At 64.4% G+C, this 57,671-nt stretch carries 49 protein-coding genes and 1 tRNA gene (2 of these 50 cut by a window edge); 31 read left to right on the forward strand and 19 right to left on the reverse strand.

Features of this window, described 5'->3' with window-relative positions; genetic code table 11:
- The 4 genes from OSH05_RS14375 to OSH05_RS14390 all read left to right on the forward strand — a co-directional run.
- Positions 1-372 carry the 3' portion of a type II toxin-antitoxin system RatA family toxin gene (locus OSH05_RS14375; protein ID WP_104219877.1) on the forward strand. Its footprint begins 99 nt before the window's first position, so the window shows 372 of its 471 coding nt (coding positions 100-471); its start codon lies off the left edge, out of view; its stop codon occupies positions 370-372.
- Between the two features lie 130 nt (positions 373-502).
- Positions 503-1,282: a FadR/GntR family transcriptional regulator gene (locus OSH05_RS14380; RefSeq protein WP_104219876.1), complete on the forward strand. Its 780-nt coding sequence runs from the start codon at positions 503-505 to the stop codon at positions 1,280-1,282.
- Between the two features lie 109 nt (positions 1,283-1,391).
- Positions 1,392-2,381 (forward strand): AraD1 family protein, encoded by a 990-nt coding sequence (gene araD1 / locus OSH05_RS14385; RefSeq protein WP_104219875.1) that lies wholly within the window; start codon positions 1,392-1,394, stop codon positions 2,379-2,381.
- Positions 2,382-2,540: 159 nt separating this feature from the next.
- Positions 2,541-3,977: an aldehyde dehydrogenase family protein gene (locus OSH05_RS14390; protein ID WP_104219874.1), complete on the forward strand. Its 1,437-nt coding sequence runs from the start codon at positions 2,541-2,543 to the stop codon at positions 3,975-3,977.
- Between the two features lie 36 nt (positions 3,978-4,013).
- Here the strand turns inward: OSH05_RS14390 and OSH05_RS14395 are convergent, their stop codons facing one another.
- A complete protein-coding gene (locus OSH05_RS14395) occupies positions 4,014-4,892 on the reverse strand; it encodes a LysR family transcriptional regulator (protein ID WP_104219873.1) in 879 nt (292 codons plus the stop codon).
- Positions 4,893-5,060: 168 nt separating this feature from the next.
- Here OSH05_RS14395 and OSH05_RS14400 point away from each other — a divergent pair, with 168 nt between their 5' ends.
- Entirely contained in the window at positions 5,061-6,050 is a 990-nt protein-coding gene (locus OSH05_RS14400; protein WP_104220012.1) for an aldo/keto reductase, read from the forward strand.
- A 10-nt stretch (positions 6,051-6,060) separates the two neighbouring features.
- Here the strand turns inward: OSH05_RS14400 and OSH05_RS14405 are convergent, their stop codons facing one another.
- The 4 genes from OSH05_RS14405 to OSH05_RS14420 form a co-directional block, all read right to left on the reverse strand.
- The gene (locus OSH05_RS14405; RefSeq protein ID WP_104219872.1) at positions 6,061-7,125 is read right to left on the reverse strand and encodes an ABC transporter ATP-binding protein; all 1,065 of its coding nucleotides are present in this window, start codon (positions 7,123-7,125) and stop codon (positions 6,061-6,063) included.
- A 27-nt stretch (positions 7,126-7,152) separates the two neighbouring features.
- Positions 7,153-7,935: an ABC transporter permease gene (locus tag OSH05_RS14410; protein WP_104219871.1), complete on the reverse strand. Its 783-nt coding sequence runs from the start codon at positions 7,933-7,935 to the stop codon at positions 7,153-7,155.
- Positions 7,932-8,816, reverse strand: coding sequence for an ABC transporter permease (locus OSH05_RS14415; RefSeq protein WP_104219870.1), 885 nt, complete (start codon positions 8,814-8,816; stop codon positions 7,932-7,934). Before OSH05_RS14415 ends, OSH05_RS14410 begins: the two co-directional genes overlap by 4 nt.
- Positions 8,817-8,914: 98 nt before the next feature.
- Positions 8,915-10,018 carry an ABC transporter substrate-binding protein gene (locus OSH05_RS14420; RefSeq protein ID WP_104219869.1) on the reverse strand — a complete coding sequence of 368 codons (1,104 nt, stop codon included), beginning with the start codon at positions 10,016-10,018 and terminating at the stop codon, positions 8,915-8,917.
- Positions 10,019-10,282: 264 nt separating this feature from the next.
- Between OSH05_RS14420 and OSH05_RS14425 the strand changes: the two genes are divergently transcribed.
- Positions 10,283-10,356, forward strand: a tRNA-Gln gene (locus OSH05_RS14425).
- A gap of 176 nt (positions 10,357-10,532) precedes the next feature.
- Here OSH05_RS14425 and OSH05_RS14430 read toward each other — a convergent pair.
- Positions 10,533-11,408, reverse strand: coding sequence for a hypothetical protein (locus OSH05_RS14430; RefSeq protein WP_133163124.1), 876 nt, complete (start codon positions 11,406-11,408; stop codon positions 10,533-10,535).
- A gap of 189 nt (positions 11,409-11,597) precedes the next feature.
- Between OSH05_RS14430 and OSH05_RS14435 the strand changes: the two genes are divergently transcribed.
- Entirely contained in the window at positions 11,598-12,131 is a 534-nt protein-coding gene (locus tag OSH05_RS14435; RefSeq protein ID WP_104219867.1) for a hypothetical protein, read from the forward strand.
- A 46-nt stretch (positions 12,132-12,177) separates the two neighbouring features.
- Here the strand turns inward: OSH05_RS14435 and OSH05_RS14440 are convergent, their stop codons facing one another.
- On the reverse strand, positions 12,178-12,516 hold the full coding sequence (locus tag OSH05_RS14440; RefSeq protein ID WP_104219866.1) for a hypothetical protein: 339 nt from the start codon (positions 12,514-12,516) through the stop codon (positions 12,178-12,180).
- Positions 12,517-13,088: 572 nt separating this feature from the next.
- Here OSH05_RS14440 and OSH05_RS14445 point away from each other — a divergent pair.
- The 9 genes from OSH05_RS14445 to OSH05_RS14485 all read left to right on the forward strand — a co-directional run bounded on the left by OSH05_RS14445 (position 13,089) and on the right by OSH05_RS14485 (position 27,548).
- Positions 13,089-16,730 (forward strand): DUF3320 domain-containing protein, encoded by a 3,642-nt coding sequence (locus tag OSH05_RS14445; RefSeq protein WP_104219865.1) that lies wholly within the window; start codon positions 13,089-13,091, stop codon positions 16,728-16,730.
- Between the two features lie 498 nt (positions 16,731-17,228).
- Complete coding sequence (gene dhaL / locus OSH05_RS14450; RefSeq protein WP_104220011.1) at positions 17,229-18,968, forward strand: dihydroxyacetone kinase subunit DhaL; 1,740 nt, start codon at positions 17,229-17,231, stop codon at positions 18,966-18,968.
- A 14-nt stretch (positions 18,969-18,982) separates the two neighbouring features.
- Positions 18,983-19,642 carry a dihydroxyacetone kinase subunit DhaL gene (gene dhaL, locus OSH05_RS14455; RefSeq protein WP_104219864.1) on the forward strand — a complete coding sequence of 220 codons (660 nt, stop codon included), beginning with the start codon at positions 18,983-18,985 and terminating at the stop codon, positions 19,640-19,642.
- On the forward strand, positions 19,639-21,696 hold the full coding sequence (locus OSH05_RS14460; RefSeq protein WP_104219863.1) for a bifunctional sugar-binding transcriptional regulator/dihydroxyacetone kinase subunit DhaK: 2,058 nt from the start codon (positions 19,639-19,641) through the stop codon (positions 21,694-21,696). The genes dhaL (OSH05_RS14455) and OSH05_RS14460 overlap by 4 nt, the downstream gene beginning before the upstream one ends.
- Positions 21,697-21,849: 153 nt before the next feature.
- Entirely contained in the window at positions 21,850-22,806 is a 957-nt protein-coding gene (locus OSH05_RS14465; RefSeq protein WP_104219862.1) for an ABC transporter permease, read from the forward strand.
- Between the two features lie 73 nt (positions 22,807-22,879).
- The gene (locus tag OSH05_RS14470; protein ID WP_104219861.1) at positions 22,880-23,878 is read left to right on the forward strand and encodes an autoinducer 2 ABC transporter substrate-binding protein; all 999 of its coding nucleotides are present in this window, start codon (positions 22,880-22,882) and stop codon (positions 23,876-23,878) included.
- A gap of 79 nt (positions 23,879-23,957) precedes the next feature.
- The gene (locus OSH05_RS14475) at positions 23,958-25,544 is read left to right on the forward strand and encodes a sugar ABC transporter ATP-binding protein (RefSeq protein WP_104219860.1); all 1,587 of its coding nucleotides are present in this window, start codon (positions 23,958-23,960) and stop codon (positions 25,542-25,544) included.
- Positions 25,545-25,606: 62 nt separating this feature from the next.
- Positions 25,607-26,566 carry an ABC transporter permease gene (locus OSH05_RS14480; protein WP_407660408.1) on the forward strand — a complete coding sequence of 320 codons (960 nt, stop codon included), beginning with the start codon at positions 25,607-25,609 and terminating at the stop codon, positions 26,564-26,566.
- 37 nt (positions 26,567-26,603) lie between these two features.
- Positions 26,604-27,548 carry a carbohydrate kinase family protein gene (locus OSH05_RS14485; protein ID WP_104219858.1) on the forward strand — a complete coding sequence of 315 codons (945 nt, stop codon included), beginning with the start codon at positions 26,604-26,606 and terminating at the stop codon, positions 27,546-27,548.
- Here OSH05_RS14485 and OSH05_RS14490 read toward each other — a convergent pair.
- Entirely contained in the window at positions 27,545-28,513 is a 969-nt protein-coding gene (locus OSH05_RS14490; RefSeq protein WP_104219857.1) for a sugar-binding transcriptional regulator, read from the reverse strand. The genes OSH05_RS14485 and OSH05_RS14490 overlap by 4 nt on opposite strands.
- A gap of 153 nt (positions 28,514-28,666) precedes the next feature.
- Between OSH05_RS14490 and OSH05_RS14495 the strand changes: the two genes are divergently transcribed.
- Positions 28,667-30,718, forward strand: a complete 2,052-nt coding sequence (locus tag OSH05_RS14495; protein WP_104219856.1) for a bifunctional aldolase/short-chain dehydrogenase — start codon at positions 28,667-28,669, stop codon at positions 30,716-30,718.
- A gap of 60 nt (positions 30,719-30,778) precedes the next feature.
- On the opposite strand, the gene OSH05_RS14500 is transcribed toward OSH05_RS14495, so the two are convergent.
- The 9 genes from OSH05_RS14500 to OSH05_RS14540 form a co-directional block, all read right to left on the reverse strand.
- Positions 30,779-31,828 (reverse strand): glycerol-3-phosphate dehydrogenase, encoded by a 1,050-nt coding sequence (locus OSH05_RS14500; protein WP_104219855.1) that lies wholly within the window; start codon positions 31,826-31,828, stop codon positions 30,779-30,781.
- A complete protein-coding gene (locus OSH05_RS14505; protein ID WP_104219854.1) occupies positions 31,821-32,906 on the reverse strand; it encodes an ABC transporter ATP-binding protein in 1,086 nt (361 codons plus the stop codon). Before OSH05_RS14505 ends, OSH05_RS14500 begins: the two co-directional genes overlap by 8 nt.
- A 1-nt stretch (position 32,907) precedes the next feature.
- Positions 32,908-33,744 (reverse strand): HAD-IIB family hydrolase, encoded by an 837-nt coding sequence (locus OSH05_RS14510; RefSeq protein WP_104219853.1) that lies wholly within the window; start codon positions 33,742-33,744, stop codon positions 32,908-32,910.
- A gap of 23 nt (positions 33,745-33,767) precedes the next feature.
- Positions 33,768-35,321, reverse strand: a complete 1,554-nt coding sequence (locus tag OSH05_RS14515) for a xylulokinase (protein WP_104219852.1) — start codon at positions 35,319-35,321, stop codon at positions 33,768-33,770.
- On the reverse strand, positions 35,321-36,190 hold the full coding sequence (locus tag OSH05_RS14520) for a carbohydrate ABC transporter permease (RefSeq protein ID WP_104219851.1): 870 nt from the start codon (positions 36,188-36,190) through the stop codon (positions 35,321-35,323). The genes OSH05_RS14515 and OSH05_RS14520 overlap by 1 nt, the downstream gene beginning before the upstream one ends.
- Positions 36,190-37,122, reverse strand: coding sequence for a carbohydrate ABC transporter permease (locus tag OSH05_RS14525; RefSeq protein ID WP_165801623.1), 933 nt, complete (start codon positions 37,120-37,122; stop codon positions 36,190-36,192). The genes OSH05_RS14520 and OSH05_RS14525 overlap by 1 nt, the downstream gene beginning before the upstream one ends.
- A 194-nt stretch (positions 37,123-37,316) precedes the next feature.
- Positions 37,317-38,687: an ABC transporter substrate-binding protein gene (locus OSH05_RS14530; RefSeq protein ID WP_104219849.1), complete on the reverse strand. Its 1,371-nt coding sequence runs from the start codon at positions 38,685-38,687 to the stop codon at positions 37,317-37,319.
- A 365-nt stretch (positions 38,688-39,052) separates the two neighbouring features.
- Entirely contained in the window at positions 39,053-41,101 is a 2,049-nt protein-coding gene (locus tag OSH05_RS14535; protein ID WP_104219848.1) for a bifunctional aldolase/short-chain dehydrogenase, read from the reverse strand.
- A 217-nt stretch (positions 41,102-41,318) separates the two neighbouring features.
- Positions 41,319-42,665, reverse strand: a complete 1,347-nt coding sequence (locus OSH05_RS14540; protein ID WP_104219847.1) for a sn-glycerol-1-phosphate dehydrogenase — start codon at positions 42,663-42,665, stop codon at positions 41,319-41,321.
- Positions 42,666-42,776: 111 nt separating this feature from the next.
- On the opposite strand from OSH05_RS14540, the gene OSH05_RS14545 reads away from it, so the two are divergent.
- Complete coding sequence (locus OSH05_RS14545; RefSeq protein WP_104221854.1) at positions 42,777-43,766, forward strand: sugar-binding transcriptional regulator; 990 nt, start codon at positions 42,777-42,779, stop codon at positions 43,764-43,766.
- Positions 43,767-43,858: 92 nt separating this feature from the next.
- Here OSH05_RS14545 and derI read toward each other — a convergent pair whose 3' ends face one another.
- Positions 43,859-44,314 carry a D-erythrulose-4-phosphate isomerase gene (derI, locus tag OSH05_RS14550; protein WP_104221852.1) on the reverse strand — a complete coding sequence of 152 codons (456 nt, stop codon included), beginning with the start codon at positions 44,312-44,314 and terminating at the stop codon, positions 43,859-43,861.
- A 395-nt stretch (positions 44,315-44,709) separates the two neighbouring features.
- A complete protein-coding gene (locus OSH05_RS14555) occupies positions 44,710-45,660 on the reverse strand; it encodes a LysR family transcriptional regulator (RefSeq protein ID WP_266352506.1) in 951 nt (316 codons plus the stop codon).
- A 93-nt stretch (positions 45,661-45,753) separates the two neighbouring features.
- On the opposite strand from OSH05_RS14555, the gene OSH05_RS14560 reads away from it, so the two are divergent.
- The 13 genes from OSH05_RS14560 to OSH05_RS14620 form a co-directional block, all read left to right on the forward strand.
- Positions 45,754-46,662, forward strand: a complete 909-nt coding sequence (locus tag OSH05_RS14560; RefSeq protein ID WP_104221457.1) for a dioxygenase family protein — start codon at positions 45,754-45,756, stop codon at positions 46,660-46,662.
- Between the two features lie 3 nt (positions 46,663-46,665).
- A complete protein-coding gene (locus tag OSH05_RS14565) occupies positions 46,666-47,625 on the forward strand; it encodes a VOC family protein (protein WP_104221456.1) in 960 nt (319 codons plus the stop codon).
- A complete protein-coding gene (locus OSH05_RS14570) occupies positions 47,622-48,281 on the forward strand; it encodes an alpha/beta hydrolase (RefSeq protein ID WP_104221455.1) in 660 nt (219 codons plus the stop codon). The genes OSH05_RS14565 and OSH05_RS14570 overlap by 4 nt, the downstream gene beginning before the upstream one ends.
- Positions 48,278-49,342: a maleylacetate reductase gene (locus tag OSH05_RS14575; RefSeq protein WP_104221454.1), complete on the forward strand. Its 1,065-nt coding sequence runs from the start codon at positions 48,278-48,280 to the stop codon at positions 49,340-49,342. Before OSH05_RS14570 ends, OSH05_RS14575 begins: the two co-directional genes overlap by 4 nt.
- 26 nt (positions 49,343-49,368) lie before the next feature.
- Positions 49,369-50,643: an ABC transporter substrate-binding protein gene (locus OSH05_RS14580; RefSeq protein ID WP_104221453.1), complete on the forward strand. Its 1,275-nt coding sequence runs from the start codon at positions 49,369-49,371 to the stop codon at positions 50,641-50,643.
- Between the two features lie 60 nt (positions 50,644-50,703).
- Positions 50,704-51,420 (forward strand): ABC transporter ATP-binding protein, encoded by a 717-nt coding sequence (locus OSH05_RS14585; protein ID WP_104221452.1) that lies wholly within the window; start codon positions 50,704-50,706, stop codon positions 51,418-51,420.
- A complete protein-coding gene (locus OSH05_RS14590) occupies positions 51,417-52,124 on the forward strand; it encodes an ABC transporter ATP-binding protein (protein ID WP_165801743.1) in 708 nt (235 codons plus the stop codon). Before OSH05_RS14585 ends, OSH05_RS14590 begins: the two co-directional genes overlap by 4 nt.
- On the forward strand, positions 52,121-52,984 hold the full coding sequence (locus tag OSH05_RS14595; protein ID WP_104221451.1) for a branched-chain amino acid ABC transporter permease: 864 nt from the start codon (positions 52,121-52,123) through the stop codon (positions 52,982-52,984). Before OSH05_RS14590 ends, OSH05_RS14595 begins: the two co-directional genes overlap by 4 nt.
- Positions 52,985-52,991: 7 nt before the next feature.
- A complete protein-coding gene (locus OSH05_RS14600; RefSeq protein ID WP_104221450.1) occupies positions 52,992-54,041 on the forward strand; it encodes a branched-chain amino acid ABC transporter permease in 1,050 nt (349 codons plus the stop codon).
- Positions 54,041-55,795, forward strand: coding sequence for an FAD-dependent oxidoreductase (locus tag OSH05_RS14605; protein WP_104221449.1), 1,755 nt, complete (start codon positions 54,041-54,043; stop codon positions 55,793-55,795). Before OSH05_RS14600 ends, OSH05_RS14605 begins: the two co-directional genes overlap by 1 nt.
- A 9-nt stretch (positions 55,796-55,804) precedes the next feature.
- Positions 55,805-56,695 carry an intradiol ring-cleavage dioxygenase gene (locus tag OSH05_RS14610; RefSeq protein ID WP_104221448.1) on the forward strand — a complete coding sequence of 297 codons (891 nt, stop codon included), beginning with the start codon at positions 55,805-55,807 and terminating at the stop codon, positions 56,693-56,695.
- Positions 56,696-56,734: 39 nt separating this feature from the next.
- A complete protein-coding gene (locus OSH05_RS14615) occupies positions 56,735-57,553 on the forward strand; it encodes an SDR family NAD(P)-dependent oxidoreductase (protein WP_104221447.1) in 819 nt (272 codons plus the stop codon).
- 73 nt (positions 57,554-57,626) lie between these two features.
- Positions 57,627-57,671 carry the 5' end (the start) of an ABC transporter substrate-binding protein gene (locus OSH05_RS14620; RefSeq protein WP_104221446.1) on the forward strand. The gene runs 1,263 nt beyond the window's last position, so the window shows 45 of its 1,308 coding nt (coding positions 1-45); its start codon is at positions 57,627-57,629; its stop codon lies off the right edge, out of view.

Genomic DNA, 57,671 nt, shown 5'->3' on the forward strand with positions numbered 1-57,671 from the left:
TGCGAACGCCTGGCCGTGCGCACGCGCCGTGCTGACGGGCGTCGCGAGGTGCTGATTGCCGACATGACGGTCGCCTACAAGTTCATCCGCGAGACCTTCACCACCAAGGTTGTCATCGACCCCGAGGCGCTTACGATCCGCGCCGACTATCTAGACGGGCCGTTCAAGCATCTGGAGAACGTCTGGAGCTTCGTTCCGGGGGGAGACGCCAGCAGCCTTGTGCGTTTCTCGATCGACTACGAGTTTCGATCGCGAGCGCTCTCCATGCTGATGGGCAGCGTCTTCGACAAGGCATTCCGGAAATTCGCCGAAGCCTTCGAGAAACGCGCCGACGTGATCTATCCGGCGTCGGTGAGGCTCACGGAGTCGTAGATTTTCGCGACACTTCGCTGAAGCGATCAAAGGCTAAGCCAAACCATCCAACCGCCCCGTAGTTTGCCATCCGCAAACATACTATGATATCGGAAGCGGCGGAGCGAGGGCAGGGCGGAGCGGAGCGATCATGCGCGGCACGATGGAAGCGACCCGACGGATCGCGGCTTCGGGCCGGGAGCGGCCCGGCAGCCTTTCCGACCGTGTCGCCGCCGAGATCGGCCGGCGGATCGTCACCGGTCAATATCCTCCCGGCGAGACGCTGCCCACCGAACCCAAGGTGCAGGAAGAGTTCGGCGTGTCGCGGACGGCTGTTCGCGAGGCGATCCGCCTGCTCTCGGCCAAGGGACTGACAGTTTCTCGCCCCAAGATCGGCACCAAGGTGCGCCCGCGCGCCGACTGGAACATGCTCGATTCCGATGTGCTGAGCTGGCAGCTCGACCAGCGGCCGAGCGATGAATTCATCCATTCCCTCTTCGAGATGCGCGAAATCATCGAGCCCGCCGCCGCGGCGCGGGCGGCCGAGCGCGCGACCGAGGAGGAGTTGGAAACGCTGCGGGTGGCGCTGGAAGGTATCCAGAATCGCGAGCGCGGCAGCTCCGACCAGATCCGCTCCGATCTCGCCTTTCACATGACGGTGCTGGAAGCCTCGCATAATCCAATGCTGCGCTCGGTCGGCAGCCTGATCGAATCGGGCCTCGTCGTCTCGTTTTCGCTCGGTTGGCGCACCGTTATGGGCGATGACGCCGTCTTGCAGCACCGCGATGTGTACGAAGCAATCCGTAAGCGCGACCCGGAAGAGGCCTATCTCGCCATGCGCAGGCTGCTCCGCAACGCCAAGGGCAATGTCTTCGATTCGATCTGGGTCAGCCGCCGCGTCGATTCCGGGGCGGACAAGGAAATTCGTTGAGCCGGGGAGAACCGCTGCCTTGGCTGCTTAGCGGCCGGATGGGGGATCGTTCGCCGAATGGAAAATGTGGCAGAGCCAAGCTCTGGACGACCAATCAAGGAGGAAACGCATGCGTTTGATGCAGATCAGCAACGAGGCCGGTGATCGCGCCGTCGTGGCAACGACCGAGGCTGGATCGTTCGTCGTTCCGGGGTTTGCCAGCGTCTATGATCTCGCCCAGGCGGCGATCCGCTCCAAGCGTGGCATCGTGGCGGAAGTCGAGGCGGCAGGGCAGGGCGCAGCCGTCGATCGCGCCGCGCTACTCGCGTCGGGCCGCGTTCTGGCGCCGATCGATCATCCCGACAGCGCGCATCTCCTCATCACCGGCACGGGCCTTACCCATCTCGGCTCGGCGTCGGCGCGCGATGCCATGCACAAGACCGTGGCGGCGGCGGAAGAGACCCTGACCGATTCGATGAAGATGTTCCGCATGGGGCTCGAAGGTGGCAAGCCGGCGGCTGGCGCAACCGGCGTTCAGCCGGAATGGTTCTTCAAGGGCGACGGCGCGCTGCTGGTCGGGCCCGAGGCGCCGCTGGTCGCGCCGGCCTTCGCGCAGGATGGCGGCGAGGAGCCGGAGGTTGCGGGCATCTACATCGTCGGCGGTGACGGCCAGCCCTACCGGATCGGCTTCGCGCTCGCCAACGAGTTCTCCGACCATGTCATGGAGCGGGTGAACTACCTCTACCTGGCCCATTCGAAGCTGCGCCAGTGCTCGGTCGGGCCGGAACTGCTCGTCGGCGCGCTGCCGGACGATGTGCGCGGCCGCTCGCGCGTCATCCGCGACGGCAAGGCGATCTTCGACGAGCCGTTCCTGTCGGGCGAGGCGAACATGTCGCATACGCTCGCCAATCTCGAGCACCACCACTTCAAATATGACTTCTTCCGCCGCCCCGGTCAGGTCCACGTCCACACCTTCGGCACGGCGACCTTGTCGGTCGCAGCCGGAATCAAGACCGAGCCGGGCGACGTGTTCGAGATCGAATGCGACGCTTTCGGCCTGCCGCTGCGCAACGCCTTGGCCTATGCGCCGGCGGAGGACGTCACGGTCATTCAACTCTGAGGGTTGACCCCATATATGAGGCTCGATCGCTTTGGCGCATTGGCCTCCTGCGCGGCGCGGGCTAGAAGAGGGTCCGGATTCAGAGTTTACGCCGCCTCCTGACGTCGCCCCTTCTTTCGGGGCGGCTCTCTCCATTCAACGGTTCGCAAGGATTTCGTGATGAACGCGCTTCACAAGAACTATATCGGCGGCGAATGGGTCGGCGGCGACGCCAAGCCCAATATCAACCCGTCCAATACCAATGAAGTCATTGGCGAGTTCGCGCAGGCGACCGTTGCCGACGCCAAGGCAGCCATCGACGCCGCGGCCGACGCGTTCAAGACCTGGTCGCTCTCGGGCATCCAGCAGCGCCACGACATCCTGAAGGGGACCGGCGACGAGATCCTCGCCCGCAAGGAAGAGATCGGCCGCCTGCTCTCCCGCGAGGAAGGCAAGACGCTGCCCGAGGGCATCGGCGAGACGATCCGCGCCGCGCAGATATTCCACTTCTTCGCCGGCGAAACGCTGCGCCTGGCCGGCGAGATCCTGCCGAGCGTGCGCCCCGGCATCGACGTTACCATCACCCGCGAGCCGATCGGCGTCGTCGGGCTGATCACGCCGTGGAACTTCCCGATCGCCATTCCCGCCTGGAAAATGGCGCCGGCCATTGCCTATGGCAACACGGTCGTCATCAAGCCGGCCGACCTCGTTCCGGGCTGCACCTGGACGATCATCGACATTCTGGTCCGCAACGGCCTGCCCAAGGGCGTCGTGAACCTCGTCATGGGCCGCGGCTCGGTCGTCGGCCAGGCGATCCTCGAATCGAAGAAGGTGAACGCGGTTTCGTTCACCGGCTCGGTCGGCACCGGCAAGAAGGTCGCCGAGGCCTCGATCGCCGTCATGCGCAAGTTCCAGCTCGAAATGGGCGGCAAGAATCCAACCATCGTCCTGGACGATGCCGACCTCAAGGTCGCGGTCGAGACGACGGCCAACAGTGCCTTCTTCTCCACCGGCCAGCGCTGCACGGCTTCCTCGCGCCTGATCGTCACTGAGAAGATCCATGACCAGTATGTCGAGGCGCTCACCAAGCGCATCCAGGATCTGGTCGTCGACGACGCCGTGAAGCAGGGCACGCATATCGGCCCGGTCGTTGACCAGAGCCAGCTGGACCAGGACGAGCGCTACATCCAGATCGCCAAGGACGAGGGCGGCACGCTCGCCGTTGGCGGTCAGCGGATCGAGCGCGACAATCCCGGCTTCTTCCTGCAGCCGGCGCTGTTCACCGGCACGACGCCGGACATGCGCATCAACAAGGAAGAGGTCTTCGGCCCGGTTGCCAGCGTGATCAAGGTCAAGGACTATGAAGAGGCGCTCGCCGTTGCCAACGACACGCCGTTCGGCCTCTCGGCTGGCATCGTGACGACCTCGCTGAAGCATGCGTCGCACTTCAAGCGCAACGCCGAAGCCGGCATGGTGATGGTCAATCTGCCGACCGCCGGCGTCGACTACCACGTCCCGTTCGGCGGCCGGAAGGGTTCGAGCTATGGTCCGCGCGAGCAGGGCAAGTATGCTGCGGAATTCTTTACGACGGTGAAGACGGCGTATACGCAGCCCTGATTGTGCCGATGGCGGCTTGCTGATGACGGGCGCGGGTCATTCCGCGCCCGTCTTCATTTCCTGGCCGGAGAACAGCGCCTGGCTGCGGCCGATCAGCCGGACGACCCGCTCGGCCGTGGCGCGGATCGCCGGATGGTGGCGCTCGTCATGATGCGTTACCAGCCATTGCTCGGAGGCCAGCGCCTCGATCAGCTCGCCGCCGCGTTCGAGATCTGTGGCCCGGTCGCCGACGAGGCAGGGCAGGATCGCCTGGCCGACGCCCTGGCGGACGAGGTCGAGCAGCGTGCGCGGATCGTTGGCGCGGATGGCGACCGCGTCTGAATGATGGCTCGCAAGCCATTGTGCCGACGGCGTAATCGTCGCCTCGCCGGTCAGGCCGATCCAGGGCAGCGCCGCCTCGGCGCCCGATTGTCGCCGGCGATAAGCGCAGAAGGCGACGACGCCAACGCGCCGGCCCGCCAGCCACGGCTCCTCCGGCCGGCGGTTGCGGATGCCGATATCGGCGGCTCTGCGGCCGATATCGAGCCGGGCGTTGGCGGTGACGAATTCGAGCGTCCACGGATCGGCTGCCGTCCAGATCGAGCCGATATCGCTGGCCAGGAAATGCGTCATCCACGCGCCGGCCGACAGGCGAACCGAGGGACGCGTCGAGGTCCCGGCGCGCCAGCGCTCGATGCCGGCGATGGCGGTCTCGACATCTTCGGCATGGGCAAGCAGGACGCGCCCGGCCTCCGTCGGCTCATAGCCCTGGCGCCCCCTAGAAAACAGGCGCTGGCCGAGCGCCTGCTCCAGCGCGGTGATCCGGCGCCCGAGCGTCGGCGCGCTCGTGCCCGTCGCACGCGCCGCCGGACCAAGACCACCGCCGCGCATCACGGCGAGGAAGAATCTCAGGTCCTGCCAGTCCATGTCTTTCATTTTCGAAAGGGTCCTTGCGGGATCGTCTGTTTCCCGTCGATGCCAAGCGGCGCATATAATCCGCCCGGATCAGGAAGGATTGTGGCAGCCGGACACACCGGCGACAGGTCGGATACTTCCCGTGTTTCAATTTTGCAATGGCTGATATTGGCCCGCAAGGACTTCGACATGCTGACACGCACACTCTGGAACGGCCGCGAAATCCCGGCGCTTGGCTTCGGCGGTTGGGCCATCGGCGGGCCGTTCTTCGCCGGCACGGTTCCGCTCGGCTGGGGCGATGTTGACGACCGCCAATCGATCGCGGCGATCCATCGCGCCCTCGACCTCGGCATCCGCTTCTTCGACACGGCTGCCAATTATGGCGGCGGCCATTCGGAAGAGATCTTGGGCGAAGCGCTGGCCGGCCGCCACGACGCCGTCATCGCCACCAAATTCGGCCATGTCGTCGATCCGACAACGAAGCAGTCTCTGGGCGAGGAGAAGTCCGCGGCTGCCATCGAGGCCATCGTCGATACCTCGCTTCGCCGGCTGCGACGTGACCGGATCGACCTCCTGCAACTGCATCTGAACGACCTGCCGCTGTCCGATGCGGAGCCGATCTTCGAGAAGCTCGGCGCGTTGCGGCAGGCCGGGAAGATCGACGCCTTCGGCTGGAGCACCGACAATCCGGACGGTGCCGCCGCCTTTGCCGGGCGGGACGGCTTCGTCGCGATCCAGCACGAGATGAACCTCTTCCGGCCCGCCGACGCCATGATTGCCGTCATCGAGCGCGAGGGGCTGCTCTCGATCAATCGATCACCGCTCGCAATGGGTCTTCTGACTGGAAAATTTGTCGGCGGAACGGCGTTGCCGGCGAACGACGTACGGGTCGGATCGTTCGAGTGGCTGCCCTATTTCACGGACGGCAAGGTGACGCCGTCCTACGCCGCCCGGCTGGCGGCGATCCGCGAACTGTTGCAATCGGATGGACGCACGCTGGCGCAGGGAGCGATCGCCTGGCTCTGGGGCCGGTCGGCACGGACGCTGCCAATCCCCGGTGTCCGTACGCCGCGGCAGATCGAGGAGAATGCCGGCGCGCTCGAAAAGGGGCCGTTGCCCGAGGCGGTCATGATCGAGATCGACCGTGTCATCGGCCGCGAGGGGAGCGTCGCAGCCTGACCGTTCAGGCCTATGCGCCCTCAAGCACCAGAATATCCTCGCGGCCGAAATTGACCGTGATCGGCTGACCGCGTTCGGGCGGGGCGGCGTTGGGGCGGTTGAAGGTGTCGAGCGAGACGGCGCTGTCCTTGAAGCGGACGCGGATGCGCACGACCGAGCCGAGGAAATGCACCTCGTCGATCGTACCCTCCAGATTGTTGCTCGAACCGTTGGCGCGTCCGATCGACAGCGCCTCCGGGCGGAGCGCCACGGCGAGTGCGTCGCCCGTGCCCGCGCCCTTGAGGCCGCGGCTCGTCACGATCTCCTGCCCGTCGACCATGATACGGCCCTCGGCGCCGTCGGACACCTTGCCGTTCAAGATGTTCAGCGTGCCGATGAAGGACGCGACGAAGCGGGTCTTCGGATAATTATAGATCTCGAACGGCGTGCCGAGCTGCTCGATATTGCCCTCGCTCATGACGCAGATCCGGTCCGACATGGACAGCGCCTCTTCCTGGTCATGCGTCACGAAGATCGTGGTGATGCCGAGCTGGCGCTGCACGGCGCGGATCTCGTCGCGAAGCGAGACGCGGATCTTGGCGTCGAGCGCGGACAGCGGTTCGTCGAGCAGCAGGATCTGCGGCTTGATGGCAAGCGCGCGGGCGAGGGCCACACGCTGCTGCTGGCCGCCGGAGAGCTGGTAGGGATAGCGATCGGCCACCTGCGGCAGCTTGATGAGATCGAGCATCTCCTTGACGCGGCTCGCGATCTCGGCCGCGCTCTTGCGCGCGACCTTGAGGCCGAAGGCGATGTTGTCAGCGACTGTCATATTGGGGAACAGCGCATAGGCCTGGAACACCATGCCGATATTGCGCTGGTGCGGCTTGAGGCCCGTCACGTCCTTGCCGTCGATGCGGATCGTACCGCTGGTCGGCGTTTCGAAGCCGGCGATCATGCGCAGGATCGTCGTCTTGCCGCAGCCGCTCGGCCCCAGTAGCGTGACGAACTCGCCGCGCTCGACGGCAAGGTCGACGCCCTTCACGGTGGTCAGCTGCCCGAACGTCTTGGTGATCCGCTCGATCGTGAGGAAAGCCATGATGGTCCTTCGGTCTTCCTTGAGGCGTCAGCGCTTCTGGCCGGGCGAGAAACTGGCGACGAGCTGGATGAGGCCCATGCAGGCCCAGGTGATGGCAAAAGCGATCACGGCGAGTGCCGCCGGCTCATAGGCGCGGTTGGCGCCGATCAGCTGCATATAGGGCCCGAAAGCCGGCCGGTTGAGCAGGCTCGCCATGGTGAACTCGCCTATGACGATGGCAAAGGTCAGGAACGCGCCGGACAGCACGCCGACGCGGATATTCGGCAGAATGACCTGGATGAGAATGCGCGGCCACGAACTGCCGAGGCTCTGCGCCGCTTCCGTCAGCGTACGGATATCGATGGTCCGGAGCGCGGTGTCGACCGAGCGATACATATAGGGCAGGGCGAGCGTCACATAGGCGAAGATGAGCAGCAGGTCGGTGCTTCGCGCGCTTCCCGTCAGCGGCAGCCAGGACGAGGAATTGTACATCCGCAGATAGCCGAACACGATGACGATGGCCGGGACGACGAGCGGCAGCAGTGTCATGAACTCGACGACCGGCCTGAGGCGCGGCAGTTTCAGCTGGACCAGATAGGCAGTCGGCACCACGAGCGCGATGCCGACGATGATGGTCATCAAGGCGATGACAGCTGAATAGGAGAAGCTCGCCTGGAAGTTCGGATCGGCGAGGACGACCTGATAGGCCTTGAAGGAATAGACGCCGCGCTGCATGCGCAGCGAGAACTCAAACGTCGCGATCAGCGGCACGAGGAAATAGACCGCGCCGACGATGAACCCGAGCCAGGGAAAGAAGCGCGTCGTCTTCATCGGATCCACCGGGCGCTGCGGGAGGCGAGCCAGATATAGGCGCCGTTGGAAAGGCCGGTGATGACGATCATGCCGAGCGCCAGCGCATAGCCGAGATTGGGATCATGCAGCGCGTCGCCGCGTATCTGCGCGTAAAGCAGGATGGTCACAAGGTTGAACGACGAGCCGGTTAGCGCATAGGCCGTGGCGATGGCGCCGAACGCATTCGCAAAGAGCAGCAGGAAGGCGCCGAGGAGGCTCGGCCACAGGATGGGAAAGGCGATCATGCGCCAGTATTGCAGGCCCGTGGCGCCGAGGATCGATGCGGCCTCGCGCCATTCGCGCTTCAAACCGTCCAGCGCCGGCGAGACGACCAGCACCATCAGCGGGATCTGGAAGTAAAGATAGGTCAGCGTCAGCCCCAGGAAGGACAAAAGGTTGAAGCCGCCGCGATAGATATTCAAGTCGAACAGCGTGAACAGCAGCGCCGTCACGAGGCCGGTTCGTCCGAGCGTCGCCATGAAGGCGAAAGCGAGCGGTACGCCGGCAAACTGGGATGCGACGCCGGAAAACGTCATCAGCGTCGGACGCACCCAGCGTGGCAGTCCGCCGAGGATGGTCGCCAGCGCCAGGAAGAAGCCGATCACCAAGCCGCCCAGGGCCGAGGCGGCGCTGATCTGGAGGCTGAGCGTATAGGAACGGATGATCGCGGGCTGGGCGAGATTGAGGATGTTCTGGAACGTGAAATTGCCGCTCGGATCCTGAAAGGCGCCGACGATGAGATTGGCCGCCGGCAGCAGAAGGAACAGCAGCGAAAAGATGAGGAACGGCAGGATGCCGAGCCAGGACCATGGGATCCGTTTCACGCGCGCGGCGGTGGCCGGCAGGGCGGTGGTGCTCATGGCGTCCTTGGCAAGGCTGACCTCATGGTGAGCCGGCAATTGGGTTGCAGGTGAGAAGTCGGGCGCCGGCCGGTGACCGGCGCCCGGGATCGTATGGACTACTTGGCGACGTCGGCGCCGACGACTTCGCTCCACTGCTTGGCGATCACTTCCTTCGCGGCGCCCTGCTGCTCGAGCGTCGGGAAGATCGCCGGAGCATAGGATTCCGGCGCCGGCAGCTTGGCCAGCAGATCGGCCGGGATCTTGCCTTCCTTGGCGAGCGCGTTGAAGCGGATCGGGTGGCAATAGCCCTTCAGCCAACCGAGCTGGCCTTCGTCGGAATAGAGATACTCCATCCAGAGCTTGGCGGCGTTCGGATGCGGCGCGAAGGCGCTGATCGCCTGGACATAGACGCCGGCGACGACGCCCGTCTTCGGGATGATGACATCGGCCGGCGGATTGCCGGCGAGAACGTCACGCCACGACAGGGCATTGTAGTCCCAGGCGATGATGATCGGGGTCGAGCCCTGCGCCAGCGAGGCCGACTTGCCGGTCACGGGCACGAAATTGCCCTTCTTGTTTAGCTCGGCGAAGAACTTCAGGCCCTCTTCGCCCGCCTTGGCGATGTCGCCCTTCGAGGCCGAGAGACCGGCGGCGAACACGCCCTGGATCGCCTGGTTGGCCGTCTGCGGGGCGCCCGCGAGCGCGACCGAGTTGGCATATTCCGGCGAGAGCAGGTCGGCCCAGTCGGTCGGGACCGTCTTGACGAGGTCCTTGTTCACCAGGAACGACATGACGCCGTAATAGTCGCCATACCAGTAGCCGTCGGCGTCCTTGGCGCTGTCGGGGATCGTGTCCCAAGTCGCGACCTTGTAGGGCTGGATCAGGCCGTCTGTCTTGGCGGTCGGGCCGAAGGAAAGGCCGACGTCGATGACGTCCGGCGCCTGCGGGCCGGTATTGCCCTTGTTGGCCTTGATCGCCTCAATCTCGTCGGCCGAGCCGGCGTCGGGATTGAGCTCGTTGACCTCGAGGCCGTACTTCGCCTTGAAGCCGGCGATGACGTCGCCATAGCCGCACCAGTCATGCGGAAGAGCGATGGTCGTGAGCGTGCCTTCCTTCTTGGCCGCGGCGACGAGGTCGTCCATGCTGTCAGCAAGCACCAGGCTCGTCGACGCACCGATTGCAAGTACCGATACCGACAAACGCATCCAGTTCTTCATCATTCTTCTTTCTCCCATCGGCGATTTCCGCCCGACGCATCCCGGCCGCAACTTCCGGCCCCCGACGATGATAAGCCGTCTACCCGACACTATCATCGCTCTTTGAAGTTTGGATGTCATTCAGAACCCGCACGGCTGCGCGCGTTCTGGGAGGATGCCCGCTCGACAAGGTTGACGGCATGGTCGCTCTGGGCTAGTAGAACGCCCGCCGAACCGAAGCGCAAATGCCAGCCGCCCAGCGACTCGCGCCGTTGCCGCTTCCCGGTTTGGGGAATAGTTTAATGGTAGAACAGCGGACTCTGACTCCGCTAGTCTTGGTTCGAATCCAGGTTCCCCAGCCACTTTCGTAAAAGTCAATAAAAGCAATGACTTAGACGAAAATCGACCATCAAAAACGGGTCTAATGTGTAACACCTTTGTGGGTGTTACACGGGGGGGCCGAGTGACCTTGATTCGATAGATCTGGATCTCGTCGTCACACCTTGCCGTCACAGTCGGGCGCCACACTCTTTATCGACTAGCCGAATAGAAGCTCCTCAAGCTCGTTCTTCGTCGGGATCTTGCCATCACCGATGATCTTTATCAGCACCGACCTCAGTAGCTCGAATGTTTGAAGCAGGTCGTCACCGGCGTGGCTTGGCTTGCCGTGAGCGGCGGCAGAGCGCTTGTCATAAAGATTGACGATACGCCGTTGCTCCGCCAGCCGAGTTGGCCCTCGAGGCTTGGTGTACGCAGCTATTAGCGACGAAACGCGGAACCTTAGTTCAGATGTTGATGGGGAGAAGATCGCTTCCAGGGCTCCCCAAAGTGAAATCAACGCCAGCGCCGAATTTTCTACGAACTGACCGGTATCCAGGGCACCAGCAGCTAGCCTGAATTCGGAGCTAGTCGTCATTAGGTGAAAGGTAGGTTCGAAGTGGGTGACGACCCATGGCAAGCTATTCAATATCCTGCTCGAGTCGATCGCGGCCAACGGGAACGACTTCTGTCGATGTTCAACCGGTATGATGTGGGCTACGGCGTCCGCCGCATCGCGAATCGTCGCAAAGGGCATATTGGAAATCGCAGGTAGCGTGATTGACGGATCTGACCACAGTCGAAGCAAGAACAGGATTGTCGTTGCTATCGTCTGTCGCTCCTCTGCCGTCTCGCCGGCTGCCGGCGGGATAGTGACCTGGGTGATGATATCCTGCCCGAAACCACCTCGAGCCTGTTTCCAAGGAGCAGGGTGGTGACGGCCGGGTCCCACCGGAGTAAATGCCATCGTCATCGGGCTCATGAGGTGCGCGTAGGTCGCTTCCATGACAATTCCACGACTAAAATAGACTTTTTCCCCGGCAAGGAGCGGACCACTTAGTCCCAGATAGATTCCGTTTGAAAAATCGTCTTTCATGACAGCCCGACAAAGCTGATAAGTGCCGCTGCATCGCAGGTACACAATGAAACTGTAATTGTAGGTCGATATCCACTATAGCGTTGATTACGAAAATCGCCAATCGAACCGCAAGCCGACGATTGCAACGCAGCGTCCTTTTATGAATTGTGTAATTCTGCGCCTTCCAACGAGTGACAGGAGATAAAGATGAAGCTGCCGGTCCTACTCGCGGTCGCTATCTCTATTGGTGTGTTCATTTCTCCCGTTTTGGCCGCAGAGGATCTCTATGACGTATCGGGAAAATTCGCGGGCAAGTACTTTTGTATAGCATCTGCCGCCGGTGGCGTCATTTATAGCGACGTCGAAAAAGAATGGCGCGCCACCTCGTTTCGTGTAGACGAGAATAAATTCGTCATAAATATAAAAAAAGAGCGAGTGGTGAAGGCCGGAGATGGATTCTTATCTGGCGATGCGATGTCGTATGCAGTCACCATATCCGATTTTGTCATTAATACCCCGCAATATTGCACGACTCGGTCGAATTATGTCGATGGAAGTGTTATGAGCTTGTCCATGTGGAAGGGGGGTGCGTTTAGATGCTCGGCTGCTCTCAAAGACTACACAATTAATCTTGCCACTGGTCGGTATCTTGCGGCTTATCTCGTGGGGTATGTGAGCGGAGTGGACAACAACGAGGATACACCCAGCCTAACGATTGGCAGGTGCACGAAGATCGAATAGGCCTTGCACACGCTCGCGAGATCATCAACCGACGATGCATCTGAGCTCAAGTCGGCCAGGTCCGTGGCGGCGCGGTGGGCGATGTCCTGTGTGATCTAATCTCCACTGAAGTCGAGGCCTCATATGAACCAAGAGCGCCACGGTCGGAGCTGGGCGCCCTCTGATAGTTGCGATGGGGTCGAGGCTGGGCCAGCCACTCCACTTCATTGTTGCCCGGCACCTGCGTCCAGCGAAGAAACGTCTCGACGAAGCTGCGGAGAGCGGGATCATGCGCGCCGAGCTTTTGAAGCTGATCACGCTGTTCGGCGAAGTTGATTGCTCCCATGCGGTAACGCTCGAGAATTTCGGCGACAGCCTGCGGCGAGGCGTTAGCGGGGTAGGTCATAGATCTTCATCCTTAGTACGGGAGGTCGTGCAGGCCTGCTATAGCGGCGGCTCGACGGCACGCAGTCGAAAGTCAAAAGATTCTCAGGTCGCCGCAGAGAGTCACTGGCGGCCTTCGTCATCGTCGTCGGCTGATGGGTTCGTCCGACCCATCGTTCGGGCGCTGCGGTCCCATTCCGGTGATTTGCGGAGTCAGCCAGGCAGTAGACGGGCCGCACGTTCGCCGAGGCGAGCGTGTCAACGATCTGTTGCCGGTCTATCGGGCCGGATAAGCCCTGAAGATCCTCGACGAGCCGGGAGTAGGTCGCATCGGGAAGAAAGGTGTCACGCATCGGTGACTCTGTGTTGAGAGCGAGGCAGAGAGTCGCACGGCGCAATTCGCTAGGAGCGCAGCGTTTCTTCTCTTTGTTGCCCGGAGGGCTTCCCCATCGCCGGAGGTGTTCATTCTGAAGGCTGGAGATCCTCATCGCCGGAAGGGTTCCCTTCTGCGGACAGAAGATGCTTCACCGATAGCGGAGCCGAAGGCGACGCTCCGCAGGCGCCGCAGGCGCCGAGGATCTTTCATTCTTCCTAATGCGCGGAGCGCGGGGGCGAGCCGCAGGCGAGTATCCGAATGGCCTGACGCCCTATCTTGCGCTTGGAACGGCGCTCCAAGGGGCGGAGGCGCATGCTCCGGCGCTCGCTTGGGCATCGATCGATGCCCATGACGAGATGACTCGCCTGGAGCTCGAGGCGCTGGCTGAGGAGCTTGGACTCGTCTTCCGGTCGATCGAGAGCCGCCCGGTCTTCGCGCTCGTCGATCCTGGCGAATGGTCGTCGGCCTGGCAGGAACGGCTCCTTCAATCGGCCCGCGAATTGAAGCTCGGCGCGGATCGCCTTCGTACGTCTTTGATGGAATTCCAAGCCCGGCTTGGCCTCCCCTCGATGGACGATGCGTCGATCGAGGAGCTGGGACGACTCCGAGACGTTGCGACCGCGCTGCGGGCGAGTGCGGGTGCCGATCATACGATCCTGTTCGACCGCACTTTCACCCGTCTTCGTGAGGCGCTGTCGACGCTTGGGTCGGCGATCCAAGGCTATCGCGCCGCTGAGGCGAATCTCGCGGCGAACTTTCCAGCGGACGTCGTGGCGAGTCTTCCGCTCGAAGAGATTGACTACCAGTGGCGTCAGGCCGTCGCCTCCGCCTGGCCGAAGCGCTGGCTCGCCTGTCGCCGGGTCACGCGACTTCTTCAAGCCTATGCTGCGGGCGGCGCGACCGATCCTGCGCGGGATTTACCCCTGCTGCGCAGGATGCGGGAATGCCTCGCTACGGTCGAGGCGAGCGAATTCGCCGGAATGCCTGTGGAGTTTTCGGGCATCGATACCGATCTCGATGCGCTGGACGGCCGGCTCAGGGGTGCGTCGAATTTGCGGGAAAGCCTGCTGCGCCTCGGCGTCGGCAACGAGGCGTTGCAGTCCGTGGCGCGGGCGATCGCGCCGGCGCTCCGCTCCGGTAGCGAGGATGAGCCGGTTCGCCGGAGCGCGGACAGCTTCGCGTCGGCCTTTGTCGATTTCGAGGCGTCGAGGGCCGCCTTCGCAGAGGTCGCCGGTGTGGACCCGCTGGATTCCATTTCGACCAGCCTCCTGTTCGACACGTCGTTGCGGATGGGCGAATTGGTGGATGCTCGGCCATTGTTGCGTGACTGGTCGACGTGGTGTGCCGTCCGTCGCAGGGCGAAAGCAAAGGGCCTCTCCCCGCTCGTCGAGGATCTGGAGTCCGGTGCGATCGCGCCCGAGGCGGTTCTTGAGGCCTTTCGTCTTGCCTATGCCCGCTGGTGGCTGCCACCCTTGCTCGATTCCGATCCCGTGCTGCGCGACTTCCGCCGCTTCCAACACGAGCACGCCATCGACGACTTCCGTAAGCTGGACGATCTCGTGCGGGCCGACGTCGCATCGCGCGTCGCCAGTTCGCTCGATCACGGCCTGCCGCCGGCGGCAGGCGTTGCGCCGAACTCCGAACTCGGTCGCCTCCGGCATCAGATGGAGTTGCAGCGTCCCAGCCGATCCATCCGCGAATTGATCGCCGCCATGCCGGAGACATTTCCTCGGCTTGCCCCCTGCATGCTGATGTCGCCACTGTCCATTGCGCAGTATCTGCCGCCGGACCAGGCGCTGTTCGATGTCGTTATCTTCGACGAGGCGTCCCAGATCACGACTTGGGATGCCGTGGGAGCGATCGCACGGGCGCGGCAAACCGTGATCGTCGGCGACCCGAAGCAACTGCCTCCGACCAATTTCTTCGGCCGCAACGATGATGACGGCGATGGCGACGGGGCAGGGGATGACGATGCTGTCCCCTTCTACGAGCGTGACCTGGAGAGCATCCTCGACGAAGCGAAGGCGGCCGGACTGCCGATGCGGGACCTGCGCTTTCACTATCGCAGCCGCAACGAATCTCTGATCGCGTTCTCTAACTGGCACTACTATCAAAACCGCCTGATCACCTTCCCGGCCCCCAATGTCGAGGATCGCGCCGTGCGCCTCCGGGCGGTGCGGGAGGGCATCTATGATCGAGGCAAGAGCCGGACCAACCGGATCGAGGCGGAAGCCGTGGCGGCCGAGGCGAGCAATCGCATGCGCCGTTGGCTGAAGTTGCCCGAGGCGAAGCGCCCGACGCTGGGCATCATCACCTTCAACGCGCAGCAGCAATCGCTGATCCAGGACTTGCTCGACGAGGCGCGCCGCCGCGAGCCCGCGCTGGAATGGTTCTTCGCCGAGGATCGCGTCGAGCCGACGATCGTGAAGAACCTTGAAAACGTTCAGGGTGACGAGCGCGATCTGATCCTGTTCTCGATCACTTTCGCGGCCGATGCGGCAGGGGTTCGGCGAATGGACTTCGGCGCCTTGAACCGGGATGGCGGGGAGCGGCGGCTCAACGTCGCCGTGACGCGTGCCCGCCAGGAACTCATCGTCTTTTCCGGCTTCACCGCCGACCAGATCGACACGGAACGGAGCCGCGCGCTCGGCGCGAAGCATCTGAAGGCATTTCTCTATTATGCGGAACGGGGTGCGATTGCGCTCCCTGCGCAGGACCGTGGCTCGGTCGGCGGTCCGGAGTCCCCGTTCGAGGAGGCTGTCGCGGAAAGGCTCCGTCGGCTTGGTTGGGAGGTGATGCCTCAGGTCGGTATATCCGGCTTCCGCGTCGATCTCGGCGTCCGGCATCCCGAGCGAGCCGGCGCCTTCCTTGCCGGCGTCGAATGTGATGGCGCGACCTATCATAGCTCCGCCACGGCGCGTGACCGCGACAAGGTGCGCGAGCAGGTGCTTCTCGGCCTTGGCTGGAACATCCTTCGAGTCTGGTCGACCGATTGGTGGTTCGATCCGGACAGCGCGATCGAACGCCTGCATGAAGCGCTTTGGGTCCTGCTCGAGGAGAGTCGCAATTCGGCCGAAGCTGAGAATTCGGGTGACGAGTCCAGTCGCTGGGAAATGGGCGACGAGGTGGAGCCCGCCGCCGGTGGCGCGGAACCGGAGCTGGAATCCGAGCCCGCTCCCACCGTGCCGGAAGATACCGAAGAGCCAGCCGATGACCGCGTCGTCAACCTCGACCATGCCGCCGAGCCCAATCTTCACAACGGCGCGATGCCGGCCGCTGGCGGAGAGGACGCGCCGGTTGATCTCCCTTCCATCGCTGGGGACCCTCCGCGCTATCGCATAACCAATCTTGCCGGCATACGCGCTGAGCCCGACCGCTTCTTCGATTTCACCTACCGCGTCACGCTGCGTTCGATGGTCGATGCCGTGCTCACCTGCGAGGCGCCGATCAAGGAAGACATCCTGTTCCAACGCATCGCTCGCGCTCATGGCTGGCTGCGCGTCGGCGGGCGTATCCGCGAGCGCGTTGCGCAGCACTTGCGCGACGTCGACCGAAGCGAGGAAACGAGCGGGGTGTTCCTTTGGCGCAAGGGCACCCTCGCCGAGCGAATCCCGTACCGCCAGCCTCTTGATGCGGGCTCCGGCCGTGCGATCGCCGACATTCCGCTCGCCGAACTGGCTGCTTTCGTCGCTGACAATCTCGACATTGTCGACGAGCCCGATCCGGCGCTGGCTCTCGCGCGGCTCCTCGGCCTGGGGCGGCTCACCGCCCCGACGAGAGCCCGTCTCGACGAGGCACTGTCTCGCGGACGATATCGCGGGGCATTAGGATCCCAAGATCCTGCGGCGTTGGAGGCCTGAGAGGCCTAATTCTTCTGCGCGGACGGCTTCGCCGGCGTCATCGCACTATCGGCTGTCCGATGGAGCGAGCGCGGAACCGTGCGCCCCGCGGCACTTCTGTTCGTTCGACAGGCCCGTGGCGTAGGTCGTTGAGCGAGGCGCTCCTCTCCAGTGAGGGCAGGGACCGGACGGATATCGGCACAGAGCGTCTGGCAGGGGCCGTGGCGTGCGAGCCGCACCCGTCGGGGCCCGGCTGCGGCTACCGAGCGGGAACGCTTCAGACCCTCAAGCTCGGGTGGCGTTTACATATTTCAGTTGACCATTGACTTATGACGAAATTGACGTGATTTACAGAAGTCAGCGCGGCACGGAAATTGTCCGCGACGTCGGGGAGGACATCCGACGCAGTCTTCTAATCATCCTTGCCTATGGCGGCAGGCTTGGCGTCGCTCGCTCATGGGGCGCCTTCAGGCTTTAGGCTTGGGTGCATCGACGGAACGGGAATTTGCGGGAGAGATGATGCAGAGGTTCATCAATGATCCGGACGATCTGGTTGACGAGACCGTAGCCGGCTTCGTCAAAGCGCATCGCGATCTTGTCCGGCTTGACCCCTCGAATCCTCGGGTGGTGGTGTCGACGTCGGCACCGCATGTCGGCCGCGTCGGCATCGTCACGGGCGGCGGATCGGGCCATGAGCCGGCCTTCATCGGTTACACCGGCCGGAACATGGTCGATGCGGTCGCCGTGGGGGAGTTGTTCTCTTCGCCAACGGCCAAGAGCTTTGCCGATGCGATCCGGGCCGCCGATGGCGGGGCAGGGGTCGCGGTGCTCTACGGCAATTATGCCGGCGACAATATGAACGTGAAGATGGCCGCCGAGATGGTCGTCGCCGATGGCATCGAGGTCGCGACCGTCGTCGCCAATGACGATGTCTGCTCCGCGCCTCCCGCTGAGCGAGCCAAGCGCCGCGGTGTGGCGGGCGAGATCTTCATGTGGAAGATCGGCGGCGCCAAGGCGGCGCAAGGTGGTTCTCTGGCTGACGTGAAGGCGGCGGCGCAGAAGGCGATCGATGCCTGCCGCTCCGTCGGCGTGGGTCTCGGCCCCTGCACGCTGCCCGGCGTGGGGCATCCAAACTTTCAGATCGCGCCCGGCACGATGGAGGTCGGCATCGGCCACCATGGCGAGCCCGGCACGCGCGTCGAGGCGTTGAAGACGGCGAACGAGGCGGCCGACGACATGCTGTCGATCGTGATGGACGATCACGGCCTGTTCCCGGGAGCCGAAGTCGCGGTGCTGGTCTCCGGCCTCGGGGCGACGCCGGTGAACGAGCTCTATGTGCTCTACGACCGGATCGAGACGGGACTGGAAGCGCGAGGGATCCGCGTCCACAAGGCGTTCGTCGGTAACTATTTCACCTCGCTGGAAATGATCGGCGCGACGCTGACGGTGATGGTTCTCGATGAGGAGACCAAGGCGCTGCTCGATCTAGAAGCCGTGTCGCCGGGCATGGCGACGGGGACGGTAGCGGCACCGGCGGCGGCGATGGCGGAAGCTGGCGCGCGCAAGGTCCAGGCGCGGCGCGAGGAATTTCGGTCGGTTCGTGTCAGCGATGTGGCGATCCATGGCCCCGCCGTGGCGAATGTCGGGTCGGACGCCATCGTTGCCGAATTGGCGGCCGTGATCGTCGCGAACAAGGCGCATCTGTCGGAGATCGACGGGCTGATCGGCGATGGCGACCACGGCATCAACATGGCCAAGGGCTTTAGCCGCGCCGCGGAGCGGATCGAGGGCAAGGGGCTGAGCCTCGATCAGTCTCTCCGCGTCCTCTCCGACGTTCTGATGTCGGAGATCGGCGGATCGATGGGGCCGCTTTATGGGCTGATGTTCCAGGAGATGGCATCGGCTATCGAGGGGCGCAGCGCTATCGATGCCGAGGGCTTCTCGGCCCTGCTCAACGCCGGCCTTGCAGGCGTTCGGCGCACGGGATCGGCCAATGTCGGCGACAAGACGCTGATGGATACGTTGGTTCCTGCGGTGGCCTCCTTCGATGCGACGAAGACCCAGGGTTTCGTTCCGGCTCTGCGGGCTATGCGCCTCGCCGCGGAGACGGGGCGCGACAGCACCGTCGACCTGGTGGCGAAGGTCGGTCGGGCCAGCCGGCTCGGCGAACGATCGCGGGGCGTGCCCGATGCGGGCGCAACCTCCTGCTGCCTGATCCTCGTGACGCTGGGCGACGCTTTCGAGAAGCGGCTGGCCTGAAAGGAGGCGTCGTCATGGTGCCGTTGACTGCGGACCATATTACCGACCTGTTCCGCGTCATCGCCGCCCGATTGATGGAGGCGCGGACGGAACTCGGCGTTCTGGATGGCGTGATCGGGGACGCCGATCATGGGAACTCCATGGCGGAGGGTTTTGCCGCCATTGTCCGGGCGAGTTCCGACGCCGCCATGCGAGGGGCACCGGCGGGGGATCTCTTTCCGGTGGCGGCGCAATCCTTCCTCAGTGCCGTGGGAGCGACGACCGGACCGCTCTATGCCAGCGCGTTTCTGCGGGCGGGAAAGCTCTATACCGGCCGGATCGAGATAGCCCCCGAGGCGATTCCTTCGTTGATCCCGGCCTTTGCCGACGGCATTCGCGAGAGGGGCAAGGCCCAGCCGGGAGACAAGACGATGCTGGATGTCTGGGCCCCCGCAGCGCGGGCGGTGCAACAGGCCGAGGCGCGCGGACTGGATCCGATTGCCTGTCTCGATGAAGCGGTCAACGCGGCGGAAGATGGGCGCGAGGCGACCCGCGCGATGGTCGCCTCCGTCGGGCGGGCGGCACGGCTGGGCGAACGCACTCTGGGCCATGTCGACCCGGGCGCGGCATCGGCAACGATCATCATCGCGGCTCTGCGCGACGCGATGCGGCGCCGCGAGAGGGCGGTCCGATGATGGCACGCCCAGCTCAAGGGGTTGAAAGCGACGCGACGGTTCCGATGCCACTGCGGTTCGGCGACGACACGCTGCTCTGGGCGGCCTGGCTCTATTATGAAGAGGGGCTGACGCAGGGCGAGATTGCCGAGAAGATGGGCCTGTCGCGCGCCTCGGTGAACACCTATCTGGCCGACGCCCGTACCCGTGGCATCGTCAATATCGAGATCGCGCCCGATCGCTTTCGGGAACTCTCTATCGCGCAGGCGCTGAAGGATCACTTCAACCTTCAAGATTGCCTCGTCATCCCCACCGATGGTGACGGGCGCCCGCTGATCGCCCGGCTCGGTGCCGCTGGAGCGCAGGTTCTCAAGAGTTTCGTCCGGCCGGGAGACACCATCGCCGTCACTTGGGGCCGGTCGGTCCTGGCCTTGGCCGAGGCGCTCGACCATCCCGGCCTCGCCGATGTGCGTGTGGTGCAGGCGACCGGCGGGACGACGGCACGCATTCCCTGGACGCCGGAAGCCTGCGCCTCGCGTCTGGCCGAGGCGCTGAAGGCGCGGTGCATTCCGCTGTCGGCGCCGGCCATCGTTTCCTCGCGTGAGGTGAGGGAACTTCTGCTGCGCGAGCCGGTATTGGCAGAGCAGATGGCAATCCTCGCGGAAGCGAACCGGATCGTCATGGGCATCTCGTCGCTGCGTCCGGAAAGCACCATCCATACCAGCGGATTCCTCGACGGCATCGATCAGCATTCGCACTATGATTCCGCGGTTGGCAGCATCGTCGGGCGCTTCATCTCGGCTCGAGGCCAGCCTGTCCTTGGGCCATTGACCGAGCGGACCATCGGTCTCGACCTGGAGATGCTGCAGCGCATTCCACAGCGGATCGCTGTCGCCGGTGGCATCGACAAGATCGCCGCGATCCTCGCCGCGCTTCGTGCCAAGCACGTCAATGTGCTCGTGACGGACACGGCGACGGGCCGGGGCATTCTGAATGCCGAGGGCTGGACGGAACCGCTGCGCCGCTCCCATCCTGAGCCGGTTCTGCCTGCCCTGTCGCGGAGCCACGCCAAGAAACTGATCAACGCTCCGCAGGACGCGGTGGATGAATGCCTCGGTGGCGCACTTCTGGCGCATGAGGCGCTGATCGCCCCGGTGCCGGGCACGACGCGGGCGGTGATGGCCGCCGCCGGGCCGCGCACCGGCAAGGTCGCCATCGTGATCGGCGGCGGATCGGGCCATGAACCCGGCTTCTGGGGCTTCGTCGGCCGTGGGCTGGCGGATGCGGCGGCAGTCGGGAACATCTTCGCGGCGCCGCCGCCGGGGCCGATCCTCGCCGCCAGCCGCGCCGTCAGCGGCGGGGCCGGACTGCTTTACATCTATGGCAACTTCTCGGGCGACGTCATGAATTTCGAAATGGCAGCCGAGATGGCCGAGGCCGAAGGGCTGCGCGTCCGCCAGATCGTGACCATCGACGACATCGCATCGTCGCCGCTGGAGTCGCGCGCCTCGCGCCGTGGCGTTGCCGGCAACATTTTCGCCTTCAAGATCGCGGGTGCTGCCGCCGACCGGATGCTGCCGCTCGAGATATGCGAGGCTCTCGCGCGGCGTGCGGCGAACCGCACCTATACGATGGGGCTTGCCCTTGAGCCCGCGCGCCTCTTGGACACGCGTCGGCCCAGTTTTGAACTCGGCCCCGACGACATGGAGATCGGTGTCGGCGTCCATGGCGAGCCGGGCGTCGTGCGCCGGAAGCTCGCATCGGCGGATGACTGCGCCGACCTGCTGCTCGACCGTATCCTTGCCGAGATGAAGCCCGTGCACGGCGACCGGGTCGCAGTGCTGGTGAACTCGCTGGGCGGCACGCCGGCTATGGAACTCTACATCCTGCATCGCCGCGTGCGTCAGAGGCTGAAGGCTCACGGGCTGGTCGTCCATAAGAGCCTCGTCGGGCCCTACTACACCTCGCTCGACATGGAGGGGGTGTCGCTGTCGCTGCTGCATCTCGACGACGAACTGGCGTCCCTGCTCGACCATCCTTGCCACGCGCCCGCTGTGACGGTGTTGGAGCGCTAGCCATGAGCGTCGCGTCGAACGAAAGCGTCTTTGACATACGTCATCATGAATTGACAATTGACACGAGATCGCGGCGATATGCGGAAACGGCGGGGCGGCAACGCCTAGTCGCGCGGGAGGGTTGAAGTGCCATCAGCTTTGGATCGCCAGACGATGTTCCTGGCGTCGATCAATATTGTCGTCCTGGTCGCGGGCGCGGTGCTCGCCGGACACAATTTCATCGACAGCTACAATCTGCAGTCGATGGCGGCGCAGGTACCGGAACTGGGACTTCTGGCGCTCGGCGTGGCGCTGGCCATGATCTCGGGCAATGGCGGCATCGACCTGTCGGGAATCGCACTGGCGAACCTCGCCGGCATCATCGCCTTCCTCGCGACCAAGCTGATGATCGTGCCGGATGACGCGCCCATGCTGTTCGCCTGGACCCTCGCGGGAATTGCGCTGGCCGTCGGGCTGGTCGGCGGGCTCATCAACGGGATCGTCATATCCATCGCGGGATTGACGCCGCTGATCGCCACGCTGGGAACGCAGCTCCTGTTCACGGGGATCGCCGTGTTCCTGACCAACGGTTCCGGGGTCAGCATGGGCTACATCCCGCCGCTCGATGATTTCGGCAATTTGCCGATCCTCGGCGTGCCCATCTGCTTCGCGCTTTTCGTTCTGATCGCGGCGGGGTTGGGTTTTGTACTGAAGTTCACGCCCTTTGGCGTGAAGCTGATGCTGCTGGGAAGCAATGCGAAAGCGGCCCGCTATGGCGGGATCTCCGAGCGGCGGATGATCATCGTAACCTATACGATCTGCGGCTTGCTCGCTTCTGTCGCCGGCATCGTGATTGCGGCGCGGAATTCATCCGTCAAGTGGGACTATGGCAGTTCCTACGTGCTGATCGCCATTCTGATCGCGGTGCTGGGCGGGGTTAAGCCCGAGGGCGGCCACGGCAAGGTCCTATGCGTTCTCCTGGCGGCGACGGCGCTTCAGACGCTGTCGAGCCTGTTCAACTTCATGGAAATTTCCAACTTTTTCCGCGACCTGGCCTGGGGAGCGCTGTTGCTGGCGCTGCTGGCTTCGGCGCGCGTGGATCTTTCGCCTTGGCTTCGTCTGAGGCGGTAAGGGGTGCGGGCTCTCCAAGAGAGCGACGCGCGGGACGGACTAGCAATTGTTCAAGACATTGGAGGAATAGCAAATGAGTCTGATCGCGAGACTGGCGGGCAGCGTGGCGCTGATCGGCCTGCTGGCCACGGGCGCGGCGCAGGCCGAGGACAAGCCGAACATCACCACCGTGGTGAAGGTCACCGGCGAGAACTGGTTCATCCGCATGAACGAAGGCGTCGATGCCTTCGGCAAGGATCATCCTGAAGTTGCCGTCAGCCAGATCGGGCCGGCCAAGGCCGATGCAGCGCAGCAGTCGCGTATCATCGAAGACCTGGTGGCCCGCGACGTTTCGGCGATCGCTGTTGTCCCCATGGATCCTTCGGCCCTTGAAGGCGTTCTGCGCCGTGCGCAGCAGCGCGGCATCAAGGTCATCGCGCATGAAGGCAGCAACATCGTCAACGCCGATGCCGACATCGAGGCTTTCGATAACGCTGCCTTTGGCAAGCGCATCAACGAAGGCCTGGCGGAATGCATGGGCAAGAAGGGCAAGTGGACGACGTTCGTCGGCTCGCTCGGCAGCCTGACGCATAACCAGTGGGTCGATGCGGGCGCGGAAAACGCCAAGCAGTATCCGGAAATGGAACTGGTGTCGGCGAAGAACGAATCCTTCAACGATGCCAACCGCGCCTATGAGAAGGCCAAGGAAATCCTGCGCCTGCACCCGGATATCAAGGGCTTCCAGGGCTCGTCCGCCATCGACGTGATCGGCATCGGCCGCGCGGTCGAGGAAGCCGGCCTGCAGGGCAAGATCTGCGTCTATGGCCTGGGTCTTCCCAAGGACAGCGGTCCGTATCTGACGTCGGGCGCGATCAATCGGATCTATTTCTGGGATCCGAAGGATGCCGGCTACGTCATGAACGTCGTGTCCAAGATGGTGCTCGACGGCAAGCCGATCACCGACGGCATGGATCTCGGCGTCCCCGGCTACAATGCCGTCAAGGTGAGCAAGGGGCCGGGCAAGGGCGTCCTCATCCAGGGTCAGGCCTGGGTTGATGTCGGCAAGGACGACTTCAGCAAGTACCCGTTCTGATCCGATCGATCGATCTGCAAGAGGCAAGGCCGCGGATCATCGCGGCCTTGCAGACGAAAGACCTCATCAGGACACCGCGATGCAGCCCCAGCAGTCTCCAGATCCGCAGGCAGGACCGGCTCCCGCATTCCTGGAAATCCGGAACGTGCGCAAGTCGTTTGGAGGGGTTCGGGCCCTCAAGAATGTCAGCCTGACGCTCCGGCCAGGCCAGATCTACCATCTGATGGGCGAAAACGGCTGCGGCAAGTCCACCCTAATCAAGATCATCTCGGGCGCGCAGCGCGCGGATGAAGGGCGGATGCTCATCGGTGGCGTGCAGACGGGAGAGGTGGCGGGCGACCTCGGCGCCATCGGCGCGCTCAAGGCCGGGATCGAAACGGTCTACCAGGACCTGTCGCTGCTGCCGAACCTGTCGGTGGCCGAGAATGTCGCGCTGACCCGGCAACTCGTCGAGGCCGGCGGGGCGCTGGCGCGGCGGCTCGATGTCGGCGCGCTCTATCGCAATGCCGCGCTAGCGCTTTCGCAAGTGAACCTGCCGACCGACCGCGCTTTCCTGACGCGGCGCACCGACACGCTTCCGATCGCCACGCGCCAGCTGGTCGCCATCGCGCGCGCCATCGCCGCCGAGGCGCGGCTGGTGATCATGGATGAGCCGACGACGTCGCTGACCCGGCAGGAGGTGGACAACCTTCTGCGGGTCGTCCGCAATCTTCTGGATCAGGGCGTTGCCGTACTGTTCGTCACCCACAAGCTGGATGAGTGCAAGTCTTTGGGCGGCCACGCCATCGTCATGCGCGACGGCGAAAAGGTCGCCGAACTCGACGTGGCAACCCATACGAAGGCCGAATTCAGCCATTGGATGACCGGACGCGAGATCAGCGAGGCCCGCTATCGGACCGACCCGAAGCTTGGCGACGCCTTGCTGGAAGTCGAGGGGCTGGGCTCGGGCAGCGCCTTTCGCGGGCTGTCGTTCTCCGTCCGTCGGGGCGAGATCCTCGGGATCACCGGCTTGCTCGATTCAGGCCGCAACGAGCTGGCGCTGGCGCTGGCGGGTGTTGCGCCGGCGGACCAGGGCCGCATCCGGCTGGGCGGCAAGATCATCGCACCGAAGAGTCCCGCGGCCGCCATCCGGGAGGGCATCGGCTATGTGCCCGAGGACCGGCTCACCGAAGGGCTGTTCCTGGAGAAGCCGATCCAGGACAACATCACGCTTCCCGTTCTGAGCCGCCTTTGCGGCGCGCTGGGCATCATCAGCACGGGGCGTGCGCGCAAACTGGCCGAGAAGACCGTCGCCGACCTGCAGGTGGTCGCTCCCGACGTGACCGTACCGGTGCAGTCGCTGTCGGGTGGAAACCAGCAGCGCGTGCTTATCGGCCGCTGGCTGACGATCGAGCCCCGGCTTCTGATCCTGCACGGCCCTACCGTGGGCGTGGATGTCGGATCGAAGGACACGATTTTCCGTATCATTCAGCGTCTGGCCGATGAGGGGATGGCGGTCGTGATCATCAGCGATGACCTGCCCGAACTGATCCAGAACTGCGACCGCATCTCGGTGATGCGGCAGGGCGCCATCGTCGCCACCTATGCCGCCGATTCCGTCAGCGAGGACGCGATCTATCAGACCATGGCCAGCGACGCCGAAGGCATGAAGGAAGGCGCAAAATGACCGATCTGGCCGCCCAACCTGCCACCATTCCAGCCGGTCCGGCCGCCCGGGTCTGGGAGCTGATGAAGCGTCGTCCGGAGCTCTTCACGCTGGCGCTGACCATCCTGACGATCATCGTGGTGGCCATCGCCAACCCCGATTTCCTGGCCGTGAACAATCTGTTCGACATCCTGCGCGCCTCGGTCGTGCGCGGGTTGTTCGCGATGGGCGTGCTCGTCGTCCTCGCCGCTGGCGGGATCGACGTATCCTTCACGGCGATCGCCGCCTTCGTCATGTATGCGCTGACCATGCTGGTGACGAACGTCTTTCCCGGCATGCCGCTCTGGATCATCCTGCCCTTGGCAGCGATCGGTGGTGCCGCCTTCGGTGTGGTGAACGGCCTGCTCGTTCACACCTTGCGCGCGCCATCGCTGATCGTGACCATCGGCACGCAATACATCATCCGCAGTTTCCTGCTGACCTTTGTCGGCACGGCGCTGTTCATGAACATTCCGCCCGCGATGGACGCCTTCGGCAAGGCGGCGATCTACACGCATGTCGGCGCGGACGGCGCGATCTCGATGCTGCCCGCGACCGTGATCGTGCTGGTCGTGGCGGCGCTGGTGACGTGGTTCATCCTTGAGCGCACGCTGATGGGTCGTGCGATTTTCGCCTCGGGCGGCAATCCGGCCATTGCGGAGCGGCTGGGGTTCAATCTGTTCCGAGTGCGGTTGTTCGTCTTCGGCTGGGCTGGGCTCCTGGCTGGCGTCGCGGGAATCGTGCATGTCGCCAGCAATCGCCTTGCCAATCCCTTCGACCTCTCCGGCATGGAACTGGAGATCATCGCCGCCGTCGTGCTGGGTGGCGCGCGGATCACGGGCGGGTCAGGCACCGTCATCGGCACGCTGCTTGGGGTTTTTCTCATCACCATCGTCAGCAATGTGCTGATCTTCGTCGGAATCCCCAGCACGCTACAATTGGCTATTGTCGGCGGCTTCATCCTGCTGGCAGGAACGATCTTCGCGCTTCGCAGCCGCGGCTGAACGGCCACAAGGCCGCGCTCAATCACAAGGGGGGAACATGAGCCACGATGTCTCGGTCATCGGCCTTTACATTCTCGACATTCTCGGCCGCCCGGTCGATGCGATCCCGGCCGGCGGGAATGTGGAGTTCATCGACGAAATCCGTCTGACCGTTGCGGGCACAGCCGGTGGCACGGTGGTCGATCTCGCCAAGCTGGGTCTGAACTGTCTTGCCGTCGGCGCGGTCGGCGATGACGAGAAGGCCGATTTCGTCCTGTCGACGCTGAAGAAGTTCGGCGTCGATACGGCGCTGATGCAGCAGCTCAAGGGGGTTCCGACCTCGGCGACGATCCTCAACGTCCGGCGGAATGGCGACCGCCCGGCACTGCACCAGCGTGGCGCCTCCGACCATTTCGAAGTGCCGGTCGCGGCGCTCGATGCCGTTCTGGCCCCTCCGATCATCCATCTGGGCGGCACGGGCTTGCTGGCGAAGCTGGACGGCGAGCCGAGCGCGCGGCTGCTGGCCGAGGCCAAGCGGCGCGGGCGCATCGTGACGTTCGATCTTCTGGGCGCGAATGCAGGCACCCTCGATCTGATCGCGCCTCTGCTGGCCAATATCGACTATTTCATGCCTTCGATCGAGGAGGCCCGCCTGATCTCGGGCCAAGCCGATGTCGAGGCGGCAGGGCGGTTCTTCATCGACCGGGGGGTGAGGCACTGCGTCTTCACGCTGGGCGGCGATGGGGTCTGCTTCATGGATCATGCCGGGCAGGTGATGCGCCAGCCCGCCTTCGACATTCAGGTCGTCGATACGACGGGCTGCGGCGATGCCTTCGACGCCGGCTTCATCACGGCGCTGCATCACAAGATGGATCTGAAAACCGCCCTGAATTTCGCACAGGCGTCGGCGGCGCTGGTGGCGACCGGTCTCGGGTCGGATGCCGGGATCCGGTCGTTCGGGGACACGATGGACTTCATGAACACCACGCCTGTCCGGTCCTAGCTGGCCAGCAGGGCCTCCGCGGTTTCCATATCCGTGACCAGATGCGTTGCGAAGCCGCCCTTCAGGGTTGCCCGCAGTGCATCGACCTTCCACGGACCGCCCGCGACGCAGAGCCGTCGCGGGATGGCGCGCAGCTCGGATAGTTCGATTCCCATCATGCGGTGGTCGAAATCGCGCGTGACCTGCCCGCCCTCGGCATCGAGGAACCGACAGATCAGAACGGCCTTCGCGCCGATGGCCGCGTAAGCATCGATTTCCGCGTCGGTCGCCACATCGGCGATGCGCATGGTGCTTTCCGGCCCCAGACTGCCGACGCCGAAGACGATGGTGCGCGCCTGGCGGATCAGGTCGAACTGGTGTTTCAGGATTGGCTCGTTCCGCAGGGCGAGGCAAAGCTCCGCGCTGCTTAGCACGGCTGGGGCGTGCATGTTGACGCTGATGGCCCCGAGATTGCGCGCCATGATCGCCGTGCAAAGCTCCGAGGAGAATTCGCGCTTGCCCATGGATGAGCCGGTAACCTGGACGACGCTCAACCCTTCGACGGGTCGCGCCAGGGCGATGGCATCGGCCACCGCCAGGACCGTCCGCCCCCAGGAGACGCAGATGGTCTCGCCTGGCGAGATCATCCGCTCCAATTGCCGCGCACCGGCGGCGCCAAGGGCAGACAGGCGCTGCGTCGCGTCGGCGGGATTTCGGGGTATCACCAACGCCTCGACGAGGCCGAACCGAGCTGCCAGCGCGCGTGCGACCGTGCTGCGCGCCATCACTTCCGCGCTCATCATGATGCGCACGGCGCCGCGTTCCCGGGCCTCTTGCAGGTAGTTCACGATGGTTGCACGCGAAACGCCGAGTTGGGCGGCGATCTCGCTCTGGTTCAACTGCTCTTCATAATAGAGCCAGGCCGCCCAGACGACGACATCGTCAAACTCCGCCGGAACGATCGCGTCCGATACCATGTCGTGCATGACCCCCTCGCAACCCTCGGTTCTTTGCACAGAATTCCGTGACTGCCAACCGTTCGACAAATGCATCTTGCCTTTTGTCATCTCAATATGACAATTGACACTGCATTGTGTCTGCGTGCGCGTTGCACCATCCGAACGCCAGAGAGAACCTCCATGAAATCCAGCTGGTCTGACGCCGAATTCGAAGTGGTCGTGTCGGGATATGAAAGGGCGGAGATCAACCGCGACGTGGCGATCCGCACCTACACGACTCGCCTGCTCGGCGCACAGTCTAGTCTGGTGCTGCACGGGGGCGGCAACACATCGGTCAAGACGGTGCTGCAGGATCATGATGGCACGCCGGTCGAAGTCCTCTGCGTCAAGGGCAGCGGCTGGGACATGGGCCAGATCGAGCCGCCGGGACTGCCAGCCCTTCGGCTGGAGCCACTGCGGGCGATGGTGAACTACGAGCACCTCTCCGATGACGACATGGTGATGCTGCAGCGCCGGTTGCTGCTTGATCCCTCGTCCCCGAATCCTTCGGTCGAGGCGGTCCTGCACGCGATCCTGCCCTTCAAGCATGTCGACCATACCCATGCCAACGCCATCGTGGCGCTGACGAACCAGCCGAACGGCGAGGCGATCATCCGGGCGCTCTTTCCCGAAATGATCGTGGTTCCCTATGTGATGCCGGGCTTCGATCTGTCGAAAGCCTGCCTTAAGGCCTATTCGGAGAGGCCCGACGCGCCCGGGATGATCCTGTTGAAGCACGGTATCTTCACCTGGTCCGACGATCCGCGCATCGCTTATGAGGCGATGATCGAGGCGATCGATCGGGCCGAACGACGGATCGCCGAAGGAAATCCCAGCCCGTTCGGACGGGCCGCGGCGCCGTCGCTGCCTCTCGCTAAGGCGGCCGACATTGCCCCGATCCTGCGGGGAGCGATCGCTTTGCCCGGCAAGCAGGAGGGAAGGCCGCGACGCTTCATCCTGGAACACCGAAGCAACCCGGACATCCTCGATTTCTGCGGCGCGCCCAATGTCGGCGATCTCGTCCGGCGCGGCAACGCGACGCCCGAGCATGTCATCCACATCAAGCGTTTCGGCGTCGCCTTGCCCGCGCCCGTGGCAGGCGATCTGGGGTCCTGGGCCGAATTGGTGAGGGCGCGAATTACGGAATATGTCGCCGATTATCAGGCCTATTTCGACCGCAACAATGCGCGCGTGGGGGGCGGCAAGACCATGCTGGACCCGATGCCGAGGGTCTTCTACGTTGAGGGCCTTGGCATTTTCGCCGCCGGGCCGACCCGCAAGGCGGCCCGGATCGGCGCCGATGTGGCCGAGGCCACGATCACGGTGATCCGGGGCGCCGAAGGCATCGACCGCTTCGAAGCCCTGTCCGAGGAAGACTTGTTCGACATCGAATATTGGTCGCTGGAGCAGGCGAAGCTCGCCAAGCAGGCCGAGAAACTGCTGACGCGGCAAGTCGCGGTCATCACGGGCGGGGCAGGTGGTTTGGGTCTCGCCATGGCCGAACTGCTGCACAGCGAGGGCGCGGAGATCGCGCTGATCGACATCGATGCGGCGCGTGTGGCGGCCGAGGCGAAGCGTCTCGGCGGCCTCGGTCTCGCCTGCGATCTGACGGATGCAGGCGCGGTGGACGCGACGATCGCGCAGGTAGCCGAGGCGTTCGGCGGCGTCGACATCCTCGTGTCCAATGCGGGCGCGGCCTGGCAGGGCGCTCTGCTGGACGTTTCCGACAGCGACTTCGCCGCGGCGTTCGATCTGAACTTCTGGGGCCATCACTACATCGCCCGCGCCGTCGTAAGGGTCATGCTGAAGCAGGGGACGGGCGGTGCAATCCTGTTCAACGTCAGCAAGCAGGCGGTCAATCCGGGTCCGGATTTCGGACCCTATGGCACATCGAAGGCGGCGCTGATGGCGCTGATGCGGCAATACGCGCTGGAGCACGCGGCGGACGGCATCACGGTCAATGCGGTCAACCCCGACCGAATTCGTACCGGGTTGATGACCGACGCCATGGTCGCGGAGCGCGCTCGCGCCCGCGGCGTGACGCCCGAACTCTATATGCGAGGCAATTTGCTTCAGCGCGAGGTGACGGCGCGGGACGTGGCCGAGGCCGGACTGGCACTCATCACGTCGCGGGCGTCCACGGGAGCCGTGCTCACCGTCGATGGCGGTAATGTCGCGGCGATGATGCGCTGAGGCAGTACCCGAGCGAGCCGGAGGCTTTCCGGCTTCGCTCGGTCCGGCCGTTGAGACCCATCAGTGAAACCGCGAGAACTCCAATAGAAGAGGCTCGTCCCGGCAGATGGCCGCGATGATAGCCCGCGTCAGCGGCATGGCCTCGGCGTCGAGCCGGCCGTCGGCCATCATCCGCTCGATCGTCGGCCCGAGCTCCAGCGCGAGATTGGCGCCTTCGACGGTATCCATCGGCATGTGGTCGGATTTGGCCTGAGAATAGGGCAGGCCCAATCCGAGCAGCCGCCCCATCCTGCCATTGCGTCCGGCCTGGCAGGTCACATAGAGATCGCCGGCGCCGGCAAGGCCGCCGACGGTTGCGGGGTCCCCGCCGAGCGCGACGACGAGTTCGCGCATCTCCTTCAGCGCCTGGGTGAAGGTGGAGGCGGAGAGGTTGTGCATCAGAGCGGCGTTCGGCGCCTTGCCGTCGCGCTCCAGCCGTCCGCCGACCGAACCGACGGAAATCGCATAGAAGTTCTTGAAAGCGGCGCAGACCTCGACGCCGATGATATCGTCGGTAACGCTTGCATGGTAGTAGGGCGAGCGCAGCAGGCCGAGAGCGCGGCCAACTTCGGATAGATCCTCGCCGGTGACGATCACCGATGTATCCCGCTGCGCCGCCAATTCCCCAGCGATGCAAGGGCCGCCCACGGCCATGACCGGAACGGCAAAGCCGCTGCGCCGATGGAGCTCGCGTTGAACCTGCGCGGGCAGCACTTCGATAGTGGTGCCGTCCGTCGCCAGTCCTTTCGTGATCATCAGGATCGGCGTCGGTCCAGAGAGGGTGGCGACCAGTCGGTCGATCGCCCAGCCGACGCCGGCCGAGGACACGCCGAGGATGATGAGGTCCGGCGTCTTGGCGAGGGCATCCCCCAGATCTGTCCAGTCACGAGCTTTCACGGCCTCCGGCAGCGTGATCCCGAGGCGGGGATGCCAGCCATTGCCGGCGACCGAGCGGATGATCTCCGTATCGAGATGCGTGCCGACCAGCGTTACGCTCGCGCCATGGTTGGCCGCCGGCAGCGTCATGGCGCTTCCCATGACGCCGGCACCCAGGATGACGATCTCAGCCATGGATCGCGCTCCGAGTCTCGCGATCGAACAGATGCACCCGGTCGAGCAGCGGCGTCAGCCGGATGTCGGAACCCGGCGCCCATCCCAGACGGTCGCGCGAGACCGTGCAGATCTCCTGGCCCTCGACATCCGCGTAGATATGGATCTCCGGACCGGTAGGCTCGACCACCGAAATCCGTCCCGGCACGCCGAGAGCGCCGGCCTGATCCGCCGGCAGCGGCATCAGATGTTCGGGCCGAATACCGTAGACGATTTTCTGTCCCGGTCGGACCGGTGCCTTCGGCGGCAGCGGCCAGACATTCGCGGCGGTTCGAACCACCGGCAGCCCATTCTCGCCCGAAACCTCGCCGTGGATGAGGTTGATGCCGGGTGAGCCGATGAATTCGGCGACGAAGAGGTTCAGCGGATTGTCATAGATATCCAGCGGGCGTCCGACCTGCTCGATATGCCCGTCGCGCATGATCACGACGATGTCGGCCATCGTCATGGCCTCGATCTGGTCATGGGTCACATAGACCGTCGTGGTTCTGAGGCGCTGGTGCAACTCCTTGATCTCGGTACGCATCTGCACGCGGAGCTTGGCGTCGAGATTGGAGAGCGGCTCGTCGAACAGAAATACATGCGGATCGCGAACGATGGCGCGGCCCATCGCGACGCGCTGGCGCTGTCCGCCCGAGAGCTGGCGCGGCAGCCGGTCGAGATAGGGCTCCAGACCGAGGATCTGCGCTGCCTCGTCGACACGCTTCTTGATCTCGGCCTGGCTCGTCTTCTTCAGCCTCATGGAGAAGGCCATGTTGTCGAAGACGTTCATATGCGCGTAGAGCGCATAGTTCTGGAACACCATCGCGATGTTGCGATCCTTGGGATGCACGTCGTTGACGACCTGCGACCCTATCGAAATCTTGCCGGACGTGATGGATTCGAGCCCGGCGATCATGCGCAGCAGCGTCGATTTTCCGCAGCCCGACGGCCCAAGCAGCACGACGAACTGTCCGTCGGGAATGTGCAGGTCGAGCCCGTGCACGACTTCGAGCGCCCCGTAGTTCTTCCGGATGTCGTCGATGGTGACGGATGCCATGTCAGCGCGCTCCCTTTCCGATACCGGATGCGACGGGTGCATCCTGTCTTGCCGCCAGAATCTGGCTGGCGATTTCAACGAAGCCCTGTCCGCCGCGCCCCGTCGTCACATAGGCGGGCTTCGCCGCGAGGCTGTCGGCGAAATCCATGATGTTGGCGACGCCGCAGGACGAGGGAAAGAAGCCGAACATCGGAACGTCGTTCGGGCTGTCGCCGCAGAAGATGAAGCGGTCGCGCGCCTGGTCGACGTCGATGCCGAAGGCCTCGGCAAGAAAGCGCCGCGTCATCGACAGCTTGTCCCAATTGCCGAACCAGCCATTCACATGGATGGACGACGCCTTGGCCACCGCGCCAGCTTCGTCGAAGAGTTCCAGGATGCGGTCGATGTCCTTCGGCGGTAGCGGCGGCACGTCCTCGCAGAAATCGATGGCAAGATCGGCTTCGCGGTAGAGCTGATCCGAGGCGACCGCAGATCCCGGTACGTCCGCCAGGATCCGCTCGGCGAGGGCGGCGAGCTTCACGCGACTGGCCTTTCGTTCGGCTTCCGTGGCGACGAACTGGCGGATCATCCGCCGGGCCGCGTGATCGTAGCGGAATGAGAAGGCGCCATTCTCGCCGACGACCCCATCGACGGGCCAGAAGCGGGCAATCATGTCGCACCAGCCGGCGGGCCGGCCGGTGATCGGAATGACCAGCAGCCCGGACTCCCGCAGCCGCTCCAGCATGGCGTAGGAGGCAGCCGGCAGGTGCCCGTCCGAGGTGATCGTGTCGTCAATATCGGTCAGGACGCCGATCAGGTTGCGACATACGGAGCCGGGCAGGGACGCAATGGGTTGCATGCTCAATCTCGTAGTTTCCGCCATCAGCCAATCGGCTCGCCGCTGAGGGAGGCGACGACGTCGCTCCGGCGCTGGTTCCAGTTCCGCAGAATCGGCCAGAGTTCGTCGTAGATGGCGGCCAGCGCCTGATAGGCGGCAACGCGCCCCGGATCGGGATCGAAGGTTTCGGCGGCCCGTCCGACCATGGCGGCCGCCGCGTCGTCGATCGTGGCAAACCAGCCGATGCCCTTCGCGGCGGCGATCGCCGCACCCAGCGACGAGGCTTCTTTCGCCTCCGAGCGGCTGATGGGGCGGTCCAGCGTGTCGGCGAGGATCTGGAGGAAAAGCTCCGACCGCGCGCCGCCGCCGATCGCCTGGAGCCGATCAATCGGCTGTCCGGTCACCGCCATCGCCTTTTTCAGCGACAGTGCCAGGTCGAGGGAGAGACCTTCCAGGAGCGCGCGATAGAGATCGCCGCGGCGGGTCGAGCCCGAGAGGCCGGCGATGACACCGCGGGCCGCGCTGTCCCAATGCGGCGTCATCGAGCCCTGCCAGAAGGGAAGCAGCATCACTCCGCCGGCACCCAGCGGGCTCGCGGTTGCCTCCGCTTCGATGCTGGCAAGAAAGGCCGATCGGTCGGAGGCCGGTACTCCCATCATCTCTTGCGTCAGCCAGTCGACGAGGAAGGTGCCAGAGCGCTGGCAGGTCTCGAAGATGTATCCTTCCTCGGCGATCGCGATCTCCGTGCGGAAGCCGAGGTCGTGGGCGTAAGCGCGGCCATAGGTGCCGGCGACCAAAGCCGTGCCGAGATTGATATAGCCGCGCCCGGCACCGAGGACGCCGGCTCCCGTGCCGGCGCATTGCCCGTCGCCGCCGCCGGCAATGAGCGGCGTTCCTGCCAGTAGACCCGTCGCGGCCGCGGCTTTCTCGTCGATCTCACCGAGCTGCGTCCCCGGCCGCCGGATTTCCGGCATCAGGTGCATCGGCAGGCCCGCGGCGGTCAGGATCGCTTCCGACCAGATCCCTTCGCGCATATCGACCATCCCGCTCGGATCCGCCGATGCGGCCGAGGTCAGCCATTGGCCGGTGAGCTTGAAGGTCAGATAGGCATGGACATCGGCATAGCGATCGGCCCGCGCGAACGCCTCCGGTTCATGCTCCTTGAGCCAGATCATCCGGTAGAGCGACGGGATCACGTCGAGAGGCTTGCCGGAGACGGAGCGGATCCGCTCGGCGCCGAAAAGGGCGCCGAAGCTGTGCTGCTGCGGCGTTGCCCTGTCGTCGAGCCAGACGAGGCCCGGCCGCACCGCCTCGCCGGCTTCGGTGAAGAGCCCGAATGTCTCGCGCTGGTTGGAGATCGATATCCCGGCGATCCGGGCTGCATCGATCTGGCGGATCAATTGGCTGAGGGCCGTTACGGTCGACCCCCACCAGTCCGCCGGATCCTGCTCGAAATGACCTACCTTCGGATTGGAGAGCGGGATGGCGGCGCGGCCCTCGGCGATCGCCCTACCGTCTCTATCCCAGGCGATCGCCTTGGTGGCCGAGGTCGAGGAATCGATGCCGACCACGAGATCGCGAAGCACTCCGTCCTGCATCACTTGCCTCCCGAGAAGGCATGGACGCCCGTCAGCAACGACTTTCTGAACAGGACGGCAATGAGGATGGGCGGCAGCGACAGAAGGAGGCCGGCTGCGGCCATATGCCCATATTCCGGATTGAGGCCGACGGCGAGGAAGCTGCCCACCTGAACCGGGAAGGTGATGTTGGACGACATCAGGACGAAGGCGATGAAGAACTCGTTCCAGGCGAGGATGAGGACCAGCAACCCGCCCGAGATGATCGATTGCTTGAGCGTCGGCAGCACGATCAGGAAGAAGGCCTGCCAGACGCCGCAGCCATCGATGAGCGCCGCTTCCTCCGCGTCGTCCGGCATCGATCGCAGGAAGGCGAGCATGATCCAGACGGCGAGCGGGAGATTGATCGCCACATAAACGATGATCAGCCCGAGCTCGTTGTTCATGAGCCCGGTATGCAGGGCGAGGAAATAATAGGGCATGATCATCGCCGCCGGCGGCGTCATGCGTGTCGAGATGATCCAGTTCTCGAGCTGGCCGTTCCACCGCGTCTTGAAGCGCGACAGCGCGTAGGCCATCAGCGGCCCGAAGAACATGGCGATGCCGACAGAGATGCTGACCACGCGAAGGCTGCGGAAGAAAGCGCCCTGATCCAGATTGTCGAGGACCCACTCGATGTTTTCGAGCGTGATCGGATCGGGGAACCATACCGGCGCGGCGCTCTGGATCTGGACCTTGACCTTGAGGGCCGTGTTGACGAGCCAATAGAGCGGGCCGACCCAGATGGCGAGGGCGAGGATGAGCAGGATGCGGCCGATCCAGGTGCCGACAGGTCCGATCAGGCCGATGGTGAGCGGCGAAGCGTTGGCGGGGCTGTCCGAGGCGGCCATCAGTAGATCTCCTTTTCCCACTTGGTGACACGCAGCCACAGCGCGGCGCTGAGGAGCCCCATGATGAGGGCGACGATGCCGCCGGCGGCCGCCAGCGAGACCTGACCGGATTCGGCGATACCGACCTTGTAGATGAACAGCGACAGGTCGACCGTGGCCGTGCCTGGGCCGCCATTGGTCAGAAGCTGGGTGGCGGCGAAGACCTGGCTGCACAGGATGAATTCGAAGATCGCGGTGACGGCGATCAGCGGCCGGAGCAGCGGCATATGCACCTTGCGGATGATCTGCCAGAGCGAGGCGCCATCGATCAGCGCGGCCTCCACGGGCTCGCGCGGCAGGCTCTGGATGCCGCCGAGCAGCAGGATCACCGCGATCGGGGACCACTGCCAGGCTTGGAGCAGGATGATGACGAGCCTCGCCCCGAAGACGTTGGAGGTCGGCGCGATCAGAGAGCCCGTCAGCGAATAGATCACCTGCGGGATTGGCCCATAGAGCGGGTCGAGCATCAGGCTGAACACGAGCGCCACGGCGACCGGCGAAACCGACAGCGGTATCAGCACGAAGACGACGACGAAGCCCGAAAAACGGCCGGCGAAGAAGGCGATCAGATAGGCGACCACCATGCCGAATACCACTGCGGCGATGGTCGAGGAGAAGGACAGGAGCAGCGTGTTGAAGATCGCGTTCTGGCCCGCCGCGCTGAACAGGATCTCGTAGTAATTGGCCAGGCCCACGAAGCTGACCGGACGGTTGGGAATGGCGATGTCGATATCGACCAGCGAGAGATAGACGCCATAGACGAAGGGCGGGAGCGTGAGGATCGCGAGCAGCAGATAACCCGGAAGCGGCACCAGCCAGCGGGACGGCCGGAAACGGGTCCGTGCCGGCGGCGACGCCGAACTACCGCTCTCGAGGTTCGCATTGGCGAGCATGGATTGATTTTCCTTTGAGCGTGCAGGAACGGTGGCGCCGGATACGACAGCCCGATCCGGTCGCTGGCCGGTCGGAAGCGGGGATCGTGTCATCAAGGCGCGGGGCCGGCAATCGACCTCCCGCCCGGCTCCCGCTGTCCCGGTCTAGGGACAGCGAAAGCCGGACCAGGCGTTCGCGGCGCGGCGGCGTCCGCTTACTTGTCCGGGAAGATTTCCGGATAGGCGCGCGGCGTATCAAGCACGCCCTGGCTCTTGAAGCGGGCCGTGACCTGCTCTGCGGCAGCGTCGAGCGCTTCCTTCGCGGACTTGCCGCCCGTGAAGCTCGCCTCGATTTCGGCGCCGATGATGTCGCCCATCTCACGCCACTGCGGGATCATGGGGCGATAGTGAGTCTTGGTGATCGCCTGGCCTTCCTGCACCGCCTGGATGTAGCCAGCGTCGATCTTGCTCTTCAGCAGGTCGGACTGGTTGACCGACTTGCGGTCTTCGTTGCCGATATCCTTGTCGGTACGCGCGAACTCCATCTCCTGCGATGTCGCCCACTGCAGGAAGGCAGTGGCGGCGGCGAAGGTCTTGCTCGCCGGATCGACGGTCGCGGGAATGGCGAGACCGATCGAGTAGTTGGCCGGGAAGGCGCCCTTCGGGCCGGCCGGAACGACTGCATAGCCGACCTTGCCGACGACGCTCGACTGCTTGGGATCGTTGAAGACCGGATAGAAGGCGCTCGACTCGACGATCATGGCGACGCGGCCAGCCGCGAACGCCGAAGACACCTTGTCCCAGCCCCAGGTGCCGTTACCCGGCGAACCATACTTGTTGATCAGGTTCGAGTAGTGCTCGGTGCCCTCGATGGCCTCCGGCGAGTTGAACACCGGATGCATGTTGGCATCCAGGAAATTGGCGCCGTAGGAACGCATCCATTCGGTCCAGGTGTAGGCATTCATGCCCTCGCCGCGCAGTCCGCGCAGCGCAATGCCGAAGGTCTGCGGCGGCTGGGTGAGCTTGGCGGCGGCCGTTTCGAGCTCGTCGAGCGTCTTGGGCGGCGTCAGGCCGGCAGCGTCGAGCAGATCCTTGCGGTAATAGAGAAGCGTAACCTCCGAATAGATCGGCAGGCCAAACAGTCCGCCCTGCCAGGAATAGGACGTCTTCAGGCTGTCGAAGACGTCATCCAACTTGTATTCCGGCTTGATGGCGGAATCGATCTGGGCGACCCATTTGTTGGAGGCGAACAGCGGAATATAGTTGTTGTCCAGGCAGTAAACCTGGAAGCCGCCGACCTTGTTCGAGGCATCGGCGACGATCTTGCTGCGAAGATCGTTCTCCGGATAGTTGGTGAACTTGATCGTCGCGCCGGTCGCCTTCTCGAAGATTTCCTTGTGGCTGGCGATGAAGTCCATCGCGGGCAGGCTGCGGCAGGCGACATTGATCGTCACGCCGTCAAATGCGCCGGGGGCGGCGTAGGTTGCGACCGAGTCGACGACCGCCTTCTCGTATTCGGCGGCGACTGCCACTCCGGACAAGCCGGTCACGGCCAGCGCCAACGCGGTGGTAGTAATTCTATTCATCGCTTCCTCCAATCGCTCATTAGTGAGCACGGTATTTCGGTCGGTCGTTTCTTGCTTTTATAATTATGGCGGAACGGAAAGGTGGGACGAGTTGTTCCGTTGTTGCCACCGTTCAGCTGGTCAACCTGGCGCCGATGCATCCCTCCTGATCCGTCGACATGGAGTAGCTTCGCTGAACATCGCGGTCCTGAATCTCTTCACTTGGCTTGCATCGGGACCAAGCGGGCCGGAAGAGATGCTGGAGTATGGCTTTACACAAGATAAAACACCACAGACTTTTGTAAAGAAGAGAGAGAGGCGCCAGCGTCGGAATCAAGTCCGATGTGCAGAGGCTCGGCGCCTGATCCCTCCCATTCTGGCCTCCCTCACCGCATCATCGCGGCGACATTGCCGCCATCGACGGTCAGGACGGCGCCCGTGCTCGTCCGCGCTTTCGCCAGATGCACGAAGGCCGCGGCGACGTCGCTGGTCAGGACCTCGCGCTTCAGCAAATTGCCGCGCATATAGGCTTCCGGCGTCAGGCCGCGTGCCTTACTGCGCTCAGCCACCATCTCGTCGGTCATCAATCCTGTGCGGATCCGGTCGGCATTGACGGCGTTGGAGGTTATCCCCGAAGCGCCGTGCTCGACCGCGTATTGGCGCATCAGCGCCATCAGAGCGGCCTTCGAGGTGCCATACGGGCCAAAATCCGGCCCGGGATTGACTGCCTGCTTCGAGACGTTGAAGACCAGCGCGCCGCCGGTTGCCTGCGCTTCCATGACCCGGACCGCCGCCCGCGCCATATAGTGATGGCCCCAGAAATTGAGGGCAAAGGCGCGGTGGAAGGTTTCGTCCGAAACGCTGGTGAGCGCCCCTTGGAACGCCGCGCCGGCATTGGAGATCAGGATGTCGACGCCGCCATACGCCGCAGCCACGGCGGCGATGGCGTTATCGACGGAAGCCGCGTCGGTGACGTCACAGCAAAGGCCGAGCCCGCCGATCGACTTTGCCGCCGCAGCCACGCTGTCGGCGGCGATATCGAGAATCGCAACTTCGGCGCCTTCCTCGCGCAGCGCCTTGGCAATGGCGAGGCCCAAACCACCGGCCCCGCCTGTGACGACGGCGATCTGCCTCGAAAGCGGCTTTTCCGCCTGTTTGCTCAGCTTCACCTGCTCCAGCGACCAATATTCGATATCGAATAGATCGGTCTCCGGCAGAGGATCCCAGCCATCGATGCCCTCGGCCTTGGTGATTACGTCGACGGTTGCCTCGACGACGTCGGCTGCGACCTTCGCGCCCTTGGCCGAGGCCCCGGCGGCAAAGATGCCGACGCCCGCGACGTAGAAGACTCGCGGCAGCGGGTCGAGCATCACCCGGTCGCCGCCGACCCGCGCATTGTTGCGTTCAAAATAAGCGCGATAGTCGGCGACATAGTCTGCCAGCGCACGATCGAGTTCGGCGGCGAAGACGTCAAGCTTGCCGGCTTGCGGCGCGGGCAGGGCGATACCCTTGCGCTTGATATGGATGACATGCTCGGGCGTCGCGTTGCCGCGCGAGACAATGTCAGCGGCGTCGACGGCGTTGCAGAGATCGAGGATCGCCGGGCTGGTGCGGAAGGCGATCACCATCCGCTTGTACATCCCTTCCACCGCAGTCGGCTGCGCCAGCCGGCCGCGCAGGATCGGCATGATGTCGGAAGGCGCAGCGAGGTCGGATGGCTGGACCGCGGCGGTGAAGGGTCGTTGGCGGCCCTTCGCCAGGCGATGCTCGGCCCGGTCGACGAGTTCGATCATCGCCTCATAGGATTGGCGTGCGTCATCGGACCAGGTGAAAATGCCGTGCTTGAGCAGGATCATGCTGCTGGCGCCGGGCGCTGCGGCCAGCGCCTTGGCGCAGGCCTTCGCGAGATCGAAGCCGGGCATCACATAGGGAACAATGATACTGTCCGGGAAGATCTCCCGGATCAGGGCTTCGCCATTCGGCTGGTTGGTCAGCGAGACGATGGCGTTGGCGTGGGTGTGGTCGACATGCCGGGCCGGGATCAGCGCATGGAGGATCGCCTCGACCGACGGGTTGGGCGCGCTCGGATCCATGAGCAGGCGGCGCTGCTGGCGCACCATCTCGATGTCGGACAGCGTGTCGAAGCGAGCCAGCGCCGCGAGCTCAGCCAGACGCACGGCCGGCAGCCCGGCGGGCTCGATGGTACCCATGTCCCAGCCGCTGCCCTTGACGCAGATAACCGGGACTTCGCTGCCGTCGGCATCGATCAGGACCGTCTTGACCGACGTATTCCCGCCGCCATGCAGGACGAGTTCGGGATCGATGCCGAGCAGCCGTGTCGTATAGACTCGGGTGGCCAGATCGACGTTCAGTCCGGATCTGACATAGAAGTCGACGACGGATTGAAATTCCGAATCCGACCAACGCGATTTCATACGGATAGCTCCAGGTTCAATCACTGCGAGGGGAGGGCGGCCTGAGATGTTCCTGAGTCCACGCAAAGCCAGTGGGAAGCGTTGCGGGGACAGGTCGATCGGCCTTCCTTTATGCGTAGTCCGCTATTCTTAGAGGGTAGGCCCGAGTTTCGTACGGCTTGAGGCATACCGATCGCCATCGACGCTCATGAGATCGCGTCGGCTGGATCGAGGGCGCTCAGACTTCGCCGGCCGCAAAGGCTTCGAGTTCGCCCGCATCGGCCGAGAGATCGAGGAACGAGAATCGGTTGCGCATCTCGCGGCTATGAACGATTGCCTCGCGGTAGAAATCGGCAGGGACGCCAAGTTCCGCCGCCGTCGTCGGCCCGCCGGCAGACTTCAACATCCTCTCCATTTCCGCCGCCGGGATAATGAAGGCCGCCAGCTCCTGGCGCAGTTCGGGCCAGATTGCTTCAAGCCGGGCGTTGAGCGCTTCCGCGCCGGCCGCGTCGACTGCCTTCCGCTGCCATTCGGCCAGGCATTGCGGCGCGATCTTCGGCCCCATCCGACGCTCCATGTCGGCCGGATCGATTGTAGTGGCGCCGATCCGCGGCGGGGCTTCGGCGGCGATCATCCGTTGCTGCAGACGCGCCATCGACAAGGAGGCGACGCCAACCTGCTGGCCATGGCGGCTGCCCGGATGGCGGTCGCCGGCGAAACAGTCGATGTAGTGGGAGATCTGGTGCTCGCCCATCGAGCCGTGATTGGAAACGCCGGTCAGGGAAACGCCGAGGCCGCAGAGCGTCAAGACGCGGTGGAGATAGGCGACGGCCGCGATGTCGCCCGCTGGCAGCTTCTCTGCCATGCCGTTGAGGATCCGCTCATCCTCCTCCTCGATGAGGAAGGGCGCATGCATATAGTCCGTTCCGAGCAGGCGGTGCGACATCCACCAATCCACCTGGGCGACGGACCGCGCCAGACAGTCACCGAAGCCCGCGGCGTTGAGATAGGCCGGGGCGCGGGCCGAGACCGACAGGTCGACGAAGAAGCCGCGCGGCGCATGCGCCGGCAGCGACACCTTCAATCCCGATTCCAGCGTCATGGACGCCGTCGTCGACGTGTAGCCGTTCATCGAGCCGGCCGTGCCGAAGACGCAATAGCGCCGTCCGTCCTGAAAGGTGACGTATTTGCACAGATCGTTGAGCGTGCCGGAGCCGACTGCGATGACGCCTTCGACGCCCGCGAGCTTTTCCTTCAGCACCTCGACGGTGGCGAGATCCGCATGCGGATGGTCCAGCACCAGCGTCTTGACCGGCCCGAGACCGGCGATGGCGGTCGCCACGCGCCGTCCCATGGCCTCATAGGTCGCCTCGTCGCAGACGACGGCAAAGGAAGATCCAAGCCGCATGGACCGGACAAGCTCAGCTTCGCGCCCCTCCAGCGAAGGCTCGAACACGATCGACTCATAGGGAACGGTCGCCAGACGTCCGGTCTCGGGGTTGACCCAGCGGCCGGCGACGATGTCGTCGATCAGCGCGGTCCAACCCTTTTGTGCGTCTCGCGTTGCCACGACGCCTCCTTGCATGTTCTTACTCCCGCATTTTCTTGAAACAAAAGATAACCGTGACGCGACATATGTCAATATGGGCAAGGTGGCTTGCTTGACACCCGAGGGGAGTTTGGGGAGAACTCGGTCATGGACACCGTCAATTCCGCCCATCCATCACCCGCGCCAGCCCCGAATATTCCTGCGGAGTTCGAAGATGCGATCGTCTGGGCGGCGTGGATGTATTACGTCGACGAATTGACGCAAAACGAGATCGCACAGATCATCGGTGTTTCTCGCGTGACGATCATCAAGATGTTGCAGGAGGCGCGCGGCCGCGGAATCGTTTCGATTCGCATCAACACGGAGGTTGCCAGCCGGGCGCAACTATCGAGAGCGTTGGTCAGACGGTTCGGGCTGGCCTCCGCCATCGTCATTCCGACAATCGACGGAAGCGCGCTTGAACGTCGGCTGGGCGAGGCGGCGGCGCTGGTCCTTGCGGAGCAGGTGGCCGCCGGAGATGTTATCGGCGTTGCCTGGGGGCGGACTGTCCTGGAGGCGGCGCGAGCCATTTCTCTGACGGCGCCTGTCAACCCTCTGACGGTCGTGCAGGTGGCGGGTTCCGCGACGGGCCTCTCCACCGAATTCTCGCCGGAACTCTGCTCGTCTCTGCTGGCCAACCGCATCGCCGCCCGCTGCGTCAACCTGCTGGCGCCGGCGATTCTTTCGACGGCGCAATTGCGCGATCAGCTTCTCGCCGAACCGGCGATCCGCAGGCAATTCTCGATCATCCGTTCGGCCAACCGGATATTGTTCGGCGTCGGCGATCTCGGCCCTCAGGCCACGGTGCGCCAGGCGGAACTGCTCGACAATGACGCGATCGATTCGTTTGTCGCCAATGGCGCGGTGGCGGCCGTCATCGGCCGGTTCATCGATCGCGAGGGAAATCCGGTGTCAGGCGGAATTCAGGACCGCATGGTCGGCATCGGGCTCGACGAACTGAAATCCATTCCCTACCGGCTCTGCGTCGCCGGTGGTGCCCGCAAGATTACCGCGATCGCGGCGGCGCTGAAGGGCGGTTATCCGACCGATCTGGTCACCGATCTCGATACCGCCCGGGAATTGCTAGCACTCGCCTGATGTCATGAACCGATCGCGCCGCCCGGGCGGCGCGATCGGTTCAGAAAATCCAATGCTAGGGAGGCGGTACCGCCCCCCGGGCCCGGTTCCGCTCAGCGGGCGTTGTACTTGGCGTCGACCGCGTTGATCGCGGCGACATTGCCGGCCGAACGACCCTGTTCATCGAAGGTCTGTGCCAGGAAGGCGTCGACGATCGCCTTGGCGAGCTCCGATCCGATCACGCGCGCGCCCATGGTGATGATCTGTGCATTGTTGGAGAGGGCGGCGCGCTCGGCCGAATAGGTGTCGTGCGTCAGCGCCGCACGGATGCCGGGCACCTTGTTGGCCGAGATGGAAACGCCGATGCCGGTCCCGCAGATCAGGATCGCCTTGTCATAGGTGCCGTCGAGCACGCCGGAAGCGACGCGGTCCGCGAGATCGGCATAGAACGGGTCGGCGCCGGACTCCGTGTGCGAAACCTCGGACACGTCGAAACGCGCCTGCAAATGTCCGGCGATGACCCTTGCAAGGCCCTCGCCCGCGCTGTCTCCCGCAACGGCAATCTTCATGGCAGTCTCCTCAACTAAAGCAGAACATCCGGGCGTGATTTCAAGGGGCCCGCAGCCTCTCAGGGCGAATCGGCCCTGAAACGCTCAGCGATGGGCAGGCCGGCTATGGATTCGTTCGGGTGCCGATATTCACAGGCATCATGGAAATTGGACATTTCGCACCAGGAAAACCGATGCGGCGCTCCGTATCCATGTCCCTTCCAGGCGCCGACGCGGCGAACTTAACAGCGCAGATCGCAATATCAAGCGGCTGGCCGGTTCCTTGCCGCCGATTGTCCTGGTCTGCATCGCCGCGGTCAGCGTCCATTCCCGGGCCGTGGCTTCGGGCAATGCGCGGCACGATATTTCATAGAGGGCGGCACAGGGCAGCCTTAAGGTTGGCCAGGAGTCGGCCTCTACCGGCCCCAGACGACCGCGTTCTCGTGCCTCTTGATGATGTGCTTCAAATTCTCGAAGGCCGTGGTCACATGGCCGGCGAAGCGCTCGGCCGCGGGTGAACGCGGAGCGCCGACCCGGCGCAAGATGCCGAGCGAGCGGTTGGGCTGCGGGATTTCGTAGGGAAGCACTGTCACCCGGTTTTCCTTGCGCTGGGCGAACACCACCGAGAAGGGCAGCACGGCCAGCGCGTCGGTTTCGGCCAGGAAGTTGATCACGCTCATCAGCGAGCCGCCGGAATAGCGGATGTTCAGATCCGACATGCCGATGCTCATCAGGATCATCTGAAGATCTGACATCAGCGGCGAGCCGGGCAGGGGGGCGACCCAGGGAAAGCTGGTCAGGTCATGTGCCCTTAGGCGCCGATTGCGCAGCAGCGGATGGTCGGGCCGGCAGGCGACGATGTTGCGGCCCGGCAGGATCTCGGTGAATTCGAAGCCGGGACCGAGGTCGAGCACGCCGATTGGAACAATGCCCAGGTCGATCTGGTCGCCCTGCAATGCCGCGACCATCTCGGGCAGGTTTAGATAACTCTGCTGGATCGTGACTTCGGGCTCAAGGTTCTGGAACTCCCCGATCATCCGGCTGATCATCGCATCCATGAAGAAGGGCACGCCGCCGACGCGCACGACGCCCTTGGTGCCTTTGATGAAGCCCTGCACCGCGTCCGACGCCTTGCGCGACGCCGTGATGATGGTACGGCCTTGCGCCGCCAACTGAGCACCGAGCGGCGTCGCCTGCAGCGGGCGTCGACCTTTCAGGAAAAGCGGCTCTCCGACCCGCGCCTCCAGCATCGCCAAGGATCGGCTGACCGCCGGCTGGGTCAGTCCCAGCGTGGCGGCGCCTTCCGACACCCCGCCAGCGTCCAGAACGGCCGCGAGCTGCATCAAATGGCGTTCGTTCAGCTTCATAGCAAAATGCTATACAAGTCTGCTCACAACTCATCAAGCCGCTCACGGGGCCGTGCTATCCCATCTGCCAAGGGGAAGGGAGGCCCCGGCGGAATGCACGGCCAGCATGACGGCCCACCGAGGGATCAACGCCCCAGGGCGATCACGGCGCAAGCGGAGGAATTCTCGCGTCGCCTGACGGCGGCCGGCCCGTCCCGCCTCGCAGCGGCGGCGCAGGCAACCGTCGATGGATTGCACGCGATGATCGCGGAGCTTCGTCCGTCGGGCGAGGAGTTCCGTCAGGCGATCGATTTCCTTACCGAAGTTGGCCACTACGCCGATGCGCGGCGCCAGGAATGGGTGCTGTTCGCCGATGTGCTCGGCGTCTCGTCCCTGATCGAGGATCAGAACAGTCCGCGTCCCGCCGGCGCCACGCCCAACACGCTGGCTGGCCCGTTCTACCGTTCCGACGTTCCGGAAATGGCACTTGGTGCCAACATCTCGCGCGATTTGAAGGGGGAGCCCCTCGCGGTCGATGGCCGGATCGCCGCGCTGGACGGTTCGGGAATAGGCGGGGCGGTGGTCGAGGTATGGCAGGCCAATGCCGAGGGTCTCTATGAGAACCAGGAGCCGGACCGGCAGCCCGAATTCAATCTGCGTGGCCGGTTTCGCACCGATCCGCAAGGGCGGTTTCACTTTCTGACCGTGAAGCCGAAGGGTTACACGCTGCCGTCGGATGGGCCGGTCGGCCAGCTCATGTCAGCGCTCGGACTTGGCCTCGAACGGCCGGCGCATATTCATTTCCGCGTCTCGGCGGACGGCTTCGAGACGCTGACGACCCACATTTTCGACCGGTCCGATCCTGCGATCGGGCGGGATGCGATTTTCGGGGTGAAGCCCGAACTCATGGCCGAGTTCCGTGCTCTGCCGCCGAATGGCGGGAAACGGAAATACGCGCTCGACCTCAATCTCGTGCTCTGCCCGCGGCGGCAGGGCGACAGTGGAACCTCTGGGAGGAGATGACCGATGGCCCGTGTCAGTGGCTACCACCATTTGACGATGTCGACAGACGGCGCGCAGGAAGATTTTGACTTCTACACCAAGGCGCTCGGCCTGCATTCCGTGAAGCGCACCGTGCTTTTCGACGGCGTGATCCCCGTCTATCACCTCTATTACGGCTCGCCCAACGGCGACGCCTCGACGATCATCACGACCTTCCCGTTCCGTAAGCCCGGCGTCTATGGCCGCCGTGGCACCAACCAGTCGCGCACCATTCTGCAGTCGATCCCCAAGGGTGCTGCGGATTTCTGGGTTGACCGGCTGAATGCTCGCGGCATCGAGACCACCAAGATCACGCGCTTCGGCGCCGATCGCGCCGCCTTTGCCCATCCCTCGGGCATCTTCCATGAACTGGTCGAGAGCGACAGCGACCCGCGCGAGCCGATCACCAATGCGGCGCAGGGCATCGGCAAGGATCACGGCATCAAGGGCATCTACGGCGCCTCGGTCGCCGTGACCGACCGCACCGCGATGGACGATTTCCTCACCATCGCGCTGCCGCTCACGAAAGAGGCCGATACGCATGAGGGCCTCGTCTACCGCGTCCCGGACGCGACCGGCGCCAATCAGCGCGTCGAGGTGATCGTCGACCGCGACAGCCCGCAGGGTACCTGGACGCTGGCCGGCGGCACGATCCACCATCTGGCGCTCAACACGGGCGATGAAGAGAACCAGATGAAGCTGCGCGCCCATATCGAGGGTCTCGGCTTCACCGACATCTCGGAGCAGAAGGACCGCAACTACTTCAAGTCCTGCTATGTCCGCTCGCCCGGCGGCGCGCTGTTCGAGCTCGCCTGGACGACGCCGGAAGGCTGGGCCAAGGACGAGCCTCCGGGCGCGATCGGCAAGACGCTGGTGTTCCCGCCGTGGTTCAAGGACCGCGAGGACGAACTCCGCGCGGGTCTGGAACAGGCTGAATTCGCATGAGTTCAGGCAGCGGTCCTCTCAGGCTTGGCGCCAAGGCCCTGGAAGCGAAGGCGATCTGCGTCTTCGCCCATGGCCGTGGCCAATCGCCGGAGGCCATGCAATCCCATGTGCTGGCGCGGCTTTCCGCGCCTTCCGTGGCCTTTGTCCTGCCGCGCGCCCCTTCGGGCTCGTGGTGGGAGGCCCGGGCCATTGACCCGCTGACGCCGGTGGCCCGCGCGCAGCTTTCTGCGGCGCTGGATCATCTCGCGGCCGCCGTGGCGGCGGCGCGGGGTGAACTGCCCGGATTGCCGCTGCTTCTGGCAGGCTTCTCGCAAGGTGCGTGCCTCGCGATCGAATATCTCTGCGCCGGGCTGCCGCCGCCGGAAGCCGTCGCAGCCTTCACCGGCTGCCGTGTCGGCGTCCCCGCCGACGGTCGGGCCGAGGCGCTGCGGGCCGGCGTGCCGGTCTATCTGACGGGCGCCGATGCCGATCCCTGGATTCCGGTCTCGGCCTTTGCTGATGCGGCGCAGTCGCTTGGCAGGCAGCGGGTCAGCCTCCGGGCCGACCTGTTCCCCGGTCGCGGACACGAAGTTTTGGATGCCGAGATCGCCATGCTGGAAACGATGCTCGCGGACATGACCGCCGGACGCACCCCGCGCATGGAGGCAGCTCGATGATGGAGAGCTTCATCTTTCCGGGACTGACGACGCGGGTCGTCTTCGGCTCGGGTACGATGGCCCGTGCGGAGGAGGAAGTTCGGCGGCTGGGCCACGGCAAGGCGCTCGTGCTGTCGACTCCGCACCAGAATGCCGATGCGGAAAAGCTCGCGGCGAGCCTCGGCGAGCTTTCGGCCGGCGTCTTCGCCGGCGCGACAATGCATACGCCGGTCGACGTGACGGAGAAGGCGGCCGAAGCCTTCCGTGCCAGTGGTGCGACAGCGGTCGTGAGCCTCGGCGGCGGTTCGACCACGGGTCTGGGCAAGGCGATCGCGGTGCGCACCGGCGCCGACCAGGTCGTGATCCCGACCACTTATGCCGGCTCGGAAATGACCGACATTCTCGGCGAGACCGCCGATGGCGAGAAGAAGACGCGGCGCTCGCCGGACATTCGCCCCGAGACGGTGATCTACGACGTCGACCTGACGCTGAGCCTGCCGGTCGCGCTCACCGTCACCTCGGCCATGAACGCGATCGCCCATGCGATGGAAGCCTTCTACGCGCCTGACCGCAATCCGGTGATCGTGCTGATGTGCAAGGACGCTCTTGCCGCCTTTCGAGACGGCATCCCCAGGCTGATCGAGGATCCGCAGGACCGCGCGGCGCGGGCGCAGGCGCTCTATGCCGCCTGGTGCTGCTCGACGGCGCTCGGCTATGTCCAGATGGCGCTGCACCACAAGCTGGCGCACGTTTTCGGCGGCTCGTTCGATACGCCCCATGCAGAGACCCACGCCATCCTGCTGCCCTACACGACGGCCTTCAACGAACAGGCCGTGCCGGAGCTCCTGGCCCCGATCGCCGAGGTGTTCGGTGGCGGTTCAGCCGGCGGCGGGCTCTGGGATTTCGCGCGAGCGGTCGGCTCGCCGCTGAGCCTGCAGGCGATCGGTATCCAGGAAGCCGATCTCGACAGAGCGACATCGATCGCCGTCAAGAATGCCTATGCCAATCCAAGACCGATCGACCCGGGATCCATCCGGGAACTTCTCCAGGCGGCGTGGGAGGGACGCCGTCCGGGGGGCTGAGACTGCACAAGAGGGAGGAGGAAGACATGCTTACAAGACGCAGCTTACTGAAGGCCTCTGCTGCCACGGGTCTGACCCTGGCGACCGCGGGACTCGCCGCGCCGGCGATCGCGCAGGGCGCCAAGATCAAGCTTGGCTATGTGTCGCCGCAGACGGGGCCGCTCGCCGGCTTTGCCGAAAGCGACGCCTACAACATCAAGGCGTTCCTCGATTCCGAGGCCGGCAAGAACTTCGAAGTCATCGTCAAGGACAGCCAGTCCAACCCGAACCGGGCGGCTGAGGTGGCGAAAAGCCTGATTGTCGATGACGAGATCAATCTGATGCTCGTCGGGTCCACACCGGAGAACACCAACCCGGTCGCCACTACCTGCGAGGCGGAGGGGATGCCGGTCATCTCGACGACCGCACCGTGGCAGCCCTGGTTCATCGGCCAGCAGGGCAATCCCGGCGACCCGGCCTCCTGGAAGCCGTTCAAGTTCGCGTATCATTATTTCTGGGGTCTGGAAGACATCATCGCGGTCTATACGGCGATGTGGAAGCAACTCGACACCAATGGCAAGGTGGGCGGCCTGTTCCCGAACGACGCTGACGGCAATGCCTGGGGCGATCCCAAGAACGGCCTGAAGCCCGGCCTCGAGGCCGCCGGCTTCACGCTCACCGATCCGGGCCGCTATCAGAACCTCTCGGACGATTTTACGGCGCAGGTGAACGCGTTCAAGGCAGCCAATGCCGAGATCGTCACCGGCGTGGTGATCCCGCCCGATTTCACCACCTTCTGGAACCAGGCCCGCCAGCAGGGTTTCAAGCCCAAGGCCGTTACGGTCGCCAAGGCTATCCTGTTCCCGCAGTCGGTGGAGACGCTCGGCGAAGCCGGCAACAATCTCTCCTCCGAGGTGTGGTGGTCGGCCTCGCATCCGTTCAAATCGTCCCTGACGGGTCAGAGTTCGGCGGAACTGGCAGCGGATTTCACCGCCAAGTCCGGCCGTCCGTGGACGCAGCCGATCGGCTTCTCCCATTCGCTGTTCGAAGTCGCGGCCAATGTCATGGGCCGTGTTTCGGACCCGACGGATGCGGATGCGATCGCTGCCGCCATCGCCGCCACCGACATGATGACCGTCGTCGGCAAGGTGGCCTGGAACGGCGTCGGCGTGCCGCCCTTCGCGGCAAAGAACGTCTGCAAGACGCCGCTCGTCGGTGGCCAGTGGCGCCGGAAGGCCGATGGCAGCTTCGATCTCGTGATCGTCGAGAACGCCAACGCCCCGGAAATCCCGGCCGCCGGCAAGATGGAAGCCCTTTCCTGACGAAACAGCGGGCCGGTGACAACCGGCCCGCATACCACCGCTCCCGAGGAACGCCACGCGATGATCCTGAGGCTCGACAATGTCTCCAAGTCCTTCGGCGCGCTGAAGGTCACGGATGCCGTGACCTTCTCGGTGCCGCGCGGCGAGGCGTTGGGCATCATCGGCCCGAACGGCGCGGGCAAGTCGACGCTGTTCAACCTGATCACCGGCAATGTGCTGCCGAATGAAGGACGCATCGAGTTCCTCGGCCGCGACGTAACGCGTGCGCCCGCCATGGAGCGGGTGCGTATGGGCGTCGGCCGCTCGTTCCAGATCCCGCAGCCCTTCGAGGGGCTGACCGTCTTCGAAAACCTCCTGACCGCAGCCGCCTTCGGAAGGGGAGGGCGCGAAGCCGACATGGTCGATGATTGCGCCCGCATCCTGGATGAAACCGAGCTTCTGAAGAAGGCGAATGTGGTGGCCGGCTCGCTCAGCCTTCTGGACCGCAAGCGCCTGGAACTTGCCCGTGCCATGGCGACCGGCCCCGAACTCCTGCTCCTCGACGAGATCGCGGGCGGCCTCACGGAGGGTGAATGCCGGGCGCTCGTGGCCACCATCCAGGGCATCCACGCCAAGGGCACGACGATCATCTGGATCGAGCATGTGCTGCACGCCCTGAATTCCGTCGTCGAGCGACTGCTCGTCCTCGACTTCGGGCGGGTGATCGGCATCGGCGAACCCGAAGCGATCATGGCCTCGAAGGAAGTGCGCGAAATCTACCTGGGGATCGAGGTCTGATGCTGCTCGAAACCCACGGTCTCACCGCCAATTACGGGCAGTTCAAAGCCCTGTTCGGCGTCGACGTTTCGGTCTCCGAAGGCGAATGCGTCGCGATCATCGGCGCCAATGGCGCCGGGAAATCGACCTTGATGCGCTCCATCACCGGCGTCATCCGCAATGAACCCGGGATGGTGATGCATCGCGGCGAGCCGATCGGTGCGCTTTCTTCCGCCGACATCATGAAGCGCGGCATCGCCATGGTGCCAGAGGGCCGCCGGCTGTTTCCCTCGCTCAGTGTCGAGGAAAATCTCCTGATCGGCGGTCAGGCGCGCAAGGCGCCGGGACCCTGGAGCCTTGACGCCATCTACGACCTGTTCCCGATTCTGCGCGAGCGGCGGAACAATGCGGGCACGGCGCTTTCCGGCGGCCAGCAGCAGATGGTGGCGATCGGCCGAGCGCTGATGTCGAACCCCGAACTGCTCCTCTGCGACGAGATCAGCCTTGGCCTCGCGCCGGTCGTCATCCGAGATATCTACGCGGCCCTTCCCAGGATTCGGGAAGGCGGCGCTGCGATCGTCGTCGTGGAGCAGGATATCGGCAAGGCGCTGGCCGTGGCCGACCGCGTCTACTGCATGATGGAAGGGCGCGTAACCCTGGTTGCCAGGCCGGCCGACGTCACGCGCGAAGCCATTCACGCCGCCTATTTCGGGGAGGCGGCATGATCTGGGTCGACACCCTGGTGCAAGGAATCCTGCTGGGCGGCCTCTATGCGCTGTTCGCGGCCGGCCTCAGCCTCGTCTTCGGCATCATGCGGCTGGTGAACCTCGCCCATGGCGACCTCATCGTCTTCGCCGCCTATCTGGTGCTGATGGGCGTAACGCTGCTCGGCCTGTCGCCCTGGATCGCCGCGTTGGTCGCCATGCCGCTGATGTTTGCGCTGGGCTGGCTGCTTCAGGCGGGCGTGCTGAACCGTGTGCTGGGCAAGGATATCCTGCCGCCGCTACTGGTGACGTTCGGCCTGTCGGTCGCCCTGCAGAACGGGCTGCTGGAAGCCTTCTCCGCCGATAGCCGCCGCATTCCGGCAGGCACGCTGGAAGGCGCCTCACTGGATCTCGGGCTGGTCACGGTCGGCGTCATGCCGCTCCTGACCTTTGCCTCCGCGATCGCCGTGATCGTCGCGCTCAACAGCATCTTCTACCACACCGCGCTCGGCCGCTCGTTCCGGGCCACATCGGACGACGCCGTGACGGCCGGGCTCATGGGCATCGAGCCGAAACGGATCTTCGCCATCGCTACCGGCATCGCCATGGTCGTGGTGACGATCGCCGCGCTCTATCTCGGCATGCGCTCCAACTTCGACCCGTCGATCGGGCCGGCGCGGCTGATCTACGCCTTCGAGGCTGTGATCATCGGCGGACTCGGCAGTCTCTGGGGCACGCTGGCGGGCGGGATCATCATCGGTGTGGCGCAAACCTTCGGCGCCGCCGTGAACCCCGAATGGCAGATCCTGGCGGGACATCTCGCCTTCCTCGCCGTGATGCTCATGAAGCCGCGCGGCCTCTTCCCGCGCGCTGTGGATTGAAGGCGGCATGTACAAGCTCACCACCCGTACCCGCGCCGGAACTGCCACGGCGATTGCCGTGCTCCTGCTCATTCTGGCCGGGTTCGCCTTACCGGCAGTGATCTCGCGCGGCGTCATCCAGGATCTGTTCTTCATCCTGACCATGCTGACGCTGGCGCAGCTCTGGAACCTGCTCGCTGGCTATGGTGGCCTTGTTTCCGTCGGCCAGCAGGCCTTCGTCGGCATCGGCGCCTATGCGATGTTCGCCGGTGTCATCCTGATGGGCTGGAACCCGGTCTGGGCGATCCTGCTCGGCGGCGTCGCAGGCCTGCTGCTCGCCATTCCGACGGCGTTTTTCGCCTTCCGCCTGCAGGGCGCCTATTTCGCCATCGGCACCTGGGTCATCGCCGAGGTGACGCGCTTGCTGATCGCGCAATGGAAGACGCTTGGCGGCGGCACCGGCACCTCCCTGCCGCGCGAGGCGACCAGCAACATTTTGGGCACGGACGCGATTCGGGCGCTGTTCGGCGTGCGCGAAGCGGCGGCGCGTGACATCCTGGCCTATTGGCTGGCGCTGGTCCTCGTCGTGATCGTGACCGGTGGCATCTACTGGCTGCTGAAGAGCCGCCTCGGCCTCGCTCTGGCAGCCGTGCGCGATAATGCCGAGGCAGCCCGTTCGGTCGGCGTCGACACTGGCCGGCTCAAATGGGCGGTGTTCCTGATCGCCGCCGCGGCCACCGGGCTGTCCGGGGCGCTGATTTTCCTGCAGACGGCCCGCATCTCGCCCGATGCCGCCTTCGCCGTCACCGACTGGACCGCCTACGTCATTTTCATCGTCGTCATCGGCGGCATCGGCACGATCGAGGGACCGATCCTCGGTGTGATCGTCTTCTTCGTGCTGCGCTCGGCGCTGGCCGATTACGGCAGTTGGTACCTGATGACGCTGGGCCTGATCGCCATCGCGGTCATGCTTTTCGCACCCAAAGGCCTGTGGGGGCTCATCTCCTCCAAAAGCGGCCTGCACCTGTTCCCGGTTCGCCGCAGGCTGACCGGTCCGAAGATCGAGGGAGGAATTTGATGGCCGATATTGAAACCGATGTGCTGATCATTGGGACAGGCCCGGCGGGTTCGGCCACGGCGGCGCTGCTCGCCAGCTCGGGCGTCGCCAACATGGTGGTGAACCGCTACCGCTGGCTGGCGAACACGCCGCGCGCCCACATCACCAACCAGCGTGCCATGGAAGTGCTGCGCGATCTCGGCCCGGAGGTCGAGTCCGAGGCCGTCATGCACGCCTCGCCGCAGGAACTGATGGGCGAGAACGTCTTCTGCGAGAGCCTCGCCGGCGAGGAAATCGGCCGGATGAAGAGCTGGGGCACGCACCCCCATTCCAAGGCCGAGCATCTGCTGTCGTCGCCGACCTTCATGAACGACCTGCCCCAGACCTTCATGGAGCCGATCCTGTTCAAGACGGCCTGCTCGCGCGGCACGCAAGCCCGCATGAGCACGGAATATGTGAGCCACGTCCAGGACGGGGATGGCGTCACCACAATCTGCCGCGACCGGCTGTCGGGCCAGGAATTCACGGTCCGCTCGAAGTTTCTCGTCGGTGCCGATGGCGGCAATTCGCTCGTGGCCGAACATCTCGGCCTGCCCTTCGAGGGCAAGATGGGCGTCGGCGGCTCGATGAACATCCTGTTCCGCGCCGACCTGTCCAAATACGTCGCCCACCGCCCGAGCGTTCTCTACTGGGTCATGCAGCCCGGCGCCGACGTCGGCGGCATCGGCATGGGCCTCGTGCGCATGGTGCGGCCGTGGAACGAATGGCTGATCGTCTGGGGCTACGACATTAACCAGCCGCCGCCCGTGGTCACGCCGGAACTCGCCACCGACGTGGCGCGCCAGCTGGTTGGCGATCCGACGCTCGAGATCGAGCTGCTGCGCGCCAATACCTGGACCGTGAACAACTGCTTCGCGACCGACATGCAGAAGGGGCGCGTGTTCATCATGGGCGACGCCGCGCACCGGCATCCGCCGTCGAACGGCCTCGGCTCCAACACCTCGATCCAGGACAGCTTCAACCTCGCCTGGAAGCTTGCGAAGGTCGTGAAAGGGCAGGCGGGCATGGGCCTGCTCGACAGCTACACCGCCGAGCGCGCGCCGGTCGCCCGCCAGATCGTGACGCGCGCCAACCAGTCGATCGCCGAATTCGGGCCGATCTTCGAGGCACTCGGCATGGATGGCGGCGTCGACCACGACAAGATCCAGAAGAACATGGAAGCGCGCTGCGACGCGACGCCCGCGGCGGAAGCGCAGCGCGAGGCACTCCGCAAGGCCATCGCGTTCAAGAAATATGAGTTTGACGCGCATGGCGTTGAGATGAACCAGCGCTACCGCTCGGCCGCCATCCTGACCGACGGGCAGGAGGAGCCGGCGTTCGAGAAGGACCGCGAGCTGCATTACGCGCCGACGACCTGGCCGGGGGCGCGTCTGCCGCATGTCTGGGTGTTCGACCGCTCGGGCCAGAAGGTCTCTACGCTCGATCTCTGCGGCCGTGGTGAGTTCACGCTGCTGACCGGTATCGGCGGCGAGGCGTGGGTCGCGGCGGCCGAGAGCATCGGCGCCGAACTCGGCCTGCCGATCCGCGTCCATGTGATCGGCCCGCGCCGCGCGATCGAGGATCATACCGGCGACTGGGCGCGGGCCAGCGAGATCCGCGATGCGGGCTGCCTGATCGTCCGCCCGGACCATCACGTCGCCTGGCGTTCCGAGACGCTGGCCGCCAATCCGGCCGCGGAACTGCGCCGCGTCCTCACATCCATTCTGGCGCGCTGAGGAGGTCCCATGATCGACGAACACGAATATGGCTACTTCACCGAGGCGAATTCGGCCGAGGTCGTCGTCGCGCGCAACAAGAACGCCAAGGATGAGCGGCTGAAGCAGGTGATGGAAGTCATCACCCGCAAGCTGCATGAGGCGGTCAAGGAGATCGAGCCGACGCAGGACGAGTGGTTCCGGGCCATCCTGTTCCTGACGGAGACCGGCCAGATCTGCAACGAATGGCGGCAGGAATACATCCTGCTTTCCGACGTGCTCGGCGTCTCGATGCTGGTTGACGCGATCAACAACCGGAAGCCGTCCGGCGCCTCGGAATCGACCGTGCTCGGGCCGTTCCACGTCGCTGATGCGCCGGAACTGCCGATGGGCGCCGACATCTGTCTCGACCAGAAGGGCGAGCCGATGTTCGTCCATGGCCATATCCTCGACACCAAAGGCAACCCGATCTCGGGCGCCAAGATCGATGTCTGGCAGGCCAATGACGAGGGCTTCTACGACGTGCAGCAGAAGGGCATCCAGCCCGATTTCAACCTGCGCGGCGTGTTCCGGACCGGCGATGACGGACGCTACTGGTTCCGCGGCGTGAAGCCGAAATACTACCCGATCCCCGATGACGGCCCGGTCGGCAAGCTGCTCGGCGCGCTCGGGCGGCATCCCAACCGTCCCGCCCATCTGCACTACATCATCTCGGCCGACGGTTTCGACGCGCTGACCACGCACATCTTCGATCCGGACGACCCCTACATCAATTCCGATGCTGTCTTCGGCGTGAAGAAGAGCCTGCTGGCCGAATTCTCGAAGGTCGACGACGCGGCCGCGGCGGCGACGGTCGGGGTCGCGGCTCCCTATTATGACGTGGAATTCGACTTCGTGCTGTCGCGGGCGAAGGCGGAATAGCCGCGCTTGGCAGGCTTTCAAGAAAACGGGAGGGACTAGATGGCCGCGCTTGAGAAAATGTTCGATGTCAAAGGCAAGTCGGTGATCGTCACCGGCGGTGCCAGCGGCATCGGCCGGGCCTATGCCGAGGTGATGGCCGAGAACGGCGCCCGGGTCTGCATCTTCGACATCGATCCGGATGGCCTGGCACGGGTCACGGCCGAGATGACTGCCAAGGGCTGGGATGTCTGGGGCCAGACCGTAGATGTTGGCGACCGTCCGGCCATGGCCGCTGCCTTCGATGCCGTGGCCGCGAAGCATGGCCAAATCGACACGGTCTTCGCCAATGCCGGCATCGATCCCGGCCCCGGTTTCAATACCGTGACGGGCGAGCGCTTTCCGGGCGGCGCGATCGAGAACATCCCCGACGAGCAGTGGGATCGGGGCATCGAGATCAACCTGACCTCGGTCTACACGACCGTGAAGAATGCCGTCCGCCACATGAAGCCGAACGGTGGTGGGGAGATCATCGTCACTTCGTCGATCGCCTCGATGATCAATGAGAGCATCGTCGGCACGTCTTACATGCCGGCCAAGGCGGCAGTGAACCATTTCGTCCGCCACATGGCGATGGAGCTCGGCGCCTATGGCATCCGGGTCAATGCCATCCTGCCAGGCCCGTTCATCACCAACATCGCCGGCGGCCGGCTGCGCAATAAGGCGGATCGCGCCGCCTTCGAGAGCCAGTCGCTGATCGGACGCATCGGCGATGTCGAGGACATCAAGGGGCTCGCGCTGCTGTTGGCCTCGCCGGCCGGTTCCTTTTTCACCGGCTCGCTGATCGTCATCGACGGCGGCTCCTTGACCCGCATGACCTGATCGAAGCCTGCGGCCCGCCGGGGAGGGCGGACCGTCCCGTAAGAACGAACCTATCCAGAAGGAGGAGACTTAAGTGACCTACTACAATCGCATCCTGAAATCGGGCCTGAACCCCAAT

The organism is Kaistia algarum (assembly GCF_026343945.1).
Taxonomy (GTDB): domain Bacteria; phylum Pseudomonadota; class Alphaproteobacteria; order Rhizobiales; family Kaistiaceae; genus Kaistia; species Kaistia algarum.

Bases quoted from the DNA above. Each gene is read 5' to 3' on its own strand.
- OSH05_RS14380 (WP_104219876.1), top strand. From the start codon at position 503: ATGCGCGGCACGATGGAAGCGACCCGACGGATCGCGGCTTCGGGCCGG.
- araD1 (WP_104219875.1), top strand. From the start codon at position 1,392: ATGCGTTTGATGCAGATCAGCAACGAGGCCGGTGATCGCGCCGTCGTG.
- OSH05_RS14390 (WP_104219874.1), top strand. From the start codon at position 2,541: ATGAACGCGCTTCACAAGAACTATATCGGCGGCGAATGGGTCGGCGGC.
- OSH05_RS14395 (WP_104219873.1), bottom strand. From the start codon at position 4,892: ATGAAAGACATGGACTGGCAGGACCTGAGATTCTTCCTCGCCGTGATG.
- OSH05_RS14400 (WP_104220012.1), top strand. From the start codon at position 5,061: ATGCTGACACGCACACTCTGGAACGGCCGCGAAATCCCGGCGCTTGGC.
- OSH05_RS14405 (WP_104219872.1), bottom strand. From the start codon at position 7,125: ATGGCTTTCCTCACGATCGAGCGGATCACCAAGACGTTCGGGCAGCTG.
- OSH05_RS14410 (WP_104219871.1), bottom strand. From the start codon at position 7,935: ATGAAGACGACGCGCTTCTTTCCCTGGCTCGGGTTCATCGTCGGCGCG.
- OSH05_RS14415 (WP_104219870.1), bottom strand. From the start codon at position 8,816: ATGAGCACCACCGCCCTGCCGGCCACCGCCGCGCGCGTGAAACGGATC.
- OSH05_RS14420 (WP_104219869.1), bottom strand. From the start codon at position 10,018: ATGATGAAGAACTGGATGCGTTTGTCGGTATCGGTACTTGCAATCGGT.
- OSH05_RS14430 (WP_133163124.1), bottom strand. From the start codon at position 11,408: ATGAAAGACGATTTTTCAAACGGAATCTATCTGGGACTAAGTGGTCCG.
- OSH05_RS14435 (WP_104219867.1), top strand. From the start codon at position 11,598: ATGAAGCTGCCGGTCCTACTCGCGGTCGCTATCTCTATTGGTGTGTTC.
- OSH05_RS14440 (WP_104219866.1), bottom strand. From the start codon at position 12,516: ATGACCTACCCCGCTAACGCCTCGCCGCAGGCTGTCGCCGAAATTCTC.
- OSH05_RS14445 (WP_104219865.1), top strand. From the start codon at position 13,089: ATGCGCGGAGCGCGGGGGCGAGCCGCAGGCGAGTATCCGAATGGCCTG.
- dhaL (WP_104220011.1), top strand. From the start codon at position 17,229: ATGCAGAGGTTCATCAATGATCCGGACGATCTGGTTGACGAGACCGTA.
- dhaL (WP_104219864.1), top strand. From the start codon at position 18,983: ATGGTGCCGTTGACTGCGGACCATATTACCGACCTGTTCCGCGTCATC.
- OSH05_RS14460 (WP_104219863.1), top strand. From the start codon at position 19,639: ATGATGGCACGCCCAGCTCAAGGGGTTGAAAGCGACGCGACGGTTCCG.
- OSH05_RS14465 (WP_104219862.1), top strand. From the start codon at position 21,850: ATGTTCCTGGCGTCGATCAATATTGTCGTCCTGGTCGCGGGCGCGGTG.
- OSH05_RS14470 (WP_104219861.1), top strand. From the start codon at position 22,880: ATGAGTCTGATCGCGAGACTGGCGGGCAGCGTGGCGCTGATCGGCCTG.
- OSH05_RS14475 (WP_104219860.1), top strand. From the start codon at position 23,958: ATGCAGCCCCAGCAGTCTCCAGATCCGCAGGCAGGACCGGCTCCCGCA.
- OSH05_RS14480 (WP_407660408.1), top strand. From the start codon at position 25,607: ATGAAGCGTCGTCCGGAGCTCTTCACGCTGGCGCTGACCATCCTGACG.
- OSH05_RS14485 (WP_104219858.1), top strand. From the start codon at position 26,604: ATGAGCCACGATGTCTCGGTCATCGGCCTTTACATTCTCGACATTCTC.
- OSH05_RS14490 (WP_104219857.1), bottom strand. From the start codon at position 28,513: ATGCACGACATGGTATCGGACGCGATCGTTCCGGCGGAGTTTGACGAT.
- OSH05_RS14495 (WP_104219856.1), top strand. From the start codon at position 28,667: ATGAAATCCAGCTGGTCTGACGCCGAATTCGAAGTGGTCGTGTCGGGA.
- OSH05_RS14500 (WP_104219855.1), bottom strand. From the start codon at position 31,828: ATGGCTGAGATCGTCATCCTGGGTGCCGGCGTCATGGGAAGCGCCATG.
- OSH05_RS14505 (WP_104219854.1), bottom strand. From the start codon at position 32,906: ATGGCATCCGTCACCATCGACGACATCCGGAAGAACTACGGGGCGCTC.
- OSH05_RS14510 (WP_104219853.1), bottom strand. From the start codon at position 33,744: ATGCAACCCATTGCGTCCCTGCCCGGCTCCGTATGTCGCAACCTGATC.
- OSH05_RS14515 (WP_104219852.1), bottom strand. From the start codon at position 35,321: ATGCAGGACGGAGTGCTTCGCGATCTCGTGGTCGGCATCGATTCCTCG.
- OSH05_RS14520 (WP_104219851.1), bottom strand. From the start codon at position 36,190: ATGGCCGCCTCGGACAGCCCCGCCAACGCTTCGCCGCTCACCATCGGC.
- OSH05_RS14525 (WP_165801623.1), bottom strand. From the start codon at position 37,122: ATGCTCGCCAATGCGAACCTCGAGAGCGGTAGTTCGGCGTCGCCGCCG.
- OSH05_RS14530 (WP_104219849.1), bottom strand. From the start codon at position 38,687: ATGAATAGAATTACTACCACCGCGTTGGCGCTGGCCGTGACCGGCTTG.
- OSH05_RS14535 (WP_104219848.1), bottom strand. From the start codon at position 41,101: ATGAAATCGCGTTGGTCGGATTCGGAATTTCAATCCGTCGTCGACTTC.
- OSH05_RS14540 (WP_104219847.1), bottom strand. From the start codon at position 42,665: ATGCAAGGAGGCGTCGTGGCAACGCGAGACGCACAAAAGGGTTGGACC.
- OSH05_RS14545 (WP_104221854.1), top strand. From the start codon at position 42,777: ATGGACACCGTCAATTCCGCCCATCCATCACCCGCGCCAGCCCCGAAT.
- derI (WP_104221852.1), bottom strand. From the start codon at position 44,314: ATGAAGATTGCCGTTGCGGGAGACAGCGCGGGCGAGGGCCTTGCAAGG.
- OSH05_RS14555 (WP_266352506.1), bottom strand. From the start codon at position 45,660: ATGAAGCTGAACGAACGCCATTTGATGCAGCTCGCGGCCGTTCTGGAC.
- OSH05_RS14560 (WP_104221457.1), top strand. From the start codon at position 45,754: ATGCACGGCCAGCATGACGGCCCACCGAGGGATCAACGCCCCAGGGCG.
- OSH05_RS14565 (WP_104221456.1), top strand. From the start codon at position 46,666: ATGGCCCGTGTCAGTGGCTACCACCATTTGACGATGTCGACAGACGGC.
- OSH05_RS14570 (WP_104221455.1), top strand. From the start codon at position 47,622: ATGAGTTCAGGCAGCGGTCCTCTCAGGCTTGGCGCCAAGGCCCTGGAA.
- OSH05_RS14575 (WP_104221454.1), top strand. From the start codon at position 48,278: ATGATGGAGAGCTTCATCTTTCCGGGACTGACGACGCGGGTCGTCTTC.
- OSH05_RS14580 (WP_104221453.1), top strand. From the start codon at position 49,369: ATGCTTACAAGACGCAGCTTACTGAAGGCCTCTGCTGCCACGGGTCTG.
- OSH05_RS14585 (WP_104221452.1), top strand. From the start codon at position 50,704: ATGATCCTGAGGCTCGACAATGTCTCCAAGTCCTTCGGCGCGCTGAAG.
- OSH05_RS14595 (WP_104221451.1), top strand. From the start codon at position 52,121: ATGATCTGGGTCGACACCCTGGTGCAAGGAATCCTGCTGGGCGGCCTC.
- OSH05_RS14600 (WP_104221450.1), top strand. From the start codon at position 52,992: ATGTACAAGCTCACCACCCGTACCCGCGCCGGAACTGCCACGGCGATT.
- OSH05_RS14605 (WP_104221449.1), top strand. From the start codon at position 54,041: ATGGCCGATATTGAAACCGATGTGCTGATCATTGGGACAGGCCCGGCG.
- OSH05_RS14610 (WP_104221448.1), top strand. From the start codon at position 55,805: ATGATCGACGAACACGAATATGGCTACTTCACCGAGGCGAATTCGGCC.
- OSH05_RS14615 (WP_104221447.1), top strand. From the start codon at position 56,735: ATGGCCGCGCTTGAGAAAATGTTCGATGTCAAAGGCAAGTCGGTGATC.